The sequence below is a fragment of the Halocalculus aciditolerans genome (assembly GCF_014647475.1).
Lineage (GTDB): Archaea > Halobacteriota > Halobacteria > Halobacteriales > Halobacteriaceae > Halocalculus > Halocalculus aciditolerans.
This window is the reverse complement of sequence record NZ_BMPG01000001.1, coordinates 719,155-772,513: the sequence shown is the minus strand read 5'-3', so window position 1 is coordinate 772,513 and position 53,359 is coordinate 719,155. Positions and strand designations below refer to the sequence as shown.

Annotated in this window: 58 protein-coding genes and 1 tRNA gene (2 of these 59 running past the window's edge); 28 read left to right on the top strand and 31 right to left on the bottom strand. The window is 69.4% G+C overall.

From position 1 onward, the window contains the following. Positions 1-896, bottom strand: partial view of a glutamine-hydrolyzing carbamoyl-phosphate synthase small subunit gene (gene carA / locus IEY26_RS03920; RefSeq protein WP_188976043.1) — the 5' portion only. 166 nt of this gene lie to the left of the window's left edge; the window shows 896 of its 1,062 coding nt (coding positions 1-896); the start codon lies at positions 894-896; the stop codon falls past the left edge of the window. A 97-nt stretch (positions 897-993) separates the two neighbouring features. Between carA and IEY26_RS03915 the strand changes: the two genes are divergently transcribed. The 5 genes from IEY26_RS03915 (at position 994) to IEY26_RS03895 (ending at position 4,312) form a co-directional block, all read left to right on the top strand. Beyond that, entirely contained in the window at positions 994-1,407 is a 414-nt protein-coding gene (locus IEY26_RS03915) for an Lrp/AsnC family transcriptional regulator (protein ID WP_188976041.1), read from the top strand. A gap of 78 nt (positions 1,408-1,485) precedes the next feature. Further along, positions 1,486-1,746, top strand: a complete 261-nt coding sequence (locus tag IEY26_RS03910; protein WP_188976039.1) for a hypothetical protein — start codon at positions 1,486-1,488, stop codon at positions 1,744-1,746. 585 nt (positions 1,747-2,331) lie between these two features. Continuing rightward, positions 2,332-2,973, top strand: coding sequence for an isopentenyl-diphosphate Delta-isomerase (locus IEY26_RS03905; protein WP_188976037.1), 642 nt, complete (start codon positions 2,332-2,334; stop codon positions 2,971-2,973). Positions 2,974-3,002: 29 nt separating this feature from the next. After that, a complete protein-coding gene (locus IEY26_RS03900) occupies positions 3,003-3,413 on the top strand; it encodes a desampylase (protein WP_188976035.1) in 411 nt (136 codons plus the stop codon). Positions 3,414-3,637: 224 nt separating this feature from the next. Continuing rightward, on the top strand, positions 3,638-4,312 hold the full coding sequence (locus IEY26_RS03895; RefSeq protein ID WP_188976033.1) for an SDR family NAD(P)-dependent oxidoreductase: 675 nt from the start codon (positions 3,638-3,640) through the stop codon (positions 4,310-4,312). A gap of 13 nt (positions 4,313-4,325) precedes the next feature. Here IEY26_RS03895 and IEY26_RS03890 read toward each other — a convergent pair whose 3' ends face one another. Together IEY26_RS03890 and IEY26_RS03885 are read right to left on the bottom strand one after the other, a co-directional pair. Next, entirely contained in the window at positions 4,326-4,565 is a 240-nt protein-coding gene (locus IEY26_RS03890; RefSeq protein ID WP_188976031.1) for a hypothetical protein, read from the bottom strand. After that, on the bottom strand, positions 4,565-5,605 hold the full coding sequence (locus IEY26_RS03885; protein ID WP_188976030.1) for a zinc-binding dehydrogenase: 1,041 nt from the start codon (positions 5,603-5,605) through the stop codon (positions 4,565-4,567). Before IEY26_RS03885 ends, IEY26_RS03890 begins: the two co-directional genes overlap by 1 nt. A gap of 72 nt (positions 5,606-5,677) precedes the next feature. Here IEY26_RS03885 and IEY26_RS03880 point away from each other — a divergent pair, with 72 nt between their 5' ends. Together IEY26_RS03880 and IEY26_RS03875 are read left to right on the top strand one after the other, a co-directional pair. Then, complete coding sequence (locus IEY26_RS03880; protein ID WP_188976028.1) at positions 5,678-6,487, top strand: MogA/MoaB family molybdenum cofactor biosynthesis protein; 810 nt, start codon at positions 5,678-5,680, stop codon at positions 6,485-6,487. 52 nt (positions 6,488-6,539) lie between these two features. Further along, a complete protein-coding gene (locus tag IEY26_RS03875; protein WP_188976025.1) occupies positions 6,540-7,817 on the top strand; it encodes a sodium:calcium antiporter in 1,278 nt (425 codons plus the stop codon). Here IEY26_RS03875 and IEY26_RS03870 read toward each other — a convergent pair. Next, a complete protein-coding gene (locus IEY26_RS03870; protein WP_188976023.1) occupies positions 7,814-9,043 on the bottom strand; it encodes a cation:proton antiporter in 1,230 nt (409 codons plus the stop codon). The two genes, IEY26_RS03875 and IEY26_RS03870, sit on opposite strands and share 4 nt — an antisense overlap. Positions 9,044-9,132: 89 nt before the next feature. Here IEY26_RS03870 and IEY26_RS03865 point away from each other — a divergent pair, with 89 nt between their 5' ends. Both IEY26_RS03865 and IEY26_RS03860 read left to right on the top strand, forming a co-directional pair. Further along, a complete protein-coding gene (locus IEY26_RS03865; RefSeq protein ID WP_188976021.1) occupies positions 9,133-9,849 on the top strand; it encodes a 5-formyltetrahydrofolate cyclo-ligase in 717 nt (238 codons plus the stop codon). A 112-nt stretch (positions 9,850-9,961) separates the two neighbouring features. Next, positions 9,962-10,195, top strand: coding sequence for a hypothetical protein (locus tag IEY26_RS03860; RefSeq protein ID WP_188976019.1), 234 nt, complete (start codon positions 9,962-9,964; stop codon positions 10,193-10,195). A gap of 5 nt (positions 10,196-10,200) precedes the next feature. On the opposite strand, the gene IEY26_RS03855 is transcribed toward IEY26_RS03860, so the two are convergent. The 3 genes from IEY26_RS03855 to IEY26_RS03845 are packed head-to-tail and all read right to left on the bottom strand — an operon-like array spanning position 10,201 to position 11,750. Then, a complete protein-coding gene (locus IEY26_RS03855; RefSeq protein WP_188976016.1) occupies positions 10,201-10,521 on the bottom strand; it encodes a cupin domain-containing protein in 321 nt (106 codons plus the stop codon). Between the two features lie 30 nt (positions 10,522-10,551). Continuing rightward, on the bottom strand, positions 10,552-10,875 hold the full coding sequence (locus IEY26_RS03850) for a DUF7126 family protein (RefSeq protein ID WP_188976014.1): 324 nt from the start codon (positions 10,873-10,875) through the stop codon (positions 10,552-10,554). Between the two features lie 53 nt (positions 10,876-10,928). Next, positions 10,929-11,750 carry a formate/nitrite transporter family protein gene (locus IEY26_RS03845; RefSeq protein ID WP_188976012.1) on the bottom strand — a complete coding sequence of 274 codons (822 nt, stop codon included), beginning with the start codon at positions 11,748-11,750 and terminating at the stop codon, positions 10,929-10,931. Positions 11,751-11,885: 135 nt separating this feature from the next. Here IEY26_RS03845 and IEY26_RS03840 point away from each other — a divergent pair, with 135 nt between their 5' ends. Then, positions 11,886-12,686, top strand: coding sequence for a hypothetical protein (locus IEY26_RS03840; RefSeq protein ID WP_188976010.1), 801 nt, complete (start codon positions 11,886-11,888; stop codon positions 12,684-12,686). A gap of 237 nt (positions 12,687-12,923) precedes the next feature. On the opposite strand, the gene guaA is transcribed toward IEY26_RS03840, so the two are convergent. The 6 genes from guaA to IEY26_RS03810 form a co-directional block, all read right to left on the bottom strand. Continuing rightward, positions 12,924-13,841: a glutamine-hydrolyzing GMP synthase gene (gene guaA / locus IEY26_RS03835; RefSeq protein ID WP_188976008.1), complete on the bottom strand. Its 918-nt coding sequence runs from the start codon at positions 13,839-13,841 to the stop codon at positions 12,924-12,926. Then, on the bottom strand, positions 13,841-15,481 hold the full coding sequence (locus IEY26_RS03830; protein ID WP_188976006.1) for a CTP synthase: 1,641 nt from the start codon (positions 15,479-15,481) through the stop codon (positions 13,841-13,843). Before IEY26_RS03830 ends, guaA begins: the two co-directional genes overlap by 1 nt. A gap of 81 nt (positions 15,482-15,562) precedes the next feature. Continuing rightward, complete coding sequence (locus IEY26_RS03825; RefSeq protein ID WP_188976004.1) at positions 15,563-16,024, bottom strand: cupin domain-containing protein; 462 nt, start codon at positions 16,022-16,024, stop codon at positions 15,563-15,565. 148 nt (positions 16,025-16,172) lie between these two features. Beyond that, positions 16,173-18,392 (bottom strand): xanthine dehydrogenase family protein molybdopterin-binding subunit, encoded by a 2,220-nt coding sequence (locus IEY26_RS03820; protein WP_188976002.1) that lies wholly within the window; start codon positions 18,390-18,392, stop codon positions 16,173-16,175. After that, positions 18,389-19,114, bottom strand: coding sequence for a (2Fe-2S)-binding protein (locus IEY26_RS03815; protein ID WP_229773911.1), 726 nt, complete (start codon positions 19,112-19,114; stop codon positions 18,389-18,391). Before IEY26_RS03815 ends, IEY26_RS03820 begins: the two co-directional genes overlap by 4 nt. Positions 19,115-19,121: 7 nt before the next feature. Next, entirely contained in the window at positions 19,122-19,679 is a 558-nt protein-coding gene (locus IEY26_RS03810; RefSeq protein ID WP_188976000.1) for a plastocyanin/azurin family copper-binding protein, read from the bottom strand. Between the two features lie 231 nt (positions 19,680-19,910). On the opposite strand from IEY26_RS03810, the gene IEY26_RS03805 reads away from it, so the two are divergent. Beyond that, the gene (locus tag IEY26_RS03805) at positions 19,911-20,915 is read left to right on the top strand and encodes an alcohol dehydrogenase catalytic domain-containing protein (RefSeq protein WP_188977097.1); all 1,005 of its coding nucleotides are present in this window, start codon (positions 19,911-19,913) and stop codon (positions 20,913-20,915) included. Between the two features lie 26 nt (positions 20,916-20,941). Here IEY26_RS03805 and IEY26_RS03800 read toward each other — a convergent pair whose 3' ends face one another. Both IEY26_RS03800 and IEY26_RS03795 read right to left on the bottom strand, forming a co-directional pair. Next, positions 20,942-21,169 carry a hypothetical protein gene (locus IEY26_RS03800; RefSeq protein ID WP_188975998.1) on the bottom strand — a complete coding sequence of 76 codons (228 nt, stop codon included), beginning with the start codon at positions 21,167-21,169 and terminating at the stop codon, positions 20,942-20,944. A 163-nt stretch (positions 21,170-21,332) separates the two neighbouring features. Further along, complete coding sequence (locus tag IEY26_RS03795) at positions 21,333-21,986, bottom strand: CocE/NonD family hydrolase (RefSeq protein WP_188975996.1); 654 nt, start codon at positions 21,984-21,986, stop codon at positions 21,333-21,335. A gap of 86 nt (positions 21,987-22,072) precedes the next feature. Between IEY26_RS03795 and IEY26_RS03790 the strand changes: the two genes are divergently transcribed. Continuing rightward, the gene (locus IEY26_RS03790; protein ID WP_229773909.1) at positions 22,073-23,131 is read left to right on the top strand and encodes a hypothetical protein; all 1,059 of its coding nucleotides are present in this window, start codon (positions 22,073-22,075) and stop codon (positions 23,129-23,131) included. On the opposite strand, the gene IEY26_RS03785 is transcribed toward IEY26_RS03790, so the two are convergent. Continuing rightward, positions 23,132-23,611 carry an HPP family protein gene (locus IEY26_RS03785; protein ID WP_188975994.1) on the bottom strand — a complete coding sequence of 160 codons (480 nt, stop codon included), beginning with the start codon at positions 23,609-23,611 and terminating at the stop codon, positions 23,132-23,134. A gap of 154 nt (positions 23,612-23,765) precedes the next feature. Here IEY26_RS03785 and IEY26_RS03780 point away from each other — a divergent pair, with 154 nt between their 5' ends. Next, entirely contained in the window at positions 23,766-24,269 is a 504-nt protein-coding gene (locus tag IEY26_RS03780; RefSeq protein ID WP_188975991.1) for a CBS domain-containing protein, read from the top strand. Between the two features lie 63 nt (positions 24,270-24,332). Further along, positions 24,333-25,271 (top strand): DMT family transporter, encoded by a 939-nt coding sequence (locus IEY26_RS03775; protein ID WP_188975989.1) that lies wholly within the window; start codon positions 24,333-24,335, stop codon positions 25,269-25,271. A gap of 141 nt (positions 25,272-25,412) precedes the next feature. Here IEY26_RS03775 and IEY26_RS03770 read toward each other — a convergent pair whose 3' ends face one another. After that, a complete protein-coding gene (locus IEY26_RS03770; protein WP_188975987.1) occupies positions 25,413-25,664 on the bottom strand; it encodes a hypothetical protein in 252 nt (83 codons plus the stop codon). Positions 25,665-25,905: 241 nt separating this feature from the next. On the opposite strand from IEY26_RS03770, the gene IEY26_RS03765 reads away from it, so the two are divergent. Then, on the top strand, positions 25,906-26,325 hold the full coding sequence (locus IEY26_RS03765; RefSeq protein WP_188975985.1) for a hypothetical protein: 420 nt from the start codon (positions 25,906-25,908) through the stop codon (positions 26,323-26,325). A gap of 292 nt (positions 26,326-26,617) precedes the next feature. On the opposite strand, the gene IEY26_RS03760 is transcribed toward IEY26_RS03765, so the two are convergent. Together IEY26_RS03760 and IEY26_RS03755 are read right to left on the bottom strand one after the other, a co-directional pair. Further along, positions 26,618-26,770: transfer RNA gene (locus IEY26_RS03760), tRNA-Met, on the bottom strand. A gap of 28 nt (positions 26,771-26,798) precedes the next feature. After that, positions 26,799-27,131, bottom strand: coding sequence for a hypothetical protein (locus tag IEY26_RS03755; RefSeq protein WP_188975983.1), 333 nt, complete (start codon positions 27,129-27,131; stop codon positions 26,799-26,801). 152 nt (positions 27,132-27,283) lie between these two features. Here IEY26_RS03755 and IEY26_RS03750 point away from each other — a divergent pair, with 152 nt between their 5' ends. Beyond that, positions 27,284-28,489, top strand: coding sequence for a DUF7115 domain-containing protein (locus tag IEY26_RS03750; protein ID WP_188975981.1), 1,206 nt, complete (start codon positions 27,284-27,286; stop codon positions 28,487-28,489). Between the two features lie 279 nt (positions 28,490-28,768). On the opposite strand, the gene IEY26_RS03745 is transcribed toward IEY26_RS03750, so the two are convergent. Next, a complete protein-coding gene (locus tag IEY26_RS03745) occupies positions 28,769-29,146 on the bottom strand; it encodes a DUF5830 family protein (RefSeq protein ID WP_188975979.1) in 378 nt (125 codons plus the stop codon). A 57-nt stretch (positions 29,147-29,203) separates the two neighbouring features. On the opposite strand from IEY26_RS03745, the gene IEY26_RS03740 reads away from it, so the two are divergent. Further along, positions 29,204-29,848 carry a TVP38/TMEM64 family protein gene (locus IEY26_RS03740; protein WP_229773907.1) on the top strand — a complete coding sequence of 215 codons (645 nt, stop codon included), beginning with the start codon at positions 29,204-29,206 and terminating at the stop codon, positions 29,846-29,848. Positions 29,849-29,854: 6 nt separating this feature from the next. On the opposite strand, the gene IEY26_RS03735 is transcribed toward IEY26_RS03740, so the two are convergent. Next, positions 29,855-31,165, bottom strand: a complete 1,311-nt coding sequence (locus tag IEY26_RS03735) for a PQQ-dependent sugar dehydrogenase (protein ID WP_188975976.1) — start codon at positions 31,163-31,165, stop codon at positions 29,855-29,857. A gap of 135 nt (positions 31,166-31,300) precedes the next feature. Between IEY26_RS03735 and IEY26_RS03730 the strand changes: the two genes are divergently transcribed. Together IEY26_RS03730 and IEY26_RS03725 are read left to right on the top strand one after the other, a co-directional pair. Beyond that, entirely contained in the window at positions 31,301-32,038 is a 738-nt protein-coding gene (locus tag IEY26_RS03730; protein WP_188975974.1) for an Ntn hydrolase family protein, read from the top strand. Then, the gene (locus IEY26_RS03725) at positions 32,038-32,748 is read left to right on the top strand and encodes an archaeal proteasome endopeptidase complex subunit alpha (protein WP_188975972.1); all 711 of its coding nucleotides are present in this window, start codon (positions 32,038-32,040) and stop codon (positions 32,746-32,748) included. Before IEY26_RS03730 ends, IEY26_RS03725 begins: the two co-directional genes overlap by 1 nt. A gap of 11 nt (positions 32,749-32,759) precedes the next feature. Here IEY26_RS03725 and IEY26_RS03720 read toward each other — a convergent pair whose 3' ends face one another. The 3 genes from IEY26_RS03720 to IEY26_RS03710 form a co-directional block, all read right to left on the bottom strand. Beyond that, on the bottom strand, positions 32,760-33,161 hold the full coding sequence (locus tag IEY26_RS03720; protein ID WP_188975970.1) for a DUF7347 domain-containing protein: 402 nt from the start codon (positions 33,159-33,161) through the stop codon (positions 32,760-32,762). Between the two features lie 49 nt (positions 33,162-33,210). Beyond that, complete coding sequence (locus IEY26_RS03715) at positions 33,211-33,339, bottom strand: HVO_2523 family zinc finger protein (protein WP_326838276.1); 129 nt, start codon at positions 33,337-33,339, stop codon at positions 33,211-33,213. 128 nt (positions 33,340-33,467) lie between these two features. Then, positions 33,468-36,614, bottom strand: a complete 3,147-nt coding sequence (locus IEY26_RS03710) for an adenosylcobalamin-dependent ribonucleoside-diphosphate reductase (RefSeq protein WP_188975968.1) — start codon at positions 36,612-36,614, stop codon at positions 33,468-33,470. 384 nt (positions 36,615-36,998) lie between these two features. Between IEY26_RS03710 and IEY26_RS03705 the strand changes: the two genes are divergently transcribed. Continuing rightward, positions 36,999-38,084: an enolase-like domain-containing protein gene (locus tag IEY26_RS03705; protein WP_229773905.1), complete on the top strand. Its 1,086-nt coding sequence runs from the start codon at positions 36,999-37,001 to the stop codon at positions 38,082-38,084. Between the two features lie 6 nt (positions 38,085-38,090). Here the strand turns inward: IEY26_RS03705 and IEY26_RS03700 are convergent, their stop codons facing one another. Then, on the bottom strand, positions 38,091-39,407 hold the full coding sequence (locus IEY26_RS03700; RefSeq protein WP_188975964.1) for an ATP-grasp domain-containing protein: 1,317 nt from the start codon (positions 39,405-39,407) through the stop codon (positions 38,091-38,093). Positions 39,408-39,696: 289 nt separating this feature from the next. Between IEY26_RS03700 and IEY26_RS03695 the strand changes: the two genes are divergently transcribed. From IEY26_RS03695 to IEY26_RS03680, 4 genes are all read left to right on the top strand, one after another. Beyond that, entirely contained in the window at positions 39,697-40,575 is an 879-nt protein-coding gene (locus IEY26_RS03695; RefSeq protein WP_188975961.1) for a carbohydrate kinase family protein, read from the top strand. Between the two features lie 54 nt (positions 40,576-40,629). Then, positions 40,630-41,592: a WD40/YVTN/BNR-like repeat-containing protein gene (locus IEY26_RS03690; protein WP_188975959.1), complete on the top strand. Its 963-nt coding sequence runs from the start codon at positions 40,630-40,632 to the stop codon at positions 41,590-41,592. A gap of 45 nt (positions 41,593-41,637) precedes the next feature. Next, positions 41,638-42,366, top strand: coding sequence for a nucleoside phosphorylase (locus IEY26_RS03685; protein WP_188975957.1), 729 nt, complete (start codon positions 41,638-41,640; stop codon positions 42,364-42,366). Between the two features lie 172 nt (positions 42,367-42,538). Next, on the top strand, positions 42,539-43,942 hold the full coding sequence (locus tag IEY26_RS03680; RefSeq protein WP_188975955.1) for an HPP family protein: 1,404 nt from the start codon (positions 42,539-42,541) through the stop codon (positions 43,940-43,942). A gap of 527 nt (positions 43,943-44,469) precedes the next feature. On the opposite strand, the gene IEY26_RS03675 is transcribed toward IEY26_RS03680, so the two are convergent. Next, the gene (locus IEY26_RS03675) at positions 44,470-45,621 is read right to left on the bottom strand and encodes an NAD-binding protein (RefSeq protein WP_188975953.1); all 1,152 of its coding nucleotides are present in this window, start codon (positions 45,619-45,621) and stop codon (positions 44,470-44,472) included. Between the two features lie 91 nt (positions 45,622-45,712). Between IEY26_RS03675 and IEY26_RS03670 the strand changes: the two genes are divergently transcribed. The 3 genes from IEY26_RS03670 to IEY26_RS03660 all read left to right on the top strand — a co-directional run bounded on the left by IEY26_RS03670 (position 45,713) and on the right by IEY26_RS03660 (position 48,526). Continuing rightward, positions 45,713-46,957: a potassium channel family protein gene (locus tag IEY26_RS03670; RefSeq protein WP_229773904.1), complete on the top strand. Its 1,245-nt coding sequence runs from the start codon at positions 45,713-45,715 to the stop codon at positions 46,955-46,957. Then, on the top strand, positions 46,957-48,117 hold the full coding sequence (locus IEY26_RS03665; RefSeq protein ID WP_188975952.1) for a TrkA C-terminal domain-containing protein: 1,161 nt from the start codon (positions 46,957-46,959) through the stop codon (positions 48,115-48,117). Before IEY26_RS03670 ends, IEY26_RS03665 begins: the two co-directional genes overlap by 1 nt. Positions 48,118-48,247: 130 nt before the next feature. Then, positions 48,248-48,526: a ubiquitin-like small modifier protein 1 gene (locus IEY26_RS03660; protein ID WP_188975949.1), complete on the top strand. Its 279-nt coding sequence runs from the start codon at positions 48,248-48,250 to the stop codon at positions 48,524-48,526. Between the two features lie 45 nt (positions 48,527-48,571). On the opposite strand, the gene IEY26_RS03655 is transcribed toward IEY26_RS03660, so the two are convergent. The 4 genes from IEY26_RS03655 to IEY26_RS03640 all read right to left on the bottom strand — a co-directional run bounded on the left by IEY26_RS03655 (position 48,572) and on the right by IEY26_RS03640 (position 52,579). After that, the gene (locus tag IEY26_RS03655) at positions 48,572-49,489 is read right to left on the bottom strand and encodes a GNAT family N-acetyltransferase (protein ID WP_188975947.1); all 918 of its coding nucleotides are present in this window, start codon (positions 49,487-49,489) and stop codon (positions 48,572-48,574) included. Then, entirely contained in the window at positions 49,486-50,739 is a 1,254-nt protein-coding gene (gene gatD, locus IEY26_RS03650) for a Glu-tRNA(Gln) amidotransferase subunit GatD (RefSeq protein WP_188975945.1), read from the bottom strand. The genes IEY26_RS03655 and gatD overlap by 4 nt, the downstream gene beginning before the upstream one ends. A 147-nt stretch (positions 50,740-50,886) precedes the next feature. Continuing rightward, positions 50,887-51,540, bottom strand: coding sequence for an ArsR family transcriptional regulator (locus tag IEY26_RS03645; RefSeq protein WP_188975942.1), 654 nt, complete (start codon positions 51,538-51,540; stop codon positions 50,887-50,889). A 127-nt stretch (positions 51,541-51,667) separates the two neighbouring features. Then, positions 51,668-52,579, bottom strand: a complete 912-nt coding sequence (locus IEY26_RS03640; protein WP_188975940.1) for a hypothetical protein — start codon at positions 52,577-52,579, stop codon at positions 51,668-51,670. A gap of 160 nt (positions 52,580-52,739) precedes the next feature. Here IEY26_RS03640 and IEY26_RS03635 point away from each other — a divergent pair, with 160 nt between their 5' ends. Continuing rightward, positions 52,740-53,063, top strand: coding sequence for a DUF5802 family protein (locus IEY26_RS03635; protein WP_188975938.1), 324 nt, complete (start codon positions 52,740-52,742; stop codon positions 53,061-53,063). A gap of 40 nt (positions 53,064-53,103) precedes the next feature. Here IEY26_RS03635 and IEY26_RS03630 read toward each other — a convergent pair whose 3' ends face one another. Beyond that, positions 53,104-53,359, bottom strand: partial view of a dipeptide epimerase gene (locus IEY26_RS03630; protein WP_188975936.1) — the end only. Its footprint extends 785 nt past the window's final position; only the last 256 of its 1,041 coding nucleotides appear in the window; its start codon lies beyond the right edge, outside the window; the stop codon is at positions 53,104-53,106.

Genomic DNA, 53,359 nt, shown 5'->3' with positions numbered 1-53,359 from the left:
ACCTGCGTGACGTCGAGGTCGCCGGGGTCGGCGACGGTGTAGCCGTGGTTCTGCGTCGTCATCACGACCTTGTCAGTTCTCAGGTCGCGGACGGGCTGGTTCACGCCGCGGTGACCGAACGCCATCTTCTCTGTACTGCCGCCGAGGGCGCGCGCGATGACCTGCTGGCCGAGGCAGATGCCGGCGAGCGGGAGGGTTCCGACGTACTCTTCGACGAGGCCTTCGGCGGCTTCGAAGTTCGCGGGGTCGCCGGGGCCGTTCGAGATGAAGAGGACGTCGGGGTCCACTTCCTCGACGTCCTCGGGGGTGGCGTCGTAGGGGAGGACGGTGACGTCGGCGTCGCGGGCGGTGAGGGAGTCGACGATGGAGCCTTTCGCGCCGCAGTCGACGAGCGCGACGGACGGGCCGCTTCCCTCGTAGTGGACGGGTTCGTCGACGGAGACCTGCGCGCCGATGTCGGCGATGTCGCTCATGTGCGGGCAGGTGTCGAGTTCGGCCTTCGCGTCTTCCGGGGTGGCGTCGGGGCCGGCGGCGATGCCGACCTTCATCGCGCCGCGGTCGCGGATGTCGAGCACGAGGTCGCGGGTGTCGACGTGGTCGACGGCGGGCACGCCTTCCGCCGTGAGCCAGTCGGCGACGTCGTCGGTGAGTTCGCGGGCGACGACGGCGGATGGGTGGACGCGGTCGTCCTCGAATCGCTCCTCGCGGACGCCGTAGTTCCCGATGAGGGGGTAAGCGAAGGTCAGTACCTGGGCTTCGTAGGAGGGGTCGGTGAGGCTCTCCTCGTAGCCCGTGTATGCGGTCGTGAAGACGAGTTCGCCCTGGGCCGTGCCCGGAGCGCGGGTGCGCGCCTCCACGACGTCACCCGTCTCCAGTGCGAGGTAGGCGTCCGGCATTACGAGAAACGAACGGAGCCCCGAAGTATAAGCGTTGCTTTCGTAACTGGGCTACGAATTTCGTAATCTCTTTCGTGGTCGCCCGCCTTCACCCCACATGGACGACCTGGACCGCCAGCTCCTCAACCTCTTCCGCCGCGACGCCCGCCGCCCCTACACGGACATCGCGGACGAACTCGGCGTCTCGGAGGGCACCGTCCGGAACCGCGTCGACCGCCTCATCGACGACGGCGTCATCGAACGCTTCACCATCGACACCCACACCGGCAACGTCAAAGCCATGATCGAGGTGTCCGTCGCCGTCGACGTCGACACCCACGAGATGGGCGACCGCATGGCCGACTGGGACGAAGTCGACTTCGTCTGGCAAGTGTCAGGCGAGCTCGACATCGTCCTCGTCGTCGACGCCAGCGACACTCAGGGCGTCAACGATCTCATCACCAAAGCCCGCAACCAGGACGAAGTCGTCAACACGAAAACCCGCCTCATCCTCGACGAACGCATCGGCTGAGGATACTGTCTCGGGAGGAAGAGTCAGAAAGTGGCAATGACCCGAACGGATTTATTCAGAGGCACAGAACGTGGGGCTATGCCACAGAAGCGATTAGTGTTCCAGATTGTCGGGGCAATCGGTTCGGTTATTGTTGCAATAACAACACTATACATGTTGTATCTCGGCTATCAGATGTGGCAATCTCCACCGGTAATATTCACGAGAGAACACCCGATTAGTGTGGTCAAGGTGAGTCTCATGATCACAGAAGGACTAGTACTAATCATCGGTGCATACCTCACACGACAACTATTCTACTGGGCCGGTCTTCCGGAAACCTTCCAGAGCATGAAATAAAATGGAGCAGCGTGACGTACCTGGTTCTGAGTGGGAGCTGCGAGTCTTAGTACGAGTGCACGAAGCGTTTGCGGTTACGACGCTGATATACGTCTTCTCAGTTTTCTACCCCGGTAGTCAGACAGTCATCCGTGATATCTATTATGTAATCCCAGTCCCATTATTCGCGATGTATTATCTCTACCTGTCAGTGGCTGGCCCAGAATTAATCAGCCATCCATTACGTGTGGCGTCACTGTTGGCGATATCGTTTGTCACCGCCATTCCGATATATGTCATTCAGCCACCGATACTGGCGGTGTCGCGACCGATCCGGAAGGTCACTGCACTTATCCCCGAAGTATTACTGGCCGGAAGTCTACTCGTGTTGCTGGTTACGATATATGATACGTACTATCGCTCATAGCACCGCACGGTAGGCGCTATCCCTGAACGTTGGGCGGATACGTCGAGAGCGATTTAATGTTGGTTAAGCACCGGTTGTGGGTTTCACTGTGATAGAGAAGAACGGTTCCGGCGATGACGGGAGGGGGTTCGCCGACGTATCTCCAAAGGCCTAAAGCCGTGTCTCTCGCCTTAGGATGTATGAGTGACGCGAACGCGACGGAGTCGGACGCGCCCGCGGGTGTGAAGGGCGGGTCGCGGACGGGGGAGACGGCGGAGAACGCGGCGAAGGACGTCATCGCCGTCGACCCCTACGACGAGGACGAGGGGACGGCGAACCGGCTGACGGCGCACACGGGCGACGGCGTCCGCCATCGCGCCTTCACCTGTCTCCTCTTCGACGAGGACGGCCGTATCCTGCTCGCGCAGCGCGCCGCCCGGAAGCGCCTCTGGGACACGCACTGGGACGGGACGGTGGCGAGCCACCCGCGCCGCGGACAGAGTCAGGTCGAGGCGACCGAGGAGCGCCTCGAAGAGGAACTCGGTATCACGCCCGACCAGTACGACGACCTGCGCGTGACGGACCGCTTCGAGTACAAGCGCGACTACTACGACGAGGGCGTCGAGTGGGAGGTCTGCGCCGTCCTCAAGGCCACGCTCACCGACACGTCCTTCGACCGCGACGAGGACGAAGTCGGCGGTGTCCTCTGGGCGGACTACGACGACCTCTTCGAACACCCGCGCTACTACCGCCAGCTCCGCCTCTGCCCGTGGTTCGAGATCGCGATGAAGCGCGACCACGAGGGCGACGCGGACCCCGAGCCCTCCGGCGAGCGCTACTGACCGCGACGCGAATCCCGAACGCCCCGCGAATGCTCGTTCTCTCCGCTCCCGCGTACGCCGACGTGCTCGCACACGCGCGAGCGGCCGCGCCCGAGGAGTGCTGTGGGATTCTCGTCGGGACGCGGGACGGCGACGACGCCCACGCGATGACGGCTGTCGCGACCGAGAACGCCGCCGAGAATCCGAAGACGACCTACGAAATCCCGCCGGGCGACGTCGTCGACGTCGCTGACGACGCCGCGGAGAGAGACGAAGAAATCGTCGGGTTCTACCACTCCCACCCCGCCGGTCCACCCCACCTGAGCGAGACCGACGAGCGGGAAGCGACGTGGAAAGGCTATCACTACCTCCTCGTCTCGCTCGATGATTCGACGCCGTTTCTCGACGCGTGGCGCTGGACCGGCGACGCCTTCGCCGCCGACGCCGTCGTCGTTCGATAGGCCGGCCACACGTTCACTCCGGGTGGGACATCGAAAGGGGGCGGCGTCTCGCGTGGCTCCGAGCGACCCCTATCCACGAGCCTGCGAGTGGATATGTCGCTCAGAGCGCGCGAGAGGTCGCGGGCTTTCGGAAACGTCGTCGACGTAGACTCGGTTCTCGCTCACGCCACGCCTTCCTCGTTCGAGTCCGCAAGGCACGTAGGGAGTCGAGTCGTTTCGCGGGTATGGTCGAGACGTTCGAGAGTCTAGAGGGACAGGTCGCGCTCGTGACGGGCGCGAGCGAGGGGCTCGGAGCCGAAGTCGCCGAGCGACTCGCGGAGCGCGGCGCGGTCGTGTTCGCGGCGACGCGCTCGATGCTGGACGAACCGCCGGAAGAGACCGAGCACGTCGTCTTGGACGTGACGCAGGAGGGCGACGTGGAGGCGACGGTGGACGGCATCTTCGAGGAGGCCGGACGGCTCGACGTCGTCGTGAACGCGTACGAGGTGAAGGAGCTCGGGATGTCGGTGGTGGGCGAGCCGGTGGACCGGCTGGACCGGACGCTGGCGTCGAACCTCCGCGGGCCGATGCTCCTTCTCAAACACGCGCTCCCGCTCGTCCTCCAGAACGAGGGCGGGCGCGTCGTAAATGTCTCCTCGGCGATGGCGTCCGCGGAGATGGGGGAGAAATCCCCCGCGTACCGGGTGTCGAAGGCCGGGCTCGACGCGCTGACCGCGTATCTCGACGCGGAGTTCGGCGACGACGGCCTCCTCGCGAACGCCATCTATCCGCGAGAAGTCGCCGGCGAAGACGAGGGATACGGCGAGGAAACCGCCGAGGACGTCGTCTGGGCGGCGTCCTTCGAAGCGGGCGGGCCGTCCGGGAACGTCTACCGGGCGCGCGAGAACGTGAAGCGGTAACGCGACACCGGCGTCAGCGGACGGCGGACCAGACGCCGATGGCGGCGAGGACGAGGGCCGGAATCATGGGGAGGGCGACGAGGGTATCGATGTAGGGGAAGCCGAGGACGGCGATGCCGCCGCCGGCGCGGAGGTAGACGAGCGCGGGGACGAGGAGGGTGGCGAGGACGAGCGCGGCGACGACGAGCCACTGGGTGCGGTCGCTCATCGCCGTCGAGCCCGCGGTCTCCTCCGGTGCGTATTTAGATGCCATCAGTGCTCTTCGTCGGGGATTACGACTACTTTCCCAAAGCCTTCCCGGTTCTCGAGGAGGTCGTGGGCGGCGGCGGTCTCGCTCATCGGGAGGGTGTCGCGGACGTGAACCTCGAACGTGCCGTCCCAGACCTTCGCGAGGGCGTCCTCGGCTTCGCCGGGCGTCGCCATCGTGGAGCCGAGGACGGTCAGCTGGTTCCAGAAGATGCGGTTGATGTTCGTCTGCGGCTGGCCGCCGGTGGTCGCGCCGCAGGTGACGACGCGCCCGCCCTTCGCGAGCGACTTGAGGGAGTCCGACCACGTGGCCGCGCCGACGTGGTCGACGACGACGTCGACGCCGCGGCGGCCGGTGCGGTCGCGGATTTGGGCGGCGAAGTCCTCGGCCTCGTAGTTGATGGCGTGGTCCGCGCCGAGGTCGCGGGCGTAGTCGAGTTTTTCCTCATTCGACGCGGTGGCGTAGACCTCGCAGCCGGCTTCCGCGGCGATCTGGAGGGCGGCGTGGCCAACTCCCCCAGAAGCGCCGAGGACGAGGACGGACTCGCCGGATTCGATGTCGGCGCGCGTGTGGAGCATGCGCCACGCGGTCTGGAAGACGAGCGGCGCGGCGGCGGCGGTCGTCCAGTCGACGTGGTCGGGGACGGCGACGAGGTTCTTCGCGGGGAGCGCGGCGCGCTCGGCGTGGACGCCGCGGACGTGTTCGCCGAGGATGTGGTACTCCTTGCAGAGCGGGAACTCGCCGTGCCGGCAGAACTCGCACTCCCCGCAGTAGACGCCGGCGGAGACGGCGACGTGGTCGCCGGGTTCGAACGCGCGGACGTCGTCGCCGACCTCGACGACTTCGCCGGCGGCGTCGCTCCCCGGGATGTGCGGCATCTCGAGGTCGAGGCCGGGGAGGCCGCGGCGCGTCCAGACGTCGAGGTGGTTGAGCGCGCCCGCCTTCACGTCCACGAGGACGTCGTCGGGGCCGACCTCGGGATCGGGGAACTCGCCGTACTCGATGACGTCGGTGTCGCCGTGCTCCGTGAACTGAACGGCCTGCATACCGTTCGATTCGAGCGACGCCGACAAAACTCTGTGGCAGACGTTTTCACGCCCGGCCGCGAACGCCGACGCATGACCGACCACGCCGACGGCGACCACGGAGACAGCCACGAAGGCGGCCACAACGAGAGGGAGCACGACGCCCACACACGCGAAGACGGCGAGCACGACGGCCACAGTCGGAGCCACGACGGTCACGGCGGCAGCGGCCACGGCGGCGACGACCACGGCGGCGGGCACGAGCATCATCACCACGACGTCGCGTCGGTCGGGGTGGGCGTGGTGACGGTGTCGTCGTCGCGGACGCTGGACGACGACCCGAGCGGTGACGCGATCGAGGCGGCGTTCGAGGGCGCGGGCCACGAGGTGAACACGCGCGAGCTCGTGCACGACGACTACGACCGCGTGCAGTCCATCGTCGACCGGCTAGTGCGACGCGACGACGTGGACGTCGTGGTGACGACGGGCGGGACGGGCGTGACGCCGGACGACGTGACGGTCGAGGCGGTGCGGCCGCTCTTCGAGAAGGAGCTCCCGGGGTTCGGCGAGCTCTTCCGGCGGTACTCCGAGGAGGAAGTCGGGACGCGAATCGTCGGGACGCGCGCGGTCGCGGGTATCGCCGACGGCGTCCTCGTGTTCTGCCTGCCGGGGAGCGAGAACGCCGCGACCCTCGGTGCAACAGAAATAATCGTTCCCGAAGCCCCGCATCTCGCCGGGCTGGCGGCGCGAGCGGACGAGAACGAAAGCGACGACGACGACGGCGAGAGCGAAGGCGGAGACGAGGGCGACGGCGAGAGTGAGGGCGGCGACGAGCGCGACGGCGAGGAGGCCGGGGACAACGAGGGCGGTAGCGGTGGCGGGAGCGACGGCGGCGAGGAGTGAGCGGTCGCCGTCGAGCCAAGAGTTATCCGGCGTCCGGTCGTCGCCCCGGGCGATGACGCGTCTCCGACACCCACTGGTCGCACTCGCCGGGGTCGTCGCGCTCACGGTCCCGTGGCTCGCCGTCGTCGCGCTCGGCTGGACGAGCAGTCTCGGCACGGTCGCGGTCGTCGCGGCGAGCGGGGTCGCGGTGGTCGGTGCGGCGTTCGTGTTGACGTGGGCGGCGGAGACGGCGGAGCGCGACGTGCCGCGGTCGTTCGCGCTCGCCGTGCTCGCGGTTATCGCGGTCGCGCCCGAGTACGCCGTCGACGCGCTCTACGCGTGGGAGGCCGGCGCGAACCCGGGATCGCCGGCGTCGGTGGCGGCCGCGAACCTCGCCGTCGCGAACATGACGGGCGCGAACCGCATCCTCATCGGCCTCGGCTGGTCGCTCATCGCGCTCTACGCGATCTACCGGGCGGCGTCCGGCGGCGACGACGCGATTCGCCGGCGCGAGGGCGTGTTCGCGGACGCGGTCGCGCTCGACGAACGCATCTCGGTCGAACTCGTCTTCCTCGGCGCGGCGACGGTCGTCGCCTTCTTCGTCCCGCTCGGCGAGGGAATCGACGCCGTCGACGGCATCGTCCTCGTCGCCATCTACGCGGCCTACGTCGCCGTCATCCTCCAGGGCGAATCGAGCCACGAGCGGCAGCTCGGCGTCCCCGGCTACCTCCAGGGGCTCCCGCGCGCCCGCCGCGTGCTCGCGATGCTCGCGATGTTCGCGTTCGCGGCGGCCGTCATCCTCCTCGCGGTGAAGCCGTTCGCGCGCGGCCTCGAAACCCTCGGCCCGCGCTTCGGCGTCTCCTCCTTCTTCATGATCCAGTGGGTCGCGCCGCTCGCGAGCGAGAGCCCGGAGTTCATCGCCTGCGCGTACCTCGTGCGGAAGTTCCGGACGACGCCCGCGTTCAACGCGCTCATCTCCTCGAAGCTCAACCAGTGGACGCTCCTCATCGGCACGCTCGTCCTCGTCTACAGCCTCTCGCTCGGCTACTACGGCGCGCTCCCGTTCGAGGCGCGGCAGGCCGGCGAGATATGGATCACCGCCGCGCAGAGCTTCTTCGCGCTGACGCTCCTCGTGAACTTCGAGGTGAGCGTCCGGGAGGCGCTCGCGCTGCTCGCGCTCTTCGCCGCCCAGTTCCACCCGGTCTTCCAGACCTACGAGGGCTTGCTGGCGTACAGCGCGCTCTACGTGGTGCTCGGCGTCGGCGTGCTCGTCGCGCGTCGCCACTACCTCCCCGTCGTCGTCGAGCGCGCCAGAGCGTACGCGACCGGCGACGGACCGGAGGCGACCTAAGGGTTGTCGGGGAGGCGGGCGAGCGCGCGGCGGAGGAGCGGCGGGGTGAGGACGGTCGTGGCGATGGCGACGGTGACGACGACGGCGTAGAGCGCCGGGGAGAGGACGCCGAGGGTGAGCCCGAGCGTCGCGACGACGATTTCCATCGCGCCGCGGGCGTTGAGGCTGACCGCGAGACAGACCGTCTCCGCGCGGGAGAGGTCGGTGAACGCGGCACCGAGCGCGACGCCGAGCGCTTTCGAGGCGACGGCGACGGCGAACGTCGCGACGGCGACGCCGGCGACGGTGGGGGTGAGGAGACCGCCGAGGTCGACGCGGAGCCCGGCGGTGGCGAAGAAGAGCGGGCCGAAGAACGCGAGGGTGACGACCTGGAGGACGCGTCTGGCGTCGTCGTCGAGTCGCCGACCGGCGACGACGCCGCCGGCGAACGCGCCGAGGACGGCTTCCAGGCCGGCGGCCGCGGCGGCGAGGGCGGCGACGAATCCGACGAGCGTGACGACCGAGAACCCCGTGAGGGCGGGCGAGCGCGAGGTCGAGGTCGCGCGGAAGAGCGCGTCCACCACGCGGACGCCGGCGGTCGCCGCGACGAGGACGAAGGCCGCGAGGACGACGACCGTGCGACCGAGGCGGCCGGCGTCGACGCGTCCGGCGAGCGCGATGTCGGCGACGACGGCGAGGGCGACCCAGCCGGCGGCGTCGACGACGGCGGCGACGGTGAGCGTCTGCTGGCCGACGCGGGTATCCAAGGCGTCGAGCGAGGCGAGGACGCGGACGGCGACCGGGAGCGCGGAGACGCTGAGCGCCGTCCCCAAGAAGAGCGCGAGCGCGAGGCGACCGGCGGACTCGGCGAGGACGGCAGCGGGGAGCGCCCAGGCGAGCGCGAACCCGGCGAGGAAGGGGACGCCGAAGGCACCGAGGGCGAGCGCGGCCGTCGTCGCGGCGTCGCGTCGGACCGCGGCGGCGTCCACTTCGCTCCCGGCGAGGACGACTAGGAAGACGAGGCCGAGCGCCGACAGAACGACGAGGGAGTCCGGGACGGGGACGAAGTGCGCGGCGACACCGGGCGCGGCGACGCCGAGGACCGCGGGACCGAGGACGAGGCCGGTGACGAGCTCGCCGACGACCGGCGCGAACCCGAGTCGGCCGGCGAGCACGCCCAGGAGGTGGGCGGCGACGAGCACGCCGGTGACCGCGGCGAGGAGCGCGACGGCGGAGTCGGCGACCATACTATACTCGCCTGTCGCGGGGGGCGGGCTTGAAACTCCCTTCTCGACGCGAACGAATCGTTTTACGCGTGGCCCGCGGAACGGGGGGTGTGACGAAACAGGACGTCCGCGAGCGGGTGTGGGAGGCGCTGGAGTCGTCGGGCGCGGCGCGGTTCCCGTTCCCGCCGCACGGCCGCATCCCGAACTTCGCGGGCGCGCGGCAGGCGGCGGACCGGCTCGCCGAGACGGACGCGTGGCGGGCGGCGGACGTCGTGAAGGCGAACCCGGACGCGCCCCAGCTGGCGGCGCGGCGGCGCGCGCTCCGCGAGGGGAAGACGCTCTACATGGCCGTTCCGCGGCTCCGAGCGGACGAGGCGTTCTACGAGCTCGACCCCGAGCGTCTCGACGCGGCGGATTTCGACGCCGCGCCGACCGTCTCGCACGTCGCGCAGTACGCCGACACGGTCCCGCTCGACGAGGTGCCGCACGTCGATTTCGTGCTCTCGGGGAGCGTCGCCGTCACCCGCGACGGCGCGCGCGTCGGAAAGGGCGAGGGGTACAGCGACATCGAGTGGGCGATACTCAGCGAGTGCGGCCGCGTGGACGCGGCGACGACGACCGCGACGACCGTCCACCCGCTCCAGCTCCTCGACGCCGGCGACGTCGCGCCGGACGCCCACGACGTCCCGATGGATTTCGTCGTCACGCCGGACGAGACCATCGAGACGAACAGTCCCGACGAGCGCCCGTCGGGCGTGGACTGGGACGCTGTCGACGCGGAGCGCCGCGAGGAAATTCCGATACTCGACGCTCTCCACGAGGCGTAGGTTGATACGGGAGGGCGCGGCGAACCACGGTCGTGCATCGACAGCGAGCGGGACGCGGACCGTGGGGGCTGGCAACACACTTAGCGTGGTCGGGTGCGAACGAGCGCGTGTGATGGGGGCGGCCACCGACGCGCTGGCGGACGCGCTCGCAGACGCGGACGGCGAGCCGCGGTGCGCCGTCTGTCCCGCCAGCGCGGACTTCTACCTCTACGCGCCCGGCCGCGTCAGCCGCTTCGTCTGCTGGGAGCACGTCAGCCCGTACGCCGCCGAAGTCGACCCCGACGACCTCCCCGAGCCCGCGGCCGGGCACGCGCTCGACCGCCCCGTCGCCATCCCGCTCGACTGAGTCGCCTACTCCATCGCTCCCATCGTCGCCGTGAACACCGCAACGTCACCGCCCTCGTTCCGCGCGCCGTGCGGGACGCCGCGGTCGAAGGCGGCGACGCCCGCCGCGGACACGCGTTCCGTTTCCGCCTCGTCGCCGCGGACGACGACGACCTCGCCGTCGAGGACGTGGAAGACGTTCGTCTGGTCGTCGTGTTCGTGAGGGTCGACGACCGCGCCGGGGCCGAGCGCGAACGCCTTCACCAGGAGGTCCGGCGAGTAGTGGAGTTCCGTCGTCACGACTTCGCCGGCGCTCGCGTCGGTCTCGATTTCGTCGTACAGGTCCATACCCGGCTTTCCGCCGGGCGGGAGAAGAAGCTACGCCTCGCGGGTGAGCTCTTCGGCGACCGTCTCGGGGTCGAGGAGGTTCGGGTCGATGGCGAAGTCGAGGCGCGCGCGCACGAACTCCGGCACGGTGTCCGTCGAGTAGACGACGGTCGTCAGGTCGGGGTTCTTCTCCAGCGCGACCGAGACGGCGGTGGCTTCCCCGACGTTCGTCACGACGAGCAGGTCCGCGTCCGCGATACCCGCCGCTTCCAACGCGTCGCCGCTCCCGATGCCCTCGATGCGTTCGACGTCGACGCCCGCCGCCGCGAGCGCGTCCCCCAGCCCCTCGTCGGGTCCCACGATGACTGCCTTCATACCACTCCTGTACGCGAGCGAGGGGAAGTACCTAACGAACCACCGGAATCGCGTCAGTCGTCGAGGCCGCGAACGACGTAGCCGTACTTCAAGAGGGCGACGAAGACGGAGCCGCCGACGGCGTTCCCGACGACCGCGACCCCGAGCACCGCCGCGACCTCGGCGGCCGTGATTGTCGGAGCGACGAGCGCCGCGGCAGCGAGTTCGACGACCCCGGCGACGGCGTGCGGGAGGTGCGCGAAGCCGATGACGGACGTGACGAGGACGACGACGGCGAGTTGGGTCGCGGAGTCGCGGACCGCGGTGACGAGCCAGGAGAGGAGGCCCATGAGCCAGCCGGCGAGCACCGCCGCCGTCAACGTCACCGCCCACGAGTGCGAGAGGAAGGGCCGAGCGAGGTGGACGAACGCGGCGGCGTCCGCGATGCCGTAGGCGGGCGCAGTGGCCACCATCGCGGCCGCGAAGAGCGTGCCGCCGACGACGTTCCCGGCGTAAACCGTCCCCCAGAGCCGGAGGAGCGAGCGGACGTCCGCCTCTCCGGTCAGAACGGGGATGACGGCGAGCGTCGTGTGCTCAGTGAAGAGCGCCGCGCGCCCGAGGACGACGAAGACGAATCCGACGGCGTAGAGCGCGCCGAGCGCGAGGTCGAGCGTCGGCGTCGCCCAGACGCCGGCGGCGGCCGAGTAGAGCGCCGCCATGAACAGCGGGCCGAACCCGATGTCGAGGCCGGCGGACACCCCCGAGAGGAAGAGCCCGTCGAGGGGGCGTCGCAGTTCGTCCAACCCGAGGTCGAGTTGCGCGGCGAGCACCGCCTCCTGCGACAGCACGTGGTCGGTCGGGGCGTCGACCGCCGCGTCGGTCTCAGTCCCGGACATACCTAGAGGACATCCCTCCGGCTTCCAGTGGATTACGGCCGCCGCGACGCGTGCCGAGAACTCGTACTCGACGGTCACCTCGACTGCGAGACCGCGTGGAGAAAACTTATTCCGGGGACGACGATCGCCTAGAACGTGCATCGCCGCGCCCTCCTCCGCGCCGGCGCGCTCGGCCTCGCCGCCGCCGTCCCCGGCTGTTCGACCGACGAGACCGAGCCCGAATCGGCGACGACCACGCCCGAGAACGCGACGCCGACGCGAGCGACGCGGTCCACCGCCGACGCGCCGGCCGTCGACGCGTCCGCGATCATCGCGCGCGAATCCATCGTCTACCCGCTGCTGGACACGCTCGACGTCGCCGGCGCGGACGAACAGTACGTCTTCGCCACGCTCACCGCGACGGGAGAGCCGGACGTCGACGCCTTCGAACTCGCCCTCGACGGCGACGTCGTCGCACAGGGTGAGACACGGCTCGGAACGATGAGTCCGACCGGCGGCCGCCCACGAATCCGCGGCCTCGGCCCCGCCTACGACGGGTCGTCGGATACGGGCTGGGTCGGCTTCGCGCTCCCCGAGCGAGTCGAGGCCGACCGCGGCGAACTCCGCCTCGCCGACACCGACCGAGCCTGGTCGCTCCCCGACGGCGTCCTCGCCGATCTCACCGCGCCCGCGCCCGACTTCCGCGACGTCCTCACCGTCACCGACGAGGGCGGCGGCGAACTCACCGTCAAAGCCGCCGTCTGGAACCGCGGCAGTCGAACAGAGACCTATCGCGGCTGCGTGAACGTCGCCGTCGCCGCCTCCGAAGCCTTCGAAATCGACGTCCCGCCCGGCGAGCGCCGCGAGTGGACGTGGACGCACGACCGGACGGGGAGCGGCACCGCCGTCGTCCGCGTCCAGACCGTCGCCGGCACCACCAGCAAACGCGTCGGCTGACCGGCAGTCAACGGCCACACAAGACGACGGACGTCGCCGAGGTGAACGGTGGCGATAGCGGTAAGCAGAGCGGTGAGGGAGCTGAATCGGTTCACAGGGCGGTTGCGGAGCGGTCGCGGGGCAGTCGCTCTCGGGCGGGCGCACCCGCGAACGAGCGGAGCGAGTTCGCGGCAGTTTTTGGTCCAGATTTTTCCTCCTCGGGTCGGCTTCGCCGACCCGAGGAGGAAAAAGGTGGAGTTATTCGTATTCGATGGTCGCCGGCGGCTTGTGCGTGACGTCGTAGACGACGCGGGAGACGTTGTCGATGGTGCCGGCGATGCGGGATTGGAGGCGCTGGAGGGTCTCCCAGTCGAGTTCTTGGGCGCGGGCGGTCATGCCGTCGCGGGATTCGACGGAGCGGACGGCGACGACGTGGCCGTGCACGCGGTTGTCGCCCTTGACGCCGGTCGCGCGGCCGAGGACGGCGGCGAACGCCTGCCAGGGCTCGTACGCTTCGAGTTCCTCTTCGACGATGGCGGTGGCTTCGCGGGCGACCTCGACCTTTTCTTTGGTGACTTCGCCGACGATGCGGACGGCGAGGCCGGGGCCGGGGAAGGGCATGCGCTCGGCGATAATCTCCTCTAAGTCGAGGTGGCGAGCGACGTCGCGGACCTCGTCCTTGTAGAGGTCGCGGAGCGGCTCGACGATGCCCTCGAAGTCGACGGCTTCGGGGAGGCCGCCGACGTTGTGGTGGGATTTGATGTTGCCTTCGCTCTCGATGCGGTCGGGGTAGATGGTGCCCTGAACGAGGTAGTCGGCGTCGACCTCGTTGGCGACGCGTTCGAACTCGCGGATGAAGCCCTCGCCGATGACCTTGCGTTTCTCCTCGGGGTCGGTGACGCCGGCGAGGCGGTCGAGGAAGCGCTCCTCGGCGTCGACGACGCGGAGGTTCTCCATGTAGCCGAAGACCTCCTCGATCTCCTCGGTTTCGCCCTTCCGCATGAGGCCGGTGTCGACGTAGACGGGGTAGAGCTGGGTGCCGACGGCTTCGTAGGCGAGCGCGGCGGCAGTGGAGGAGTCGACGCCGCCGGAGAGCGCGATGATGGCTTTGGAGTCGCCGAGTTCCGCGCGAATCTCCTCGGTGGCGTCGGCGACGAAGGATTCGACGTCGACCATCAGGCCTCCACCTCCTCGCGGTCCGCGGCCTGCTCAAGCGCGGCTTCGACGAGGCCGACGAACGGCGGGCTCGCGCGGCCGGGGCGACTCCGGTATTCGGGGTGGAACTGCGTCCCGAAGAAGAACGGGTGGTCGTCGTATTCGAGGATTTCCATGCGGTTCCCAGCCTTCCCGGAGAAGGTGAGACCGTCGGCTTGGAGGTCGTCGAAGTACTCGGGGTTCACCTCGTAGCGGTGGCGGTGGCGTTCGGTGCAGGAGTCCGCGCCGTAGACGTCGTGGGCGAGCGTCCCCGGTTCGATCTGCGTCTCGTGCGCGCCGAGGCGCATCGTCCCGCCGAGGTCCTCCAGGTCGTACTGCTCGGGGAGGAGGTCGATGACGGGGTAGGGCGTGTCCTCGTCGATCTCCGCGGAGTGCGCGTCCTCCCAGCCGAGGACGTTCCGCGCGTATTCGACGACGGCGAGCTGGAAGCCGAGGCAGAGCCCGAGGAAGGGTTTCTCCCGCTCGCGGGCGTGCCGGACTGCTTCGATTTTCCCTTTCGTGCCGCGGGAACCGAACCCGCCGGCGACGACGACGCCGTCCGCCTGTTCGAGGCGGTCGGTGTGCTCGTCGTCCATCTCCTCTGAGTCGACCCAGTGGACGTTCACGTCCACCTGCTCGTGGAGGCCCGCGTGCTTCAGCGCCTCGTGGATGCTGATGTAGGCGTCCTCTAAGGCGTATTTCCCGACGAGCGCGATGTCGACTTCGCCCTCCGTCTCCTGGGTGACGAGGTCGCGCCACGCGGAGTCGCGTTCGCCCGCGGGGAGCGCGCGGTCGTCGATGGCGAGTTCGCCCATCACGTACTCGTCGAGGCCTTCCTCGTCGAGCATGAGCGGGACGTGGTAGATGTCGTCGACGTCCGGATTCGAGAAGACGGCTTCGTTCGGGACGTCGCAGAAGAGCGCGATTTTCTCTTTCGTGTCCGGTTCGAGCTTCTCCGGGTTCCGCCCGACGAGGACGTCCGGCTGGAGGCCGATACTCCGGAGTTCCTTGACGGAGTGTTGGGTCGGCTTCGTCTTCTGCTCGCCGTTCTTCGAGTTCGGTACGAGCGTCACGTGGAGGAAGAGGAGGTCCTCTTCGTCCTCCTCGTGGCTGAACTGCCGGAGCGCTTCGAGATACGGGGCGGACTCGATGTCCCCGACCGTCCCGCCGATCTCGACGATGCAGACGTCGTTTCCTTCCGCCGCCTCGCGAACGCGGCGCTTGATGTCGTCCGTGATGTGCGGGATGATTTGTACTGTCTTCCCGAGGTAGTCGCCGGCGCGCTCGCGCTCGATGACCTCCTGGTAGACCTTTCCGGTCGTGACGTTGTGGTCGGAGGTCATGTCGATGTCGAGGAACCGCTCGTAGTTCCCGAGGTCGAGGTCGACTTCGCCGCCGTCCTTGAGGACGTAGACCTCGCCGTGCTGGTACGGGTTCATCGTCCCGGCGTCGACGTTCAGGTACGGGTCGACTTTCACGGCGGTGACGTCGAACCCCGCGTTCGAGAGGAGTCGGCCGAGGCTCGCGGCCGTGATACCCTTCCCGAGGCCCGACATGACGCCCCCGGTGACGAAAACGAACTTCTCCCCCAGTGATGGGTCGTATCCGGTGTCCGTCGGCATACTGATTTTCCGGAAGATGCCACCAAAACGTTTCCGGAGCGCACCCGGAGTGCTCCGGTCTGACACACGTCGAGGAACCGACTACGACGACCCGGACGACCCGCACTCCGGACACTCCAGGGACATCCCGTCGTCGCCGAAGCGAACGGCGAGCGCGTCGTGCCCGCACTCCCCGCACGACGACGGCACGCGAACCTCGGTGGAGGGGTTGGGCGCGCCGAGCGCCAGCGCCTCCACGCCCTCGTCGGCGTCTTCGGGGACGAACCCGTGCTGGTACTCGCCGGGCGCAAATCGGACAATCTCGCCCGCGCCGACCGAGACGTCGTCGCCGTCCAGGCGCTCGAACACCGCGGTCCCCGACTGCACGTAGAAGACTTCCTCCTGGTCGAGGTGCGCGTGCATCCCGCCCGAAAAGCCCTCGCCGGGGTCGAGCGAGTAGAACGCGAGGGAGACGTCCTCCGTCCCGAGCGCCTCGGTGAGCGAGTAGCGGTTCGCGTCGGTCACGCTCGCGTCCGCCGCGTCGTCGACGGCTGTCTTCTCCATACGCCGAGACGGCGGGCCACAGTGAAGAAGGTACGGCCTACTCTTCGGGGATGCCGATGCCGCGTTCGCGGTCGTAGACGATGAACTGCCCGGCGGCTTCGGTCCGCTGGGAGACGGCGGCGACGCGGACGATTACGCGAGGGGGGCGTTACTCGCCGCTGAGGCCGGCCTTCACGCGCTCCGGCGTGAGCGGGAGTTCGTGGAAGCGGATCCCCGTCGCGTCGTAGACAGCGTTCGCGATTGCTGCCGGCGTCACACCCTGCGAGGTCTCCCCCGACCCGAGGTAAGGTTTCCCGGGGCGATCGATGAGTTCCACGTCGACCTCCGGCATCTCGGTGAAGGTCAGGATGGGGTAGGACTGCCAGTCCTGTTCGTCGACTTCGGTGTTCGTGAAATCGACGTCCTCCTTGAGCGTCCAGCTCGTTGCCTGAACGACGCCCCCCTGAATCTGGTTCTTCAGGCCGTCCGGGTTGACGATCTGCCCAGAGTCGTCCGCGGCGTACGCCCGGTCGACGCTGACCGTCCCGTCGTCCGCGACGGTGACGTCGACAACGAGCGCCGTGTACGCCTTCGCGTTCTCGTAACGGTTCACGGCGACGCCGCGCCCTCGGTTCTCACCGAGGTCGTCGTCGCCCCAACCCGCCATGTTCGCGGCACGCTGCAGGACGGCTGCCGTCCGGGCGTCCTCGATGTAGTCGAGGCGGAAGTCCACCGGATCCCGGCCCGCCTCGTGGGCGAGCTGGGACATGAAGGACTCGTTCGCGAACGTATTCCCGAACGACCCGAGGCTCCGGAGGGCAGACACCCGGAGTGGCGAGTTCTCCAAGAAGTGGTTCGTGACCTCGCTGTGCTCGAACGAGTAGTCGGAGACGGCGTCGCGGTAGCCGCCGATGTTCAGCGTCGGTGAATGTTCCTCGTTCTGCGAGTCGAGGAACCACGCCGGGAGGAGTGGTTCGAGCGGCGGCCGCGTCGCGTGCGTGTAGCTGTGGACATCGTGGGACCAGCCGACGATGTTCCCGTTCGCGTCGAGGCCCGCGCGCTTCTTCAACAGCATCGCGGAGCCGAAGGGCTCCCACTTGTGTGCGTCCTCACGCATCCACTGCAGGCGGACGGGGCGACCGTCGGCCGCGTCGGAGAGGAGCGCGGCCTCGCCGGCGACGTCGTCCGCGCCGTTGTGCCCGTAACAGCCCGCGCCCTCGCGGTGTACGCAGCGGATCTCCTCAGTCGGCTTGTTCATGAGGTTCGAGAGCGACTCGCGCAGCGGGAAGACGCCCTGGCTGTGCGTCCAGACGGTGAGTTGGCCCTGCCCGTCGATCTCCGCGACTGCACAGGACGGCCCGATGGAGCCGTGCATCGTGTACGGCCGCTTGTACGTCGCCTCGTAGGTCTCCGCCGCACCCTCGATAGCGGCCGCGCCCTGCCCCTGTTTGTCGACCGTCGAGACGTCGGCGTCCCCGCGCTCTAGGTAGTCGTAGAGGTCGTCCTGGTCCGGGAAGTTCGCGGGCAGCGACCACTCCGCCGCCTCGTCGAGGGCTTCCATCGCGTTGATCGCCTGGTGTTCCTTCTCGGCGACGACGCCGAGGAACCGGCCGTCCCGCACGACTTCGACGACGCCCGGCATCGACGCCACCGACTCCGTATCGATCGAATTCAGGGACGCGCCGTAGGACGGCGGGTGGACGACCCGACCGTGTACCATCCCGGGGCGCTCCATGTCCTGGACGTACGCCTTTCCGCCGGTGACCTTGTCGGGGATGTCGATGCGCTCGACCGATTCACCGACGGTGTCGTACTCGTTCGGCGGTTCCGGCTGAACGCCGGGTTGCGCCTGGCGCTTCAGATAGCGGCCGCCGAGGAGGTCCCAGTACGTAATAGACGCCCCGTTCGGCGCGTTGATCGTCCCGTCTTCGACCGTGAGGTCGCCGGCGTTCGCGCCGAGCCGTGTCGCCGCGAGTTCGAGGATGACGCCCTGTGCCTGCGCGGCGGCGTAGCGGAGCGCCGTCCCGCCCGCCTCCAGCGAACTACTTCCGGCCGTGTATCCCTCGTTCGGCGTTCGCTCGGTGTCGCCCGCCACGAGATCCGTTCGAGAGAAGTCGACGTCGAGTTCCTCCGCCGCGATCTGGGAGAACGCCGTCGCGTTTCCCTGTCCGAGGGGGACTTTCCCGCTGAAGACCGTGACCGTTCCGTCGGCGTTGATGCTCAGCCACGAGTCGAGCTGGGGGTTGCTCTGCAGGTCCGCCGGCACCGCCTCGCCTTCGGCCGCGGCCGCGCTCTCCGCGGCCCCACCGAGCGAGAACCCCATCACGAGCGCGCCGCCCGCCCCCTTCAGCAGGTCGCGGCGCTCGACGTCGAGGTCGGGGACCGTCATCGTTCCCCCGCCGCCTGTTCGACGGCGTCGACGATGCGGTTGTGCGTCCCGCACCGACAGAGGTGGCCGTTGAGTGCCTGCTTAATCTCCTGGCGGGAGGGGTCGGTGTTCTCGCGGAGGAAGGATTCAGCCTCCATGATCATCCCGGAGATGCAGTAGCCGCACTGGGCGGCCTGCTGGTCGATGAACGCCTGTTGGAGCGCGCTCGGGTCCTCCGTTGACCCGAGGCCGCTCGTCGTCGTCACCTCTTTCCCGTTCACGGAGCTGACGGGCGTAACACAGGAGCGGATGGCGTTGTCGCCCAAGAGCGTCGTGCACGCGCCGCACTGGGAGAGCCCGCAGCCGAACTTCGGGCCATTCATTCCAGCCTCGTTCCGCAGCACGTAGAGCAGTGGCGTGTCGGGGCTTACGTTGAACGTCCGTTCCTCTCCGTTCAGTGTGAAGGAGATCGACTCCGTCTCCTCGCTCCCGCCGGTGTCCGCGGACGTCGTCCCGCTCCCGCTGATCGACGTGGCGTTCGTCGTGTCGCCGCCGGAGTCGGAGTTACAGCCGGCAAGCGCGGAGAGCGCTCCCGCGCCGGCCGCTGCCGCGCCCACCGCGCCACGCCGGTTCGACGACCGGGTGTCGTCGTCCGCCGCTTCGGCGTCGGTCGCATCGTCCGATGTCGCGCACGCGCAGTCTGGTCCGCACGGTTCCACCGTCGTGTCGTCCTCGAATGTCATGAGTTGGTCACCCTTGGAAGGAGTCGTAGGAGATTGATTTCTCAGAGACGATCTTCTCGCTGGCCGGGACCGTCCCATCCGGAGGCATGGTGCCCTCGGCGGGGCCGCCGGGCTCGCCAACGACGATACGACCGATCATCTCGAGCGACTTGTGCGGGATGCAGAAGTAGTCGAACGTCCCGGTCGTGTTGAACGCGTGGTCGAAGGTCGCGTCTTCCTCAGTGAGCGTTCCGCTGTCCCAGGTCTCAGCGCCAGACGGGATGCGGTTCTCCGCGTCGTTGTCCTCGCTGTAGGATGTCGACGTGTGCGCGCCGCTCTCGTTCACGAAGGTGACGGTCGTCCCCTTCTCGACATAGAGGCCGATCGGGTCGAAGTAGTACTCGCCGTTCTCCGTGTACATGCCGACCTCGGTGGTTGTCCCAGAGCCGCCGGATCCGCCCGAAGACGACGTTGTCGTTCCCTCCGTGGTGGTCGTCGTGTCGCCACCACTGGAACTACACCCCGCGATCGCCGCTGTCGCCGCACTCCCGGCGAGTGCGAGATACTGTCGCCTATCAAAGTTCATTATAGAACAATTTTGACTCGATGTATATGTATCTTCGGCATGCGGGAGGCGTTAGAGAGTATCCGCACCCGTTGCCCCTCACACTCGAGACGTACACTCACACCCGCCGATATGACATGGAAATCATCGGTGTTTCTCAGGGTGTCAAATCTGTCGGACGCGGCTCTCGCTTCTCCTTGGCCTGCCTCTTTCCGTTTGGCGGCCAACGACGGGCGTATGAGCCGAGACACGATGCTCGCGGCACAGGTTCCGGACGCCGGCGACGCCTTCGACGTCGTCGAGAAACCCGTCCCCGAGCCCGGGGAAGACGAGGTCCGCGTCGCGGTGGACGCGTGCGGCGTCTGCCACAGCGACGAGATCACGAAGGAGGGCCTCCGGCCGGGCATCGAGTACCCGCGCGTCCCCGGACACGAGGTCGTCGGCCGCGTCGACGCCGTCGGCGAGAACGTCACCGAGTGGAGCGCGGGCGACCGCGTCGGCGTCGGCTGGCACGGCGGCCACTGTTTCACCTGTGACGCCTGCCGCGAGGGGAACTTCATCGCCTGCGAGAACGCCGAGGTGACGGGCATCTCCTTCGACGGCGGCTACGCCGAGTACACGGTCGCGCCCCGCGAGGCGCTCGCGGCCGTCCCCGACAGCCTCGACGCCGCGGACGCCGCGCCGCTCCTCTGCGCCGGCATCACGACGTTCAACGCCCTCCGGAACGCCGACGCCCGCCCCGGCGACCTCGTCGCCGTCGTCGGCGTCGGCGGCCTCGGCCACCTCGGCCTCCAGTACGCCCGCGAGGCCGGCTTCGAGACCGCCGCCGTCTCCCGCGGCCGCGAGAAGGAAGCGTCCGCCCGCGAGTTCGGCGCGGACCACTACATCGACTCCGAGAACGAAGACCCCGCGGAAGAACTCCAAGAGCTCGGCGGCGCGGACGTCGTCCTCGCCACCGCCCCCGCCGCCGAATCCATCGAGCAGGTCGTCGGCGGCCTCGGCACCGACGGCGAAGTCGTCGCCGTCGGCATTCCCGAGGACGCCGTCGACGTCCACGTCGGCCAACTCGTCGGCATCCGCGGCTCCGTCGGCGGCTGGGCCTCCGGCACCGCCACCGACTCAGAAGACACGCTCGACTTCTCCGCTCTCCGCGACATCACCCCCGAAATCGAGACGTTCGACCTCGAAGACGCCGCCGACGCCTACGCCCACATGATCGAGGGCGACGTCCGCTTCCGCGCCGTCATCCAGCCCTGACGACGCCCGCCGCCCGCTCGGGCGGCTCAGCTCCGAGACTGCTGGAAGCCGATCCAGAGCAGGGACGCGACGACGACGAGGCCGAACGCGACGCCGAAGAAGCCGAGCGGCGTGCCCAAGACCGCCGAGAGACCGAGCGTGTCGATTCGATTGAGATACCCGAGGCCGAGGAAGATCGCGAGAACGACGCCCGCCGCGGCGAGGCGAGCGCCGAGGTCGCCGAGGAACGCGCGTAGAGACAGGTCACGGGCCATGCCGGAGGGTGACGGTCAGGAGCTACTTCGAGCTGTTGGAGGCCGGAGACGCTGACGGGGTGCTGGCGGTGGAGACAGACGAGCCCGACCGAGCGGCCGCCTTCGACACGCCGCAGTCGAAGCACCTCGGCGGGGGGATGACGCGTGCTCGGTCTGCGACGGCTTACTGAAGGTGTTCGAGGAGGAAGCCGCCGATTTCGCTGGCGACGTCGTCGTGGCGGCCGACGAAGAAGTGGTCGGCGGAGAGCGCGGTCACCGAGAGGCCGAGGGTGCGGGCGCGCTCGACGAGCGGCTCCCAGTCGGCGGTGGTGTCGCGTTCGCCGTAGACGACGAGCGCGGGACAAGAGACGTCGTCGAGCGCCGCGACGGCGTCGAGGTCGTCCGCGAGCCGGGAGGCGGGAGCGAGCAGCGCGACGGCGGCGAGGTCAACATCGGTGCTCGCGGCGGCGAGCGCGGCAATCGCGCCGCCGAAGGAGAACCCGTAGAGCGCGACGGAGTCGTAGCGCTCGGCCGCCCAGCGGAGGGCGTTCCGGGCGTCCTCGCGCTCGCCGTACCCCTCGTCCCACTCGCCGTAGTCGAAGCGGAGGCAGGCGACTCCGTCTGTCGAACCGGGATCGGCCCTCGCGACCCCGCCCGTTGAATCAGAACCGCGCTCGGTGAGGGAGTCGCTGACGGCGGTGAGTCGGGCGTCACCGCGGTGGCCGCGCATCTGGGGGTGTGGCGGGCACGCGACGACGCAGGCGTCGGCGTCCCCGTCGGGCGTATCGAGCGTGGCTTCGACGCGGCGCGCGCCCGGGACGAGCACGGTTTCGGACATGCCCGGACGTCCGGGGCGTCGAGAGTTAGTGGTTGCGTCCGAGAGGTGACCCCGCGAGTTTAGGGGGCGGCCGGCGAAGCCCGCGCATGGACAGTCAGGACGGCGTGACGGCCGACGAGAGCGGCGGGGAGCCGAGTGACACGATGCGCGAGCGCGTGTCGATGTCGAACTGGGCGTTCTGGCTGCTCCTCGACGCCGACCGCCGCGTCGTCGCGGCGAGCATGCTCGCGGCCGTCTTCGCCGCCGTCGTCGGCGCGGGCGTCCTCCACCCGACGGGCGCGTACACGCTCCTCACGCGCGGCGACCCGATGGAGACGCTCTACCAGGCGCTCGTCGGCTCCACCATCACCGGCGTGACGCTCGTGCTCACGCTGAGCCAGCTCGTCCTCTCCCAGGAGCAGGGCGCGGTCGGCGACCAGCGCGAACGCATGCAGGCGGCGATGGCGTTCCGCCGAGACGTCGAGGACGTCATCGACGAAGCCGTGGGGCCGGCGGAGCCGTCGGCGTTCCTCCGCGCGCTCGTCGCGGACACCGCGGAGCAGGCGGGGACGCTCGCCGACGCCGCGAGCGGTCTCGACGGACGCGCGAGAGACCGCGTCGAGACACTCTCGCGTGCGGTGAAAGGGAACGCGGACGCCGTCGGCGAGCAGCTCGACGGCGCGACGTTCGGCGAGTTCGACGTCGTCTGGGCGGCGCTGAACTACAACTACTCGTGGAAGCTCTACGCCGCGCGCCGCATCCGCGCCGAGAACGGCGACGCGCTCAACGACGCCGCGGTCGACGCGCTCGACGACCTCGTGGAGACGCTCGAACTCTTCGGGCCCGCCCGCGAGCATTTCAAGACGCTCTACTTCCAGTGGGAGCTCACCGAGCTCTCCCGCACCATCCTCTACGCCGCCGTGCCGGCGCTCGCCGTCTCCATCGGCTCGCTCATGCTCTTCGACCCGCGGGGCGTCACCACGGCGACGCTCGGCGTCTCCGACGCCCTCCTCGTCGCCGCCGCCACGGTCGTCGTCTCCCTCCTCCCGTTCGCCCTCCTGCTCGCGTACATCCTCCGCATCGTCACCGTCACCCAGCGCACGCTCTCCATCGGCCCGTTCATCCTCCGGGAGACCGACCGGAGCGTTGACCTCGACGAGACCTGACTACGGCCGGAGGCCGACCGAATCGAGCGCCGCGTGCGCGGCGACGAGGAAGGCGACGCCCGCGAGGAAGACGAGGACGTCGACGCCCCGGCTCGGGATGCCGAGCGTGAAGATGAGGACGGTCGCGTACGCGGGCGCGTGCCGCGAATCGGCCGCCGCCATCCCGAGCGTCGCCAGCACGACCGCGACGAGGATGGCCGCGACCTGCGCTAAGCCGCCGAGCGTGTGCGGGACGAACCCGACGCTCGCGAGCGGCCCGACGAGCGCGCGAACGCAGACGTACGCCGCGACAACGCCCACCGCCTGCCCGACGACCGTCTCCCGCTCTCGCCCCTCGCTCGTCGCGAGCACGTACGCGCTCGGCCCGAGACTCGGGAGGATAAAGGGGAATCCGGTCGCCCACGCCAGGAGGGTGACCGGCGCGAGCAGCCCCGCGAGGTAGACGCCGAGCGCCGCGTCCAGCCGGTCCGTCCACGCCATACCTCGCGTTCCGCCGTCCGCGACTTAGCACCGTCGGACCGCATCCACTCGCCTTTCGGATTCACCGCTCGGTGTATTGTGGGGTCAGGGACCGGCGTCGCGTTCGGGGGCGCGACCCGGAACTTCTACTTGGCGTCGCCGCGACCGTCCGGGTATGAGTCTGACCGCGGCCGACATCATGGAGCCGGACGTCGAGACCGTCACGGAGAGCGAGGAGGTCGGGGACGTCCTGACGAAGCTCGCGCGGAAACACTACTCGGGCTTCCCGGTCGTCGACGACGAGACCGGGCGGCTCGTCGGCATCGTCACCCGCACCGACCTCGTCGACATCTTCCAGCCCTCCGACCGGACGCTGTGGATTCCCATCGGCCTCCCGCCCTTCCTCGAATCGATGGAGTACGGCTTCGACCTCTCGTGGGGCGGCCTCGACGCCGAACTCGACCTCGCGCGGAACGCCGGAAAACCCATCTCCGCGGTGATGACCGAGGACGTCGTCACCGTCCGAGAAGACGCGACGCTCGACGAACTCCTCGACGTCCTCGCCGGCGACGACCCCGACATCAACCGCGTGCCCGTCGTCGATAGCGGCGGGTTCGTGCAGGGCCTCGTCACCCGGCAGGACGTCCTGCGCGCGCTCCGCGACGAGCGCCGCGCCTGAGAATCCGAGGCAATCGGCCGGGGGCTTCGAAACCGTAATCCCCGCAGCGAACGCAGAGTCGCTGTGACTCGGTATCGGAATCTCGCGTTGTTCTGCGTGCTCGCCGCGGTCTGGGGGTCGGCGTTCATGGCGATCAAGGCCGGGCTCGAATTCGTCCCGCCCGTGTTCTTCGCCGCCGTCCGCTACGACGTCGCCGGCGTCATCATGCTCGCGTGGGCGTGGCACGTCACTGACCACTGGCTCCCCGAAAACCGCGAGGAGTGGGTCGTCGTCGCCATCGGCGCGGTCTTCCTCATCGCCGGCTACCACGCCCTCCTCTTCGTCGGCGAAGACCTCCCCGGCGTCACGTCCGCCGCGGCGTCCGTCGTCGTCAGCCTCAGCCCCGTCCTCACCACCGCGTTCAGCCGCGTCCTCCTCCCCAAGGAAGGCCTCTCCGCCGTCGGCGTGCTCGGCCTCCTCCTCGGCCTCGTCGGCGTCGCCGTCCTCGTCCTCCCGCCGTCCTTCTTCGCGAGCGGGAACGTCGGCGTCCTCGGGTCGAACGCGGTCGGCGAACTCCTCATCTTCGGCGCGGCCGCCTGCTTCGCCTTCGGCAGCGTCCTCACCGAACGCGTCGACGCCGACCTCCCCATCGAGACGATGGAAGCCTGGTCGATGCTCGGCGGCGCGCTCCTCATGCACGCCGTCAGCCTCGGCCGCGGCGAACCCCAGACGTTCACCGTGAACGCCACCAGTCTCGCCGCCATCGCCTACCTCTCCCTCGCCGCGTCCGCCCTCGGCTTCCTCATCTACTTCGACCTCCACGAACGCCTCGGCTCCATCGAGATCAACCTCGTCTCCTACGTCGCCCCCGTCTTCGCCGCGCTCTCCGGCTTCATCTTCCTCCGCGAAACCCTCGACCCGACGACCGTCGTCGGCTTCCTCGTCATCTTCACCGGGTTCGCCCTCCTGAAACGCGACGCGCTCACCGACGAACTCGCACGCGTCCGGCGCGCCGACTCGTAGCTCGAACGGAGCATCTGTCCGAATCCGAGAAGTCGACGGCGCGGAGGCGAGCGACGAAGCGAGCGATAACGAGCGAAAGCGAGAGAGAGACGAGTGAGCAGCGTGGAGGGACGTCGTCGGTGTTCTGCGGGGCGTTACGAGTTACTGGGCGACGCGCTGTTTGTAGCCGCGGCCGACGTAGAGGGCGGCGGCGTGAACGACGAGCAGGACGACGCACGCCACCTGCGACGCCTGCGACTCCAGCCCGCTCAGGACGAGCGGGAGGTAGAGGAACGGGAGGGTGACACCCGCCCAGAACCCGAGCGCCTCCACCGGGCGGTGGAGGAGACCGGAGCGCACAGCCGTTGACAGCTCGTCGCCGACGCGTTCGACGGCGGATTGTTGCGTGGACATATCAGGGGGTCCTCACTCGCCCCTACGAACGCCGGGGGGATAAGCCCGCGAGATACTTCCCGCCGTTTCACCGCAATTCATCACGGAACCCACCGCACCGAGACGTTTCACGACCGCCGTAGAAATACTTAGACGTTTTATCGGTCGTATAGAGCGTTTCTTTCCGCTCGAACCGGACCGTCGCGGAATCCCGTGCTGTTAGCCACAAGCGGGTTTATGCGGGCCGCCGAAGACGCGAATCATGACCGAAGGAATGAGCGTCCCGCCGAACTGGACGCACGACGACCCCGACTGGGGCGAAGACGTCGGCCGAAAGTACGACCCGCACGCCGTCGTCGAGTACGAACACGTCGACCTCGACCTCTGGCTCGTCCTCGCCCCCGGCCGCGTCCCCGAACGCGTCGCCGACGACGAACGCGGCTACCGCATCGACGCCCGCTGGGGCGACGAACCCGGCGACTACACCACCCTCCAGCTCGCCGTCACCCCCGACCTCGCCAGCGCCCACGCGGTCGCCGCCGACGTCATGCGCCTCTTCACCGAATTCTACGCCCCCGACGCAGACATCGCCCGCCTCCTCGACCGCGTCGCCGGCATCAAAACCGACGACTGGCAAGCCGAACACGACGCCGTCCGACCCACCGCCGCCCTCCACGCCTAACCCGCTCACGTCCGTTCGCGTGAACCACTGTCGGAGCGAAGTGGTTCGAAACGGGGAAGCCGTTTCGTCACGTCGTCAGAACGCGACGCGTTCCGACTGCTAACGGGAAACCGTCGGTTTCCCGTGATGTCGCCAGAAGTCGGTGACTTCTGGCTGGATAGCGAGAATCTCCGATTCTCGCGATGCCGAGAGACGCTTCGCGTCTCTCGTAGCACTCCTCCCCGATTCGACCCCCTCCCGCAACGCATTTTCACGGAGCGGTCGCTCACGTTGGTGAGCGACGTAGTGAAAATGCCCGGGGAGGGGTTCGAACCCTCGGCCTCCGCATGTCCCAGGTTCGAGGCTCGGCGGGCCTCGTAGGACACGCACAGCCACCGAATGGCTGCCGCACCGAATCTCTGAACCCTATGAGTGCGGCGCTATGACCAGACTAAGCCACCCGGGCTCAGTTTCGGGTAGGGTCAGGGGACGTATTAAGGTTCTCTTTCGGGGCGGGCGTGGACCTCTCGCGCCCCGTCGGGTTTATGCGGAGGGAGGGGCGTAGGCGTGGTGTCAACTACCCCGGCGTAAACGCCAGGGCTTGTCGGTGAACTCCCGTTCAAGCCGTCGGTCGCTTCGCGGACCTGCTGGTACGTGAGTTCGTGGAGCTTCGTTTTCGACGTGATGACGTAGCCGTCGTCGTTGCGCTCGAACGCGCGGTCCGCGACCAGTTGGGCAGCTTGTCGAAACCGCTTGGTGGTTTCGCAGAGGTCGTCGCGCCGTTCTTGAGGAACGGCTAACTTCACAACGACGGTACGACGTATCACAATCCCATATGTGCAGCAGTGTCTGATAACTGATCGGGGTTGGGAGTGTTTTTGTGGTGGGGAGTCAACTAGACACGTATGCGTGGACAGTTTCACGAAGTTAACCCGATTCCCACCCGGCCTGAATCCCGGGATTCCCTCACTAATTAAAGATGGACGTACCCGGTGTGGTGAGCGGCGCGCTCGGTGAGGAGTCGCCGGTGGCGAGGATTCCGTTGAAGGGCGAGGACGTGTTGTTCTTGACGCCGACGCGGACGCTCGTCTATCGGGCGGAGGGGTTGCTGTCGGACGAGACGGTCGAGGAGTACCTGCACGACGCGGAGCGGGTGTCGGTCCGGGAGGGGCGGCGGAAGGCGAAGATCGAACTCGACTACGGGACGGACGGGACGGAGACGATGGAGGTGCCGGCGAGCCGCGTCGACGACGTCGTGCCGCCGGTGCTCGCGGGCGTGTTGAACGCGGCGGGCGTCACGGGACCGGGCGAGTCCGTGAAGGGCGTCTACCGGTTCAGCGAGCTGACGCTCGTGGTGACGAGCAGCCGCCTCGTGAAACACGTCGGGGCGGCGGCGTGGGACGAGGATTACGAGAGCATCGACTACGGAGACGTGACGGCGTTCTCGGCGGAGGAGGGGAGCGTGGCGTCGACGCTCGTCTTCGGGACGGACGGCCATACGGAGCGCATCAAGGTGCCGAACGAGTCGTTCCGGGAGGTGAAGGAGGCGGTAGAGGAAGCGTTGTTCGCGGCGCACGACGTCTCGACGCCCGCGGAGTTCGCACAGCTCCACGAGCCCGAGGAGCCGGACCCGACGCCCGAGCGCGACGACATGGGCTTCGCGGACTCCGGTATCGCCCCCATCGAGATGAGCGGAGCCGATGACGACGCCGAGGAGCAGACTCGTTCAGAGACGGGCGCTTCGACGGCGACGACCACAGATTCGGAACCGGCGAGCGAGGCGACGACGGCCGAAAGCCGAGGCGAGTGCGCGGCGAACGCGAAAGACGAAGAGCGCGCGTGGCGCGAGCGCTCACGGAGCGAGCCCGAACGGCGGGGAGGGGACGAACGACGGGAGCAGAACGACCGACGGCGGGAGCGAACGCGAGACCGCACGCCCGCCGAGACTCGGGAGCCGGAGCCAGCCCCCGAGCCGTCGATTCCGGACGACGAACTCCTCGCGGAACTCCGCGATATTCTCGTCGCCGTCGAACGCCAAGAGGACGCGCTCGCCTCGCACAGCGACGCCATCGCCCGCCAGCGCGCCGAGCTCGACGCGCAAGAAGACAGAATCGCCGCGCAACGCGACGAACTCGCCGAACAACGCCAGCGCATCGACGACCTCATCGCCGCCATCCGCGACTGACCGTATTCGACCCGATCTCGCAGAATCGCGCGCTTTCGGCGTTCGTTCGCCACCGCTCGCCTTCTCGCGGTTCTCACTCGCGCCTTCGGCGCTCCCTCCGAACCGCGTTACTCGCGTGTCGCTCCCCCCAGTCGCTCCCGCTCGTGTATTCCGTCGTTCTCACTCGCGCCTTCGGCGCTCCCTCCGAACCGCGTTACTCGCGTGTCGCTCCCCCCAGTCGCTCCCGCTCGTGTATTCCGTCGTTCTCACTCGCGCCTTCGGCGCTCCCTCCGAACGACGTCACTCTCTCCCGGTGACTTTCCGAATACACGAGGAGCCGAAGGGGCCGAGTTCGCCGGCGTCGAGGTCGATGAAGTAGCCGGTGGTGATGCCGGTGCCACAGCGCTGGCAGGTGAAGTCGCCTTCCTTCTCGATGACCTCGGATTGGAAGCTGACGTAGCCGCCGCCCTGCGGGTAGATGCGGGCGGATTCGCGTTCGATGACGCCGCGCGCTTCGGCTTCGTCGAGGATGCGGCGGGTCGTCCGCGGATGAGTGGTCACGGTCTCGATGCGGTCGACGACCTCGGCCATTGAGAGCGACTCGAACTCGAGTTTCGAGAGGAGTTCCACGCCGAGCTCGATAGGGTCGGCGTCGGCGTCGTCGGTGCCCGCGGCCATACCCGTACTCCGCCCGTGGAGCGTATAACCCTTTACGAGCCGCCGCCTACGAGAGGTGTGCGCGTCCCCGTTCCGTCCCGCCGCCGGCTGCTCGGGCTCGCCGCCCTCCTCGCGTTCGTCGCCGTCGCGGCCGTCGCGTCGCCCGCGCGGACGTTCGACGCCGTCCGCGGCGTCATCGACAGCCCGTGGTTCCCGGTCGTCCTCGTCGGCCTCTACGCCGTCCGGCCGTTCCTCGCGTGGCCCGTGATGCTCCTCTCCGCGCTCGTCGGCTACCGCTACGGCCTCCTTCTCGGCGTCCCCGTTGCGCTCGTCGGCGCGGTCGCGACGAGCCTCCTCCCCTTCTACGCCGGCCGCTACCTCTCGGCTGAGAGCGGCCTCCTCGGCCGCGCCACGGCCGGGAGCGCGGGCTACTTCGAACACACCGGCGACGTCCGCGGCGTCACCGCCGCCCGCCTCGCTCCCACGCCCGCGGAAGCCGTCTCCACCGCCGCCGGCGCGGGCGGCGTCACCCTCCCCGCGTTCGCCCTCGGCACCCTCGCCGGCGAACTCCCCTGGACCGTCGTCGCCGTCGGCATCGGCGCGAGCCTCGACCACTTCACAATCAGCGCCGTCCACGCCGACCCGCTCGTCGTCGCCGCGCTCGCCGCCGTCGGCGTCGCCACCCTCCTCGGCCCCGCCTACGCCTGGTGGCGCGACCGGTAGTACGAGTTACGCAGGAACGAGGCGGACGACGCGGCCGCTAGTTCCGGAGAGACCGCCGCTCTGGCTCGTACACGCGAGAAGCTCCCCGCTCGAATCGGAGCCGAACGCGGTGAGGTAGGGGTCGAGGCCGTCGACGGGGAGGACGCGCGTCGGCCACCGGTCGCCGTCGGGCGTGGCGACGAACAGTCGACCCTGTGCGTTCCAGTCGCCGAAGACGTACTCGCCGCGGAGCGCCGAGAGCGCGTCACCGCGGTAGACGGAGCCGCCGACGACGGAGACTCCCGAGACGCCGTCGCCCTCGTGGGGGTATTCGACGACGGGGTCCACGAGCGGCGCGCCGTCCGGCGTCTCCGTCGGGCAGCTCTCACTGCCGTAGCAGTGCCGGCCCTCCCGGACGTTCCACCCGTAGTTCCCGCCTTTCTCGACGGCGTTCACCTCCTCGTAGCGGTTCTGTCCGACGTCCGCGGCGACGAGCGTCTCCGCTTGTTCGCCGGCGGCGGTCGAGTCGATGTCGTCGAAGCCGAACCGCCAGGGGTTCCGGAAGCCCCAGGCGTACTGCTCGGGGTAGGGAGAGTCGGGGAGCGGGTTCTCCGTGGGGACGCCGTAGGGCTTCCCGGCTCCGCGTTCGTCGACGTCGATTCGGAGGATGCTCCCGAGGCGGTTCGCGTCGGTGTCCTGGCCGTTGCCGCCGGCGTTCGCGCCGTACCAGTCGTCGGCGTGGCCGCGGCCGCTGTCACCGCTGCCGCCGCCGTCACCGACGCCGACGTAGAGATACCCAGCAGGGCCGAATACAACGCTCCCGGCGTTGTGGTTCGACTGCGGCTGGGGAATCTCCAGAACCGTGCGTTCGCTCCCGCGGTCGAACGCACCCCCCGTCCGCGTGAACTCGGCGAGGACGAACGTGTGCGAGTAGTCCTCGGGCGTGCCGTCGCGCCGCGGCGCGCTGTACCGGACGTAGAGGCGCGGCGTCTCGGGGAAGTCCGGGTGGAGCGCGACACCCAGCAGGCCGCGCTCCTCGTAGCCGGAGAGGGAGACGATGGCGTCGCGGAGGTCGAGAGCCACGTCGGTTGCTCCGCCCTCTCCGACGCGGTGGAGCCGGCCGGGCTGGTCCGCGACGAACGTCTCCCCGCCGCCGACGGCGACGTCGACGGGCGAGACGAACCCGGACGCGACCGTCTCGACGCCCACGCGCGGGTCGTCCGTCGATACGCGCGTCGGCGTCGTTTCCCCCGAGTCCCCCGCACAGCCCGCGAACGCCGCCACGCCCCCAACGCCTGCAGCACGGAGGAAGCGCCGTCTCGACCCGTTCCCGTTCATACCCGGGACTTCGACGCCCACTCGGAAATAGCTGCACGGCGCTCGTGGAACGCCGCAACCGTCGCCGACGCCCGTCCCGCCGGCTAAAATATATTTTAGCTAACATATTTCCCCGGGTGCCCCCTACGAGCGAGTATGGAGACAGACCGCGACGCGAACCGAGCAGGCGAAGAGTACGCCAGTCGGCGGCCGCTCCACGAGACGGCTCCCGGACTGGCCGACGCAGCGGACACGGTGAATCCCGCAGGCTCGAACGAGGGGGCGGGAAACGTCGCGGAGACAGGGACGACGGTCGTCGGTCTCGTCGCCGGCGACGCGGCCGTGCTCGGCGCGGACCAGCGCGCGAGCGTCGGCGGCGGCCGGTTCGTGACGAACAAGGGCGTGCGGAAGGTCGAACCCGTCCACCCGACGGGCGCGGCCGCACTCTCCGGGACCGTCGGCCACCTCCAGCAATTCGTACGCGTGCTCCGCGCCGAATCCCGACTCTACGCGGAGCGCCGCGACGGCCCGCCCTCGATGAGCGCGCTCGGGACGCTCGCGGCCAGCGTCCTCCGGACCTCCGGGATGCAGGTGTCGCCGCTCCTCGGTGGCGTCGACGCCGACGGCGCGCACGTCCTCGAACTCGACGGCGGCGGCGGCGTCCTCTCCGACACCTACGCCGCCGGCGGGAGCGGGATGCAACTCGCGTACGGCGTTCTCGAAAACGAGTACGCGGACGACATCGGCCTCACCGAAGCCCGTGAGGTCGCCGCGGCCGCAGTCGAGCACGCGAGCGAGCGCGACACCGCGAGCGGGAACGGCGTCACGCTCGCCACCGTCACGGTCGACGGCGTCGACATCGACGAGTACGCCGCGGCCGAGGAGGTGGCGTGATGCAGGGCTCGAACCAGCAGGCGTACGACCGCGGGACGACCATCTTCTCCCCCGACGGCCGCCTCTATCAAGTTGAGTACGCTCGCGAAGCCGTCACGCAGGGGTCACCCGTCGTCGGCGTCCGCGCCGCGGACGGCGTCGCACTCGCCGCCGTCGGCCCGCGTCGCTCCCCGCTCGTCGAACCCGGGAGCGTCGAGAAACTCTACGGCGTCGACGACCACCTCGCGGTCGGGAGCGCCGGCCACGCGGCCGACGCCCGGAAGCTCGTCGACCTCGCGCGGCGCGCGGCACAGGAAGACCGCGTCAGGTACGGCGAGCCGACGACGACGCCGACGCTCGCGACCACCGTCGCCGACCACCTCCAGGAACACACGCAGACCGGGGGCGCGCGCCCCTACGGCACTACGCTCCTCCTCGCCGGCGTCGACGACGACCCCCGGCTCTTCGAGATCGACCCGTCCGGCGCGACCCGGGAGTGGCGCGCGACCGCCATCGGGAACGGCGCGACGGACGCCCGCGACGTGCTCGAAGCGGACTACGACAGCTCGATGGGCACTGACGACGCCGTCTCCCTCTCGCTGCGCGCGCTCGCGGCCACCGGCGTCGAACTGACGCCCGAGACCGCGGACGCCGTGACGCTCACCGCCGACGGCCGGGCGTCCGTCGCCGAAGCGCGCGTTCGCGAGGAAATCCCGAGCGAAGAACGGTGAGAGAGTAGCCGTTAGCTCGCCCGCCGCGGTTCGTCGTCGCCGGTGAAGACGCCCGCGACGACCGCCTCCGCCGCTCGCCGGCCCGCCGCCGTGAGCACGTAGCCGTCGCCGTCTTTTCCGACGAACTGACCGTCGAGCTGGCGGAGGTGGTACGCGAACCCCGCGGAACTCTCGCTGCCGACCGCCTCCTGGAGCGCCGAGAACGACAGCGGGCCGTTGCCCGCGCGCTCCGCGCGGAGCAGGTGGACGAGCACGCCCAGCCGCGTCTCGTTCGCCAGCGTCCCGAACGCCTCGCTCGCCGCCGACGCCGACGCGGTCGGCCCGCCCGACGCCGCGACGTCCTCCGGCACGTCCGCGTTCGCGTCCAGCGACCCCGACGCATCCATCGGCCCCGGCGGATTCCACGACTCCATGCCCGACGCTACAGGTCCTGTCGCGTAAAAACACCCAGTTCGCGGCAGTTCAGAAGACGAAGGGGTCGCTGCAGTCCACTACCACGCCGTGCTGCGGGCAGACGTACTTGCAGTGACGCTTGTACATCGGCGTCTCGCACATCGGACACGGCCGCCCGCCCTGCTCGTCGTCGCTCATCACTCGGGCTTCGTCGCGCGCCGGCAAGACGCTTCCCCCTCAGTCGGAGATGACGAGACGAGCGCGGCCGCTGCCGAGCGGTGAGAACGAGAAGAGAGAGGAGAGTCGTCAGGTAGCGAGCAGCGGGTCTACGAGCACTCGCTCCAGCCGCAGCCCTGGCAGGTCTTGCAGCCTTCGGAGTAGTAGAGGTCCATGCTGCCACATTCGGGGCATTCGGGGAGTTCACCGGCGTCGATGAGGTCCTGGGTGGCGTCGGTGTCGTCCTGGCCCTGACCGCCGCTCTGGGCGGCCGCGCCGCCGTCGGTCTCGTGGGCGGCGCTCGTGGAAGCGGTGGCGTCGGCTTCCTCGGCGGTCGCCGGCGGCGTCTCGTCGTCCGCGAGCTCGGTGAGGTTCTGCTGGCGGGGGACGGGTTTGTCGACTTCGTCGTTGACGTACCGTTCGAGGGCGGTGCCGATGGCGTCCGGGATGGAGTTGATCTGCTCGCCGCGGTCCCAGGCGACCTTCGGGCTGCGCGTGCCCTTGAGTTCGTCCACGATCTCCTCGGGGTCGACGCCGGAGCGGAGCGCGGTGGAGATGGTCTTCGCGAGCGCCTCCGTGAAGGAGTTCGTGTAGCCGCCGGAGTGGCCGATGTTCGCGAAGAGCTCGAACGGTTCGCCCGTCTCGGGATCCTCGTTGATGGTGACGTAGAGCTTGCCGTACCCGGTCTTCACGCGCTGGCTGACACCGTGGAGGGTGTCGGGGCGCGGGCGGACCTGCTTCGACTCGGCGGCGTCGACGAGCGCGTCGACGTCCTCGCCGAGCGCGGCGCGAACGCTCTCGTCGTCGAGGAAGGCGGCGAGCCCGCCGAAGTTCTCCTGAATCTGGTCGACGATGGCTTCCGCGAGTTCGTCTTCGTCGACGTCGGCGAAGTCGGCGTTGTCGGCGCGCGTGGTGAGCACCTGCTTCGAGCGGGTGCCGTCGCGGTAGTAGGTGACGCCCTTCCCGCCGTGGTCGTAGATGTATTCGAAGACCTCCTTCGCGTCTTCGAGGCTGGAGTCGTTCGGGGCGTTGACCGTCTTCGAGATGGCGGAGTCGACGCCCTCCTGACACGCGGTCTGGATGGCGGCGTGCTGTTTCGCACTGAGGTCGCCGGTGGTGACGAAGAGCTCACCGATGGCGTTCGGAACAGTGGAAAGGCCGGTGACGCCGTCGAACTCGTTGCTCGCCATCTGCTGTTCGGCCTCCTTCTTCACGGCGTCGACGTCGATGTCGTTCGCCTCGAGGGTGCGGAGGAAGTAGTCGTCGAACTCGACGAGCATCTCGTCGCCCTGCACGTCGTCGGAGACGTTCTTGTAGTAGGCGACGTTGTAGATGGGCTCACAGCCGCCCGTGGTGTTCCCGACCATCGACGTGGTGCCGGTGGGGGCGATGGTCGTCGTGTTGTGGTTGCGGATGGGGTAGCCGTCCTCCCAGTCGTCGGCGGACTCGCCGGTGTAATGCTCGAACCACTCGCGGTACTCCGTGGGGTTCGCGTACTTCGAGTCGCCCCAGTCGTCGAAGGAGCCGCGCTCCTCCGCGAGGTCGTGGCTCGCGTCCTTCGAGCCGTGGTTGATGTGGACCATGAGCTGGCGGGCGATTTCGTTCGCCTCGTCGCTCCCGTAGCGCACGCCGAGCTGGACGTAGAGCTGTGCGAGCCCCATGACGCCGAGGCCGATCTTCCGCATCGAGCCGACCTTGTCCGCGATCTCCTCGACGGGGAAGTCCGACATGGTGACGACGTTCTCCAGGAAGCGCGTCCCCTCCTGGATGCGGTAGTCGAACTCGTCGAAGTCGATGGCTTCCTCGAGGAAGGCGTCGACGGCGGCTTCGAGGCTCTCGAACTCGTTCTCCTGCGTGAACACGCGCCAGTCGGGCGTGTCGAGGTCCGCGATGGTGGAGAGGTTGATGTGACCGAGGTTACAGGCCTCGTACTCCTCGAGCGGCTGTTCGCCGCAGGGGTTCGTCGCGAGAATCTGGTGGTCGGGGTGTTTCTCGACGTCGAAGGAGTGGAGCTTGTTGATGCGTTCGAGGTAGACGACGCCGGGTTCGCCGTTCTCGTGCGCGCCTTCGACGATGCGCTCCCAGATGATTTCGGCGGGGATGGAGAGCTCCTCGCCGGGCTCGACGTAGTCGCCGAGGTCGTAGCGGGAGTACATCTCCTTCGTCTCCTCCGTCGCGATGTGCGGTTCCTCGGTGCGGGGGTTCGTGAAGACGAACTCCTCGTCGTTCTTCAGGGCGTCCATGAAGCCGTCCGTGACGCCGACAGAGATGTTGAAGTTGGAGAGGTGGCCTTCGACGGCGTTCCGGAGGTGCTTCGGGACTTTGCCGTCCTCGTCGATGAGGCTACGCGCCTCTTCGAGCGCTTCGCTGAACGACGTGTAGGTGTAGTCGTCGGGGTCGTTGAGCTTGAGGCAGTGCGCGAGGGAGACGTCCTTGTTCTTCGCGTGGATGAATTCGATGACGTCGGGGTGGCTGACGCGCATGACACCCATCTGCGCGCCGCGGCGCGTGCCGCCCTGCGCGATGGTCTCGCACATCTGGTCGAACGTCCGCATGAACGTGATGGGGCCGGACGCGATACCGCCCGTGCTCCCGACGGGGTCGCCGAACGGTCGGAGCTTCCAGAAGGCGTACCCCATGCCGCCGCCGGACTGGAAGACCTCCGCGGCTTCCTTCGCGGTCTGGTGGATGTCGGTGAGGTCGTCCGCAGGAGAGTCGACGAAACACGCAGAGAGCTGCTGGAGTTCGCCGCCGGCGTTCATCAGCGTCGGCGAGTTCGGCATGAAGGAGAGGTGCTCCATGAGGTCGGCGAACTCGTCGGCTTTCGCCTCGACGTGCTCGCGCACGCTGTCGGGGAGCTCGGGGACGACGGTCTCGTACGCGAACTTGTTGACGTTCTCCTCGGTGAGTTCGGTCTCGACCGCCGTGTCGTCCGCGTCGACGTCGTCGCCGAAGACTTCGGCGGCGAGCTCGTCGCGGCGCGGGTGGTCGGGCTTCAGCTGGTCGGGGGAGACGAGGACTTCGAGGTCCTGGTTCTCCGCCTCGTAGACGGCTTCGGCGAGCGCGATGTTCCGCGCGACGCGCCGGAAGAGGTCCTCCTGGTCCTCGACGAGGTTGCCCTGCGCGTCCTGCTGGAGGTAGCGGGCGGGGAGGATGTTACTGTAGGCGTTCGCGGTGAGGCGTTCCTCGATGGTGTCGCCGTCGACGCGCTTGACGGGGAGGGTCAGTTCGTCCGCGGAGAGCGAGCGGTCACTCATCGGCGATACCACCTGTGTTCGGGAGAGATTGGGGTGTCATGGTTAGGGATTATCGGGCGTTCGAAGACGACCAAATCGTATAGCGCGACCACCCATATAGCTGCGGGTTTCGGTGCATCGCGCCACTGGTCGCCCCCGGACATCGACCGGTTCGAATCGATGAATTCTGTACGCTCAAACCATAGGACGGTCGCGGCTATAACCATGTCCAAACCGGAGTGAAAGTGAAACCTCGAAACGGGAAAACCGCCCGACTGCAACCGATTGTTTAGTTTCGTCAACGACGACTCGCGGCGCGTGACCCCGACGCCCGCGTCGGATTCGGTCCGAGCCGTCGCCGCCGGCGGCGGAAGACCGAAGTCGCTCCCCGACCGAGGCATGTTCGTGCATACCTACGGGGTCCTCGCGGACCGCCCGCTCACCGTCGAAACGTGGGCGACCGAGCAGCGTCGAATGGACACGTCGAGCGGGTTCGAACGCGTCACCACGACCTTCGCCGCGACCGGCGACGGGGCGACGGGTCGCGGGGAGGACGTCACCTACGACGCGGACGACCACGCGGCGGTCGCGGCGGCCGTCGAAGCTCACCGGGATGTCGGCGCGGCACTCGACCTCCCGACCGGCGAGTTCACGCTCGACTCGTTCTCGGACGCGCTCGACGACGCCGCGCTCTGGCCCGACCCGCCGAGTCGCGCGGACTTCCGGAACTACCGCCGGTGGGCCGTCGAGTCCGCGGCGCTCGACCTCGCGCTGAAGCAGGCCGACGAGTCGCTCGCGTCCGCCCTCGACCGCGAGTACGCGGCCGTTCGATTCGCCGTCTCCACCCGCCTCCCGGACGACCCCCCGACGGCGAAACGAGTCGAGGCGTGGCTGGACGTCGACCCGACGCTCGAGTTCAAACTCGACCCGACGCCCGACTGGAGCGACGACCTCGTCCGCGAGCTCGCGGCGCTCGACGCCGTCCGCGTCGTCGACCTGAAGAGCTACTACGAGGGGACGGACGTCGACAATCCCGTCGACCTCGGCTTCTACCGGCGCGTCCTCGACGGCTTCCCGGACGCCGTCGTCGAGGACGCCGCGTTCACGCCGGGGACCGAAGACCTCCTCCGGGCGAACGCCGACCGACTCTCCTTCGACGCGCCCGTCCACTCCGTCGCCGACGTGAAGGCGCTCCCCGTCGACCCCGAGGTGCTGAACGTCAAGCCCTCGCGGTTCGGGACGCTCGAAGCCCTCTTCGACTTCCTCGACTACGCGGAGCGAGAAGGCATCGCGCTCTACGGCGGCGGCCAGTTCGAACTCGGCGTCGGCCGCGAGCACCTCCACGCGCTCGCGAGCCTCTTCTACCCGGACGGTCCGAACGACGTCGCGCCCGTCGGCTACAACGCTCCGGAGCCGACGCCGGGCCTCCCGGCGAGTCCGCTCCGCCCGCCCGAGAGTCCGAAGGGGCTGGCGTGGCCGAGCGGCGACTGATTCCGCCTACTCCTCGGCTTTGTCGTCCGTCGGCGCGCGCGTCGAGACGTCGACGAAGTAGTCGTCGAGGATGTCGCGGCCGAGGAGGACGGGGTAGTTCATGTGTTCGCGGTCGATGACGTCGCAGGTCACCTCGTGCCAGCGGTCGCCGACGCGGATGTCGAGCGTGACGAGCGGCCGGGAGCTGCTGGATTTGCTCGACCCGGAGCGCACGCTCGTCGTCCCTTCGAGCGGCCCCGCGCCGATGCGGGCGGCGAGCGTCAGGTCGACCGTGCTGCGTTTCGCGCCCGTGTCCGACTTCGCGACGGCGGTCTCGATGCCGCCGCCGGCGGCGACGTCGACCTGCTCGGTGTAGCCGACGGTGCGAAAGGCGTCGTCGCCGGAGAGGTCGGGCGCGCACGCCGGCCACTCGTCGACGAGGCTGGTCTCGTGCGCCGCGAACCCAGCCTCGTCCACGCTGCCGCCGGCGCGCTCGATGGCGAGGCGCGCGATGTGCGGCGCGACGCTCCTCCCGGTGGCGTCGAAGAGGCCTTTGAAGCCGGCGGTGGCGTTGACTTCGAGGACGAACGGGCGGTCGCCCGTCCCGATGACGTCCACGCCGGCGGCGTCGAGGTCGAGCGCGTCGACCGCGCGGACCGCCATCTCCCGCACGTCGTCGTCGATAGTGTCGGTGACGTCCTCGACCGCGCCGCCGACGGCGACGTTCGTCCGCCAGTCGTCGTCGGGCGCGTGCCGGCGCATCGCCCCGACGACGTCGCCGCCGACGACGTACACACGGACGTCGGACGCGCGGTCGCCGGACGTGTCGACGAACTCCTGGATGAGCGTCCGGCGGCTCGCCGGCGGCCGGTGGTCGCTCTCCTCCGCGATAGAGACGCCGGCCGCGTTCGTCCCGAGCACCGGTTTGCGGACGTAGCGGGCCGCGGCCGTCGAATCGTCGCTCAGCCCGTCGAAGTCCTGGTAGGTGTTCGGTACGGGGACGCCGGCGTCCGCGAGCACGCGGAGCGCCGCCGGCTCGTACGTCGTCCGCAACACCGCCCGCGTCGGGTTCACCACCGGGACGTCGCGGTCCTCGAAGAGTTCGACGACGCCGAGGTCGGAGAGCGCCGTGTTGCTCTTCGCGAGCAGCAGACGATTCACGACCGCGTCGACCGGCGGGTCGACGACTCCGCTGCCGTCCTCGACCGCGAAGGAGAGCGTCTCCTCGCGGAGCCACACGGGCTCGTGGCCGAGCGCCTCGACGGCGTTCAGAATGGCCTTCGTCTCCTTGCTGTTGTGTAAGCTCAGTACACCGATTCGTTTCGTTGGTTTCTCCTCCGTCATCTCGACTCCCCCGTCCCCCGCGGACGGTCCTGAGCGCGCCGCAGGCTATGGACCGTGCCACTATGAGTTCTCCGGGTCGAAGACGGCGTTTCCCGGCGAGTGTCAGTCGGCTGGACGATAGCTCTCAGTCGGCCGCAGTCGGAGGGAATCTACGTGGAGCCCTCAGAGACTGGAAGGGGTTTCAGCGGCGGCGGCAGAGCCGTTCCGGGTCGCCGCGTCCCCACAGCGAGCGGCGTTCGCGAGTGGGAACCCGAGGCTTAACGTCGCGGGGGGCGAACGCGCGGGTATCGTGGTCGACGTCGTCGTCGCTGGACACGTGAACTGGGACGTGACGCTGCGCGTCGACGCGCTCCCCGAGCCCGACGGCGAGTCGAAGATCACCGAGCAGCGCCGGGCGGGCGGCGGGAGCGCGGCGAACGCGGCGAGCGTGCTCGCCGGCCTCGACGAGTCGGTGGGGCTCGTCGGGAGCGTCGGCGACGACGAGCACGGCCTCGCGGCGCGCCGCGACCTCCGCGCCGCGGGAATCACGCTGGAGCAGCTCGTCGTCGTCCCGGACGCGGAGACGAGCGTGAAGTACCTCGTCGTCGCGCCGAGCGGCGAGGTGATGGTGCTCGGGAACGACGGCGCGAACGAGGCCGTGGAGCCGGGTGACGTCGAGAGGTCGTTCGTCGCGGACGCGGGCCACCTCCACCTGACGAGTCAGAAGCCCGAGACGGCGGCGTGGCTCGCGTCGGTCGCGCGGCGCGCCGGCGTCCCGGTGAGCTTCGACCCGGGTCGCCGCCTCGACGACCGCGACTTCTCCGAGACGCTCGCGCTCGCCGACCTCGTCTTCCTCAACGGCCGCGAGGCGCAGAGCATCGGCATCGACGCCCTCGTCGACGCCGGAACGGTCGTCGCCGTGAAACGCGGGGAGGGCGGCGCGATTCTCCACACGAGTCACGGCACGGTCGAACACCCCGGGTTCTCCGTGGACACCGTGGACACGACGGGCGCGGGGGACGCGTTCGCCGCCGGGTTCGTCCACGTCACGCTCGCCGGCGGCGGGCCGCGGGAGGCGCTGGCGTACGCGAACGCCTGCGGCGCGCTCGCCACCGCGTCGCCGGGCGCGCGGACCGCGCCGTCCGCGAACGAGGTCGCGGCGTTCCTCGACGAGCGCGCCGGCCGGTAAAATTCCTCGCCGCGCGCGCCGAACGTTAAGGGTCTGCGCCGCGTGAGCGGAATCATGCCCGTCTGTTACGTCGCACTCTCCGACCGCGTGCTCGCCGTCAGGGACGACTGGCTGGCGACCGAATCCCTCACCGGAACGTCGCCGGCGTGCCTCGCCGTCCACCCGGACAACCCCGCTCGCGCGCTCTGCGGGACCGACGACGGCCTCCACGAGACGGCGGACGGCGGGGCGACGTGGACGGAAGTCCGGACGTTCGAGGGGTTCTCCGTCACCGCCGTCGCCTACGGAGCCGACGGCACCGCGTGGGCGGGGACCGAACCCTCGCACGTCTACCGCCGCCGCGGCGACGAACCGTGGACGGAGTGCCCGGGCTTTCGCGACCTCGGCTCGCGGCGCGACTGGAGTTTCCCGCCGCGGCCGGACACCCACCACGTCCGCTGGCTCGAACCCGACGCGACCGACCCCGAGCGCGTCTACGTCGCCGTCGAGGCGGGCGCGCTCGTGCACACGCCCGACGGCGGGGAGACGTGGGAGGACCGCGCGCCCGACGGCCCGCGGGACGCCCACGAAGTCGCCACGCATCCGGACGCCCCGGAGCGCGTCTACGCCGCCGCCGGCGACGGCTACGCGGAGAGCGCGAACGCGAACCGGTCGTGGGAGTGGCTCGAAAGCGGTCTCGACCGCACGTACTGCTGGAGCGTCGCCGTCGACCCCGGCGACCCGGACCGACGGGTCGTCGCCGCCGCCGCGGGCCCGGACGCCGCGCACCGGAACGGCGGCGCGGCCGTCTTCACGCGCGACGACGGCGACTGGGAGCGCGCGAGCGGCCTCCCCGCCGCGGGCGACCTGCTCGCGCCCGCGCTCGCCGCCGTCGACGACGAGCAGTTCCTCGCGGCGACGAACCGCGGGCTCTACGAGTCGACGGACGGCGGCGCGTCGTGGAGCACGCGCCCCGTCTCGTGGCCGAGCGACGCCGACACCCGCGTCCGCGGGCTCGCCGTCGCGCCCGACGAGTAACCGCGAACCCACGGCGTTTTTGCCGGCACGCGTCACTCACCCGGTATGGCCAAGCAGCCACACCTGCTCGTCGAGCCCGGCGACGTGAACGACATCGCGCTCATCCCCGGCGACCCCGGCCGCGTCGACCGCATCGCGAAGCAGTGCGAGGCAGTGGAGGAAGTCGCGCAGAACCGCGAGTACAAGGTCGTGAACGCCACGTACGACGGCGTCGACCTCACCATCTGCTCGACGGGCATCGGCTGTCCGAGCGCCGCCATCGCGGTGGAAGAGCTCTCCAAAGTGGGCGTGGAGACGTTCGTCCGCGTCGGCACCATCGGCGCGCTCCAATCCGAGATCGAGGTCGGCGACATGATCGTCGCGACCGGCGCGGCGAAAGAGGAGGGGACGTCGAAGCGCTACGAGTCTCCCGTCATCCCCGCCGTCCCCGACTACGGCGTCCTCACGAGCCTCGTGGACGCCGCCGAGGCGAACGACGAAGACGTCCACGTCGGCCCCATCGTGAGCGACGACGCCTTCTACAACGAGAGCGAGGACTTCGTCGACGCGTGGAACGACGCCGGGCTACTCGCCGTCGAGATGGAGGCCGCGACGGTCTTCTCGCTCGCCCGCCGCAAGGGCCTGCGCGCCGGCGCGATCTGCACCGTCGACGGCAACCTCGTCGAGGGCACGCAGAAGGGCGCGGACAGCGACGAAGAGCTCCCCGAGAAAGCGAAGAACAACGTCGAGCGCGCCATCGCCATCACGCTGGACGCAGTCACCGACCTCGCCTAAGCGCGTCCAGCGCACGCCACGCGGTGCGCGCGCCGGCTTCGCGTGGCGGTTCCGCCTTCCGGCTTCGCGCCGGCTTCGCGGGCGGATTACGCGTGCTGATTGACCGGTCGTTTTCGCCGCGTGTAGGTGCGGACAGAAAGAGACAAACCGGCCGGTCGGTTTGGCTCAGAGTATGCTGGAGCGGCTCCGCCGTCGATGCCGCGCGGAGTGCCGTCGCGCGCATCGGCTCGAACGCCGGGAAGCCCGCGAGCTCCGCCGGTGGTTAGAGGACACGAGCAACCTCACGCACGCGTCCGTCCTCTTCTTCGTCCCGCTCCTCATCGGGTTCGTCACGCTCCTCTCGAACGAACTCCAGATCGTCTCCTTCCTCCTCTTCCCGCCGCTCGCGTCCGGGACGTACACGCTCTTCGCGGACCCCGACGGCCGGTACGCCGACCCGCGGAAGTTCGTCGGCGGGATGAGCCTCGGCGCGTTCTGCGGGTGGCTCGCCGTCGAGGCGACGGTTCTCGTGGCGAGCGAGCCGACGAGCGCCATCGGCGTGCACTCGTGGGCGGCCGCGCTCGGCATCTTCCTCGCCGGCCTCCTCACCTGGGCGCTCGACCTCGAAGTCCCCACTGCCTTCTCCACCTCCCTCCTCGTGCTCCTCACCGACCCCGGGCGCTTCATCACCGTCCTCGGCTTCGGCGTCTCCACGAGCTTCCTCTACGTCGTCACCGTCGCCGTCACCACGACCATCATCGCCGGGGTCTTCGTCGTCTGGAAGCGCGAGTTCTACGAACAGCGCGCCCGCTACCTCTACCGGACGACGCAGGGCGACGACCACGTGCTCGTCCCCGCCCACGGCGACCACGTCACCGCGACCGGGATGTTCGCCGCGCGCCTCGCCGCCGCGCACGACGCCGGGAAAGTCGTCCTCCTCGACGTCGTCGACGACGAAGCGCGCGCCGCCGCCGACGCCGCCCGCGCCCTCGAACGCCGCGCCGACCGCATCGAGACGCGCATCGGCGTCCCCTGCGAGGTCGTCGTCGTCGTCGAGGACGGCCTCACCGGCGACACCGTCCTCCGCACCGCCGACGAGACGAACTGCGACCTCGTCGTCACCCCCTACGAGGAGACCGACGACGGCACCATCACCCCGCTCGTCCGCACGCTTTTCCGCTCCGATATGGACGTCGTCGCCTTCAAATCCAACACCGAACGCACCGAGTGGAAACGCGTCATGGTCCCCGTCCGCCGCGCCAGCGACATCGCACACGCCATGGTCGACTACGCCCAGCGCCTCGCCGGCCGCAGCGGCACCGTCAGCGTCTGCTCCTGCATCGACGCCGAGAGCGAACGCCGCGACGCCGAATCCATGCTCGCCAACCTCACCGAAATCGCCGACTCCCGCTGTGAAACCCGGGTCTCCCGCTCCCGCATCGAGGACTTCGTCGAACGCAACGACGCCCACTACGACCTCGTCTTCGTCGGCGCATCCACCGACCGCACCGCCGCCAGCCGCTTCGTCTTCCGCCCCACCTTCGAACGCATCCAGGACGTCGAGACCGACGTCGCCGTCGTGCATCGGGGCACGTGATGCACGTGATTCGGAGCGAGGGCCGAAGGCCCGAGTGAGAATCACGGGATGGCGAGCGGGAGCGACCTGTGGGAGCGACACGCGAGCCGACGTAATTCGGAGTGGGTGCGCCAGCGACCGAGCGAGAATCACGAGTAGACGAGCGGTGAGCGAAGCGAGCCGCGAGTCCGCGGAAGACGTAATTCGGAATGTGCAGTTCGGAGTGAGCCGCGAGGCGCGTGAGTCGGCGTCGATGCGGCTTGGGCCGAGCGTGAGTTACGAGAAGCCGAGCGATTCGTTCGCCGTGTAGAGGTCGTCACGCAGCCGCCGGCTCGCGGTTTCACCGCTCGCTTCTAAGCGGCTCCCGCTTCTCGTTTCGCGCGGGCTCACGGGTCGCCGGACTCGCGGCGATGCCGTCACCGGAACGCGACGCGTTCCGGTTTCGAGCGAGAACTCCGTTCTCGCCACCGTTCGTTCGGCGGAACCGAAGGGTCCGCCCGCTCGCCGTTCGCCTTCCCGCGGTTCTCGCTCATGGAGCGAGAACCGCGTTAGTCGTTTTCGAGGACTTCGTCGGCGACGGTTTCGGCTTCGCGGTCGCCGAGGGCGGAGCGGACGAGGAGGCGGCCGCCGATGACGGCGGGGCTGATGACGGTGTCCGCGCCGGCGCGTTTGAGTTTGGGTTCGTTCTCGCGTTCGCTGGCGGCGGCGACGATGTGGATGTCGGGGCGGAGTTGGCGGGCGGTGAGGATGGCGAGGGCGTCTTCGCCGTCGTCGTTGGTGGCGGCGACGACGGCGCGGGCGCGGTCGAGGCCGCCGCGGTCGAAGGCTTCCTCGTCGCTGGGGTCGGCGACGAGGACGTTCATGCCGCGGTTGGAGAGGGTGTCGCCGAGGGACTGGTCGGGGGTGACGACGAGGAAGGCGACGCCGTCGGCGCGGAGTTCTTCGAGTATCGGTTCGGTCAGGTCGCCGTAGCCGGCGACGATGACGTGGTTGTCGAGGGATTCGAGTTGTGATTGGGTCATTCTTCCGAGTGCGGCGGCGAAGCGGGCTTCGATGGCGGGGCCGATGAGTGCGCCGAGGGCGATACCGAAGGAGGCGACGCCGAGGACGAGGACGGAGAGGGCGAAGACGCGGGCGACCTGAGAGGCGGGGAGCATGTCGCCGTAGCCGACGGTGGAGGCGGTGACGAGCGTGTAGTAGAAGGCGTCGAGGAGGGTTTCGACGTTCGTGAACTGTTCGCGGAGGGCGTAGGTTCCGACGGTGCCGTAGGCGAGGACGCCGCCGAGGGCGAGAGCGGCGGCCCACTGGGTGGTGGAGAGGCGGAGAGCGCGGTCGTAGCGGTCGTAGGCGAGGAGGGCGGAGAGGAAGGCGACGACGGACGCGGCGACGAGCGGGTAGGAGTAGACGCTCGCCTGAACGAATCCTTGGAGGGCGGTGACGGGGAGGAGGACGACGACGGCGTACCAGGCGGCGCGGAGGCCGCGGCGGAGGCCGAAGGCGGAGAGGACGATGAGGAAGCCGGTGAGCGCGCCGGTGAACGCGGCGGTCTCGACGACCATCGGCGGGAGGTAGGCCGCGAGCGGGCCGCGCGTCGGCCCGCTCATGTTCACGATGCCGGTCGCGATGGAGAGGAGGCCGACGGCGAGTGTCGCCCCGAAGACGAACTGCGAGCGAGCGAACCGGTCTCTGGACACCGCCATACCGTCCCCGGGGGCGGGCCGTCCTTAACTCCTCTGTCACCGGGCGGCCGGCACGGAAAGCGGTTTATCGCCGCCGTCCGTCGCGGTGAGTATGGCGATCGAATTTCCGGGCATCCAGCTCCTGCAGGGTGTCTATCTCGGCCTGCTGGCGGGCATCATTCCCGCGCTCGTCGCGTTCGGGTTCGGGTTCGGGTTCAAGTACGTCACCGGCCTGTCGATTCCCGGGTTCGGTGTGGTCGTTCTGGCGCTCGCCATCGCGGGCGTGAACGGCGGGCTGTTGGCGTACAACGACCCGACGCTCCTCACGCAGCCGAACGCCGCGATGCTTCTCACCGCGGTGACGGTCGTGTTGATGCTCTCCTTCTACGCGCACGGGCAGGGCGACAAGCTCGGGGGGACGCTCCCGAAACACCTGAGTTTGCGGGGGCTCCGCGACCGCCGGTTCTCGGGCGACGTCGTCGAGTTCGTCGGCGGCCTCCGCGAGGTCCGCGTGTCCATCGTCGGGAACGTCGGCGACATGGAGGGCTACCCGCAGATGAGCGAGGACGTCCGGTCGCGGATTCGGGAGGCCGAGTGGACGTTCCCGGCTGACCTCCCGCTGACGGAGGTGGAGCGGCGGTTCGAGGACCGCTTGCGGTCGGATTTCGACCTCGCCGACGCGCACGTCACCATCGACGAGCGGGCGCGGGCGACCGTCGTCGCCGCCCCGCCGATGTCGGGCGTGTCGCGTCGCGTCCCCCGCGACCGGCGCGCGGTCTCCATCAACGCGCTCGTCCCGACGGGAGTGGCGCGCGGCGACGAAGTCACCGTCCTCCTCGACGAGCCGATTTCGGGGACGGTCGTGTCCGCGAAGAGCGGGGGGAAGGCGGAGAAACCCGAGAAGGGCGAAGGCGAGAACGCGAATCCGGGGGCGGTGACGGACGGCGGGACGGAGGCGAAGACGCCACCGCCGACCGCGCCGACGACGACGGGCGGCCGGGGGCGCGTCACGGTCGCCGTGGCGCGCGCTGACGCGGACCGCCTGCTCGCCGCGGTCGACGCGCCGGTCGTCGTGCGGTCGCGGGGGACCCGGCGTGAGTTCGAGCTCGTCTCCCTCCTCCGGCGGTCCGGGCAGCGCATCCGCCGGCTCACGCTCGCCGCGGACGGCCCGCTCGCCGACACGACCATCGGCGAGGTGAACGTGCACGACACCTACGGGGTCGCCGTGCTCGCCGTCCGCCACGACGGGTCGTGGGTCGTCGCGCCGCGCGGGAGCGCCGCGCTCGCCGCCGGGGACGACGTCTTCGTCGCCGGGAGTCGCGACGCGCTGAACGCGTTCGAGGAGGCGGTCGCCTGATGGTCGCCGTCCTCGGCATCGACGTCGTCGACATCGCGCGCATCGTCGGGCTGAGCGTGCTCGCCGGGCTCACGGCGGCGGTCGTCGCGTTCGTCTACCGCGTCTACTTCCGCGACCGCGTCGCCACCGGAATCACGGTGCTCGCCGCGATCTCCAGCGTCGCGCTCTACCTCAACACGAAGACGGCGTTCGCGCAGGTGATGCAGGGGCAGACGGACCTGCTGGAGTTCGGCGCGGTCGTGTTCAACGTCACGGCGTTCGCCGCCGCCGTCGCGGTCAGCCCGGCGGGGCAGCGTGTCGGCGACCGCGCCGCGATGGGGACGTCGGCGTTCCTCGGCGCGCGCGAAATCGAGGGCGACGTCGGCCAGATCGTGCAGGCGGTCGGCCGCGTGGTCGCCGTCGAGGTTCCCGACACCATCCACGACATCGACAGCTACGACCCCGTCACGGACGAGGTGAAGGCGGAGGTCGCGGGGAAGACCTTCCTCTTCCCGCGCCGGCTGACGGTCGAAGACCTCCGGGGTCGCGTGGCGAACCGATTGAAGGACGACTACGACATCGGGTACGTCGACGTCGACCTCGCGGCGGACGGCACGGTCGAGTACATCGCGCTCGGGCGGCGGGCGTCCGGGCTCGGCCCGACGCTCGGCCCCGGAACCGCCGCGGCGGCCGTCACGGCGGACCCGCCGAACGCGGCGAGCCCCGGCGACCTCGTGCAGGTCTGGACGCGCGAGGAGCCCCACGAGCGCGTCGCGACCGGCGAGATACGCGGCGTCGCCGGCGACACCGTGACGCTCGCGCTCGACGACCAGGACGCCGCGAAAATCGCGGGGAACGACTACCGCCTCGTCACCCTGCCGGGCGAGCAGGCGGCGGAGCGCCAGTTCGTCTCCGTGCTCCGCGCCGCCGACGAGACCATGGCCGCCGTCGACATCGCGGAGAACGCCGCGCTCGCCGGGAAGACCGTCGCGGACGTCGAGACGACCGTCGCCGCGATTCGCCCCGTGAGCGGGACGATCACGCCGATTCCGCGGCGGAACCGCGCGCTCGCCGCCGGCGACACCCTCTACGTCCTCGGCCGTCCCGACGCCATCCGCCGCGTCGAAACCGCCGCGTCGAAACCCGACGCGACCGCCGGGAAGGCCACCGACGACGCCTGAGCGGAATCTGGAGCAGCGCGAGGAGGCGACCGGCGACGTCGAGTACAGTGCGAGCGGGCGACCGGCGACGTCGAGCACGGGGCCGGCCGCGGTCGGAAACCGCTTAGGGCCAGCCACCACAAAAACGCGTATGGAGTGGAAGCTCTTCGCGGACCTCGCCGAAATCGCCGGCGGGAAAGAAATCGCCGTCGCCGTGGAGGCCGAGAACCCGACGGTCGGGGACGCGCTCGACGCGCTCCTCGCCGCCCATCCCGACCTGGAGCCGCGCGTCTACGGGGACGACGGCAGCCTCTCGACGCACGTCAACGTCCTCGTGAACGGGAGCGACGTCGACACCCTCGACGGCCTCGACACAGATATCGACGAAGCGGACGAATTAGCCCTCTTCCCACCGGTATCCGGCGGGTAGCGGGGGAGACGGAGGGCGGAAGGGAACGAGGAAGAGGGAGGCGAGTCAGTCGGCGCGGTAGTCGGCGGTGAGGTCGGCTTCGGTGACGAAGTCGGGTTCCTCGCCGATGTCGGTGCGGGTGACGGCGACGTCGCTGACGGCTTCGACGTCCTCGGGGACGAGGACGCGGGTCTCGTCGACGCCGCGGCCGGCGGCATCCCGCTGGACGGCGGCGAGGACGTCGCGGCAGGCGTCGGCGTCGCGCCACGCGGCGACGCCGTACTCGGCGCGCGTCGTCCCGTCGTACTCGTCGGTGCGGGTGTGGAGGGCGAACCCGCTCGTGCCGTCGTCGGCGGTGACGAGGAGGTCGCCGTCGGCGGCGGCGTCGCGGAGGTCGGCGCGGGTGAGTTCGCGGAGCGCCCACGTTTCCTCCGGCGCGAGCGTGAGGCCGCGGAGCGCGTCGGAGGCGTCGGAGCGCCGCCAGAACGACCACGCCGCGTCGGCGTCGGCGGGGCTCTCGCTGCCGTGCGATGCCGCGGCGGCGTCCTCGTCCGGTTCGGGGTGTACCCAGCGGAACTCGGTGCAGGGGTCGAAGCCGGTGGCGCGCGAGTGGCCGAGGCCCATGACGTTCCACGAGAAGACCATGTTGCGGGCGACCGTCGCGCCCTGTTCGCGCGCCCAGTCGAAGCCCGCGTGGACGATCTGGCTGCCGACGCCGCGGCCGCGGAACGCGGGGTTCGTGCGCATCCCCTGCGCCCACGCTTCGTGCTCGGAGAGCAGGACGAACTGCGCGAGGCCGGCGAGGCCGTCTGCTCCCTCGGGGTCGGCGACGAGCGTGCGCTGGCGCGGTCCGTCCGACTCGACCCAGTCCTCGAAGACGCGGGGGATGTAGTCGCCGCCGTCCTCCCGGCGGTCCGCCCACGTGTCCGTTGTGAAGGCGACGACGTCCTCGTAGTCCGCTGCTCTCGCCCGCCGGATTCTCATCGCCACGGCGTGGAGCGCTCGGTGAGTTCGCCGGCGAGCGAACGCTGCATGGCGGTCTCGGGGCTCTCGGTGTTCGCGAGCGCCCACATGAGTTTGACTTTCGCGGTGCCGGGGAGGGTGTCGCCGGCCTCGACGACGCCGGCGTCGAGGAGGTCGCGGCCGGTGTCGTAGACGCGGTCGCAGACGCGGCCTTCGAGGCACTGACTCGTCATCACGACCGTCGTGCCGCCGTCGACGAGGTCGTCGACGACGGAGACGAGGTCGGTGTGGACGTGCCCGAGCCCCGTCCCTTCGATGATGAGGCCGTCGGCGTCCGCGCAGTGCTCGAAGAACGCGGGGTCCATGCCGGGCGTGAACTTCACGAGTTCGACGTCCTCGTTCATCGCCGCGTGACTGTCGAGGTCGACGCCGTCGCGCTCGGCGAGGTCGTCGCGGTCCGCGAACGTCACGGATTCGGTGTCGTAGTCGACGTGCCCGATGGGTTCGCCGCCGATGGTCTGGAAGGCGTCGCGGCGGGAGGTGTGGTTCTTCCGGACGCGCGTGCCGCGGTGGAGCGCACAGCGCGTGTCGCTCTCCGAGGCGTGCATGCAGACCATCACTTCCGCGACGTCGCTCTTCGCGGCCTCGACGGCGCAGACGGCGTTCATGACGTTGTCCGAGGAGGGGCGGTCGGCGGAGCGCTGGCTGCCCGTGAAGACGATGGGGACGGGCGTGTCGAGCATGTAGGAGAGCGCGCTCGCCGAGTACTGCATCGTGTCCGTCCCGTGCATCACGACGACGCCGTCCGCGCCCGCCGCAATCTCCTCCTCGACGGCGTTTGCGAGCTCCTGCCAGATGGACGGGTCCATGTTCTCGGAGAGGATGTTCGCGACGACGCGCCCGCGGTAGTTCGCGCGGCCCGCGAGGTCCGGAACGGCGCGCAGGACGTCCTCGGCGTCGAACTGCGCCGTCACCGCGCCCGTCCGGTAGTCGACCGTCGACGCGATGGTGCCGCCCGTCGAGACGAGCGCGATGGTGGGGAGGTCGTCGTCGAACTCGACCGCGGAGTCCGCGCCCTCCCCCTCTTCGCCGCCCTCGATGGCGTAGACGTCCGATTCGAGGACGTCGACCGACGCCTCCTCCCGGTCCACGCCGAGATTGTAGCCGCTGTCGAGTTTCACTACCAGGTGGTCCGAGGTCGACGACGGGAGCAGGACGCCCTCGTTCGTCCGCCCCGACCGCTCCACGCGCACGCGGTCTCCAGGGTTCATACTCCCAGAGACCGACGCGGCGGACTAAAAGGATTCTACTCCCGCTCACCTCGCGGCCGCAGAGCACGTTCGGCCGCGCACGACCCACCGCAGAATCACTCACGCGTCCCGTCGCCCGTCGCGGCATTGCTCGCGCCGTCCCGTGTCTCAGTCGGCGATTTGCCAGCCGTCGCGCGTCCGTTCGACGAGGCCGTCCTCGCTGAGCGTGCGGAGGACGCGTTCGGCGACGTCGACGGGCGCGTCGACGGCGTCCGCGACGTCGCTGGGGCCGTCAGCGCCGCCGGCGAGCGCGGAGAGCACGTCCGCGTACAGCCGCTCGTTCCCGTCGGCGACGAGGCTGTCCGCGAGTTCCTCTTGGACGTCGGCGACGCGGCCCTGCACCCAGCGCTGCGCGAGCGAGAGTTCGCGTTCGAGGTCGCGGAGCGCGTCGAGCTCGCCGGCGAGGTCGCTCACGTCGCCGTCGGCCCCCACGGAGAAGTCGAGCGAGAGGTGGGAGCACTGCTCGATGTCGAGGCTTCGCGACGCCGGATACGCCGACTTCGCACCGAACGAGTAGGGAGAGAGCGTCACCTCCAGTCGGAGGTTCCGCGCGATGTGGAAGTACTTCCGCCGCTGGTCGTCGACGTGGCTCTCCACGAGCCCGGCGTCTTCGAGCCGCCGCAGGTGGTCGATGACCGCCTTCGGCGACACCCCGAGGTAGTCGGATATCTCCGTGACGTAGCAGGGCTTCCGCGAGAGCAATCGGAGGATACGCCGCCGATTCTCGTTACCGAGTATGTCGAGGAGCGCGCCGGAATCCATTCACGCCCGAGAGTTGTCGCCCTGAACTCAAAAGGGTGTCTCCCCACCGGCACCAGGCGTACTCCCACGCAGAACCGCTCGTGACGCCGTTCCCGTCACCGGACGCCGCACGAGACTCGCCGCGGCACTAGCGGTCGCCGTCGTCGCTGTCACCGCCGGCCCACGGCGGCTGTCCGCCCCCGTTTCGACCGTCACCTCCGCCGTCCTGCCCATCGTCTGCGCCATCGCCGTTCTGCCCATCGTTCGCGCCGCGGTCTCGTCCGTCACCGCCATCGCCGTTCTGTCCATCGCCTGCGCCATGGCCGTTCTGCCCGCCGTCGCCGCCGTCTCGTCCGTCATCTGCGCCGGGCGACTCCGTCGTCCCAGTGGGTCGGCCATCACCGCCACCGTCCTCTGCGCTTCCGTTCGTCGCGTTTCTCGCGTCTACTCGCTCACCGTCGTGCTCGCCTTCGCCTCCTCCGGCCCACGGCGGTTTCCCGGTCCGGCCGCGGTCGGCGTCGCGGCCGCGGCTGTGGTTCCGGACGGCGTCGCGGAGCTCGTCGAGTTCGGGCGGCGTCGCGTTGTGACGGTGCGTCATCTCCGTCGTGTGGTCGATGGCGTCCGCGAGCGCGTCAAGGCTCGCGTTCACCGCGCGGAGCCGCGCCTCGACCGAGTTCCCGGGCCCGGTGTCGTTCGCGCGCATCGCGAGCAGGTCGCGCTGGCGCTCTTGGAGCGTGCTGTAGCGCTCTCTGAGGTCGTTCGTCCGACCCATCGCGGCTCGGGTGTGGTTCCGACTCCGCTCGAAGTCCTGCTCCCAGAACTCCTGTTCGACGCTCGTGTCCGCGTCGGCGGCGCTCTCCGCCATGAAGCCGGTGAGTCGGACGCCGAACCCTGGGCCGCGGTCGGCCGTGTCGTTCGCGGCCGTGTCGTTCGTGGTCGCGCCGCTCGTCGTGTTGTTCGACGCGGGCGAGGCGGCGGGCGCGAAGAGCCCGGCCGCACCCCCCGGGACGGCGACGAGGACGACGAGGACGACGAGGAGGGCGTGGAGGGTCCGAGACATGAACAGTGCCTAGTCGGCCGCACCCTAAAAGAGGCGGGTTCGTTCGGGTCAGTTTCGCGGCGTGAACGGTCCCGAACGGTCACGCGACACCGGTCGAATTGCGGGACGGCATAAGGGTTCGCCGGAGCCCTTTTACCGTGTGGTGTCATACCGTACCACGATGCTCGAGGCGTTCAGCACTGGATACTACTTCGGTCGGCTCTACGTCCAGCCGTACAGCGGCGACCGGCCGGTCCTCCAGACCGACCAACACGAACAAGTCGGCGAACAAGTCTACGACGACGACGGCGACCGACTCCCCCTCGTCGTGAAACTCGGGAACCGCTATCTCCGCGTGCACCGAGAGGCCTCGATGCCGACTGACACCCTCGCCGTGCCCGCCGACGCCGCCGACGACCTCGACCTCCGCGCGCCGTCCGAGCCGGAGGACGTCCTCGTCGCCCGCGGCGACCACGCCCGCCGACTCCTCGACATGGGCGTCTGAGCGTCGAACGCGGACGAAAGCCCCTCTTTCGTTTTCGTGCTCATTCCTCGATAGCGCCGGTTCCCGGTCGGTCGAGGCCTTCGAGGTCGACGTAGCCGCCGTCCATCGGAACGCCCCGATAGGGGTCGTCGGCGAGGAGGAGCGACCCGTCGAGGTCGACGTAGTCGAGGAGAGGGGCGAGGTGGCAGGCGGCGGCGATGGCGGCGTCGGACTCAATCATGCAGCCGCACATGACTTCGAGGCCGTGCGCGCGGGCGGTGTGGATGAGGCGTTTCGCCTCGCGGAGCCCGCCGGTC

What these genes read in the sequence shown, in the direction of transcription:
- IEY26_RS03855 (WP_188976016.1), bottom strand. Translation starts at nt 10,521, where the DNA reads ATGGACCTGTACGACGAAATCGAGACCGACGCGAGCGCCGGCGAAGTC.
- IEY26_RS03820 (WP_188976002.1), bottom strand. Translation starts at nt 18,392, where the DNA reads ATGACGGTCCCCGACCTCGACGTCGAGCGCCGCGACCTGCTGAAGGGG.
- IEY26_RS03805 (WP_188977097.1), top strand. Translation starts at nt 19,911, where the DNA reads ATGCTCGCGGCACAGGTTCCGGACGCCGGCGACGCCTTCGACGTCGTC.
- IEY26_RS03700 (WP_188975964.1), bottom strand. Translation starts at nt 39,407, where the DNA reads ATGACGGAGGAGAAACCAACGAAACGAATCGGTGTACTGAGCTTACAC.
- IEY26_RS03790 (WP_229773909.1), top strand. Translation starts at nt 22,073, where the DNA reads ATGGACAGTCAGGACGGCGTGACGGCCGACGAGAGCGGCGGGGAGCCG.
- IEY26_RS03670 (WP_229773904.1), top strand. Translation starts at nt 45,713, where the DNA reads ATGGCGATCGAATTTCCGGGCATCCAGCTCCTGCAGGGTGTCTATCTC.
- IEY26_RS03645 (WP_188975942.1), bottom strand. Translation starts at nt 51,540, where the DNA reads ATGGATTCCGGCGCGCTCCTCGACATACTCGGTAACGAGAATCGGCGG.
- IEY26_RS03860 (WP_188976019.1), top strand. Translation starts at nt 9,962, where the DNA reads ATGGGGGCGGCCACCGACGCGCTGGCGGACGCGCTCGCAGACGCGGAC.
- IEY26_RS03715 (WP_326838276.1), bottom strand. Translation starts at nt 33,339, where the DNA reads ATGAGCGACGACGAGCAGGGCGGGCGGCCGTGTCCGATGTGCGAGACG.
- guaA (WP_188976008.1), bottom strand. Translation starts at nt 13,841, where the DNA reads ATGGTCGACGTCGAATCCTTCGTCGCCGACGCCACCGAGGAGATTCGC.
- IEY26_RS03750 (WP_188975981.1), top strand. Translation starts at nt 27,284, where the DNA reads ATGGACGTACCCGGTGTGGTGAGCGGCGCGCTCGGTGAGGAGTCGCCG.
- IEY26_RS03915 (WP_188976041.1), top strand. Translation starts at nt 994, where the DNA reads ATGGACGACCTGGACCGCCAGCTCCTCAACCTCTTCCGCCGCGACGCC.
- IEY26_RS03725 (WP_188975972.1), top strand. Translation starts at nt 32,038, where the DNA reads ATGCAGGGCTCGAACCAGCAGGCGTACGACCGCGGGACGACCATCTTC.
- IEY26_RS03830 (WP_188976006.1), bottom strand. Translation starts at nt 15,481, where the DNA reads ATGCCGACGGACACCGGATACGACCCATCACTGGGGGAGAAGTTCGTT.
- IEY26_RS03875 (WP_188976025.1), top strand. Translation starts at nt 6,540, where the DNA reads ATGACGCGTCTCCGACACCCACTGGTCGCACTCGCCGGGGTCGTCGCG.
- IEY26_RS03675 (WP_188975953.1), bottom strand. Translation starts at nt 45,621, where the DNA reads ATGGCGGTGTCCAGAGACCGGTTCGCTCGCTCGCAGTTCGTCTTCGGG.
- IEY26_RS03885 (WP_188976030.1), bottom strand. Translation starts at nt 5,605, where the DNA reads ATGCAGGCCGTTCAGTTCACGGAGCACGGCGACACCGACGTCATCGAG.
- IEY26_RS03815 (WP_229773911.1), bottom strand. Translation starts at nt 19,114, where the DNA reads ATGACATTCGAGGACGACACGACGGTGGAACCGTGCGGACCAGACTGC.
- IEY26_RS03690 (WP_188975959.1), top strand. Translation starts at nt 40,630, where the DNA reads ATGCCCGTCTGTTACGTCGCACTCTCCGACCGCGTGCTCGCCGTCAGG.
- IEY26_RS03770 (WP_188975987.1), bottom strand. Translation starts at nt 25,664, where the DNA reads ATGTCCACGCAACAATCCGCCGTCGAACGCGTCGGCGACGAGCTGTCA.
- IEY26_RS03660 (WP_188975949.1), top strand. Translation starts at nt 48,248, where the DNA reads ATGGAGTGGAAGCTCTTCGCGGACCTCGCCGAAATCGCCGGCGGGAAA.
- IEY26_RS03720 (WP_188975970.1), bottom strand. Translation starts at nt 33,161, where the DNA reads ATGGAGTCGTGGAATCCGCCGGGGCCGATGGATGCGTCGGGGTCGCTG.
- IEY26_RS03710 (WP_188975968.1), bottom strand. Translation starts at nt 36,614, where the DNA reads ATGAGTGACCGCTCGCTCTCCGCGGACGAACTGACCCTCCCCGTCAAG.
- gatD (WP_188975945.1), bottom strand. Translation starts at nt 50,739, where the DNA reads ATGAACCCTGGAGACCGCGTGCGCGTGGAGCGGTCGGGGCGGACGAAC.
- IEY26_RS03845 (WP_188976012.1), bottom strand. Translation starts at nt 11,750, where the DNA reads ATGTCCGGGACTGAGACCGACGCGGCGGTCGACGCCCCGACCGACCAC.
- IEY26_RS03655 (WP_188975947.1), bottom strand. Translation starts at nt 49,489, where the DNA reads ATGAGAATCCGGCGGGCGAGAGCAGCGGACTACGAGGACGTCGTCGCC.
- IEY26_RS03735 (WP_188975976.1), bottom strand. Translation starts at nt 31,165, where the DNA reads ATGAACGGGAACGGGTCGAGACGGCGCTTCCTCCGTGCTGCAGGCGTT.
- IEY26_RS03745 (WP_188975979.1), bottom strand. Translation starts at nt 29,146, where the DNA reads ATGGCCGCGGGCACCGACGACGCCGACGCCGACCCTATCGAGCTCGGC.
- IEY26_RS03640 (WP_188975940.1), bottom strand. Translation starts at nt 52,579, where the DNA reads ATGTCTCGGACCCTCCACGCCCTCCTCGTCGTCCTCGTCGTCCTCGTC.
- IEY26_RS03870 (WP_188976023.1), bottom strand. Translation starts at nt 9,043, where the DNA reads ATGGTCGCCGACTCCGCCGTCGCGCTCCTCGCCGCGGTCACCGGCGTG.
- IEY26_RS03890 (WP_188976031.1), bottom strand. Translation starts at nt 4,565, where the DNA reads ATGGCATCTAAATACGCACCGGAGGAGACCGCGGGCTCGACGGCGATG.
- IEY26_RS03665 (WP_188975952.1), top strand. Translation starts at nt 46,957, where the DNA reads ATGGTCGCCGTCCTCGGCATCGACGTCGTCGACATCGCGCGCATCGTC.
- IEY26_RS03880 (WP_188976028.1), top strand. Translation starts at nt 5,678, where the DNA reads ATGACCGACCACGCCGACGGCGACCACGGAGACAGCCACGAAGGCGGC.
- IEY26_RS03900 (WP_188976035.1), top strand. Translation starts at nt 3,003, where the DNA reads ATGCTCGTTCTCTCCGCTCCCGCGTACGCCGACGTGCTCGCACACGCG.
- IEY26_RS03910 (WP_188976039.1), top strand. Translation starts at nt 1,486, where the DNA reads ATGCCACAGAAGCGATTAGTGTTCCAGATTGTCGGGGCAATCGGTTCG.
- IEY26_RS03635 (WP_188975938.1), top strand. Translation starts at nt 52,740, where the DNA reads ATGCTCGAGGCGTTCAGCACTGGATACTACTTCGGTCGGCTCTACGTC.
- IEY26_RS03850 (WP_188976014.1), bottom strand. Translation starts at nt 10,875, where the DNA reads ATGAAGGCAGTCATCGTGGGACCCGACGAGGGGCTGGGGGACGCGCTC.
- IEY26_RS03795 (WP_188975996.1), bottom strand. Translation starts at nt 21,986, where the DNA reads ATGTCCGAAACCGTGCTCGTCCCGGGCGCGCGCCGCGTCGAAGCCACG.
- IEY26_RS03810 (WP_188976000.1), bottom strand. Translation starts at nt 19,679, where the DNA reads ATGAACTTTGATAGGCGACAGTATCTCGCACTCGCCGGGAGTGCGGCG.
- IEY26_RS03765 (WP_188975985.1), top strand. Translation starts at nt 25,906, where the DNA reads ATGACCGAAGGAATGAGCGTCCCGCCGAACTGGACGCACGACGACCCC.
- IEY26_RS03685 (WP_188975957.1), top strand. Translation starts at nt 41,638, where the DNA reads ATGGCCAAGCAGCCACACCTGCTCGTCGAGCCCGGCGACGTGAACGAC.
- IEY26_RS03825 (WP_188976004.1), bottom strand. Translation starts at nt 16,024, where the DNA reads ATGGAGAAGACAGCCGTCGACGACGCGGCGGACGCGAGCGTGACCGAC.
- IEY26_RS03730 (WP_188975974.1), top strand. Translation starts at nt 31,301, where the DNA reads ATGGAGACAGACCGCGACGCGAACCGAGCAGGCGAAGAGTACGCCAGT.
- IEY26_RS03780 (WP_188975991.1), top strand. Translation starts at nt 23,766, where the DNA reads ATGAGTCTGACCGCGGCCGACATCATGGAGCCGGACGTCGAGACCGTC.
- IEY26_RS03905 (WP_188976037.1), top strand. Translation starts at nt 2,332, where the DNA reads ATGAGTGACGCGAACGCGACGGAGTCGGACGCGCCCGCGGGTGTGAAG.
- IEY26_RS03680 (WP_188975955.1), top strand. Translation starts at nt 42,539, where the DNA reads ATGCTGGAGCGGCTCCGCCGTCGATGCCGCGCGGAGTGCCGTCGCGCG.
- IEY26_RS03895 (WP_188976033.1), top strand. Translation starts at nt 3,638, where the DNA reads ATGGTCGAGACGTTCGAGAGTCTAGAGGGACAGGTCGCGCTCGTGACG.
- IEY26_RS03785 (WP_188975994.1), bottom strand. Translation starts at nt 23,611, where the DNA reads ATGGCGTGGACGGACCGGCTGGACGCGGCGCTCGGCGTCTACCTCGCG.
- IEY26_RS03800 (WP_188975998.1), bottom strand. Translation starts at nt 21,169, where the DNA reads ATGGCCCGTGACCTGTCTCTACGCGCGTTCCTCGGCGACCTCGGCGCT.